Origin of the sequence: uncultured Granulicatella sp. (assembly GCF_963515615.1) — a bacterium.
GTDB lineage: Bacteria > Bacillota > Bacilli > Lactobacillales > Aerococcaceae > Granulicatella.
The window spans coordinates 1-57,671 of record NZ_CAUPZT010000003.1 but is presented as its reverse complement, the minus strand read 5'-3'; the positions used below and the strand labels follow the sequence as shown (position 1 = coordinate 57,671).

The following is a 57,671-nucleotide window of genomic DNA, read 5'->3' as shown; positions in this document are numbered from 1 at the left end:
GGATGCGTGTCGTTTATCGCAAAGAAGAGGTTCAAGATAGCTATGACCGTGCTGTAGGAGAAGCGATCAAAGCTTTTGGTGCTGGAGAATGTTATGTAGAGAAATATATTGAGAATCCACAACATATTGAAGTGCAAATTTTAGGGGATGAACATGGAAATGTTGTTCATTTGTTTGAACGAGATTGTTCTGTTCAAAGACGTCACCAAAAAGTGATTGAAGTAGCTCCATGTGTTTCTCTTTCAGAAGAGATGCGTTCCAAAATTTGTAATGCTGCCGCTAGCTTTATGAAAGAAATTGGTTATGTCAATGCAGGGACAGTTGAGTTTTTATTAGATGGAAATCAATTTTACTTTATTGAAGTAAATCCGAGAGTTCAAGTAGAGCATACGATAACAGAATTAATTACAGGAATTGATATTGTTCAAGCACAATTAAAAATTGCTCAAGGGTTGGATTTGCATCAAGAAATTGGCATTCCTACACAAGAAAACTTAACTTTTAGTGGTGCTGCGATTCAATGCCGTATTACTACCGAAAATCCTGAAAATAACTTCTTGCCAGATACTGGTAAAATTAATACGTATCGTTCACCAGGTGGATTGGGTATTCGTTTAGATGCAGGAAATGCATTCCAAGGAAATGTGGTTACGCCATATTTTGACTCGCTATTAGTAAAAGTATGTACGTATGGTCGTGATTTTTCTCAAGCAGTTACAACGATGCAACGTGCATTAAAAGAATTTAGAATTCGTGGTGTTAAAACAAATATTCCATTTTTAAAAAATGTGATTCATCATGATGATTTCTTAACAGGAACTGCAAAAACAACTTTTATCGATACAACACCTGAATTATTTAAGTTTCCAAAGGAAAGTAATCGTGGAAATAAAATTTTAAAATATATTTCAGAAATTACTGTGAATGGATATCCAGGAATTCCGCAAGAAACAAAGGCATTTGAGAGACCGACTTATATCGAAACATTGAATCCTGTTTCAAAACCACAACAAACAGCTAAGCAATTATTAGATGAAAAAGGTGCGGATGCAGTTTCTAAATGGGTATTAGAACAAGAAAAAGTTCTTTTAACCGATACAAGTTTTAGAGATGCGCATCAAAGTTTGATGGCTACAAGAATGCGTTCGATTGATTTAATTCAAGCAGCACAACAATATGAAGCTGCGGTACCTCAGTTATTCTCGGCAGAAGTTTGGGGTGGGGCAACTTTTGATACAGCGTATCGTTTCTTAACAGAAAATCCTTGGAATCGATTAGAAAAAATTCGTAAAGCAATGCCAAATACACTATTACAAATGTTATTACGTGGTTCTAACGCAGTAGGCTATTCGAATTATCCAGATGCGATCATTCGTGCGTTTATTTTAGAAGCAGCTGCAGCAGGTATTGATGTGTTCAGAATTTTTGATAGCTTAAACTGGTTGCCTCAAATGGAAGTGAGTATTCAAGCCGTTCGTGAAGCAGGGAAAATTGCAGAAGCGACAATGTGTTATACAGGTGATGTATTAAATCCAATGCAAACAAAATATACATTAGAATATTATAAACAGTTTGCAAAAGATTTAGAAAAAGCAGGTGCGCATATGATTGCCATTAAAGATATGGCAGGATTATTAAAACCTCAAGCAGCTAAACAATTGATTACAACTTTAAAAGAATCAGTGGATATTCCAATTCATTTACACACTCATGATACAAGTGGAAATGGTATTTTAACATTGGCAACAGCAATTGATGCTGGAGTAGATGTTGTGGATGTAGCCTTTAGTGCTTTAGCAGGTGGAACTTCTAACCCAAGCATGGAAACTCTATATCATGGTTTAGAAGGTACGACTCGTCAACCTGAATTAGAGATGGAAAATGTAGCAAAATTAAACCGTTATTGGGGAACAATTCGCAAATCTTATCATGCATTTGATCAAGTACAAGTTTCTCCAAGTCCTGAAGTTTATTATCATGAAATGCCAGGTGGACAATATACGAATTTATACCAACAAGCTAAATCAGTTGGTTTAGGAGAACGTTTTGAAGAAGTAAAAGATATGTATCACCGTGTGAACCAATTATTTGGAGATATTATTAAAGTAACCCCTTCTTCTAAAGTTGTTGGAGATATGGCATTATTCTGTATTCAAAATGAACTCAATGAAGAAAACATTTATGAAAAAGGACTAACATTATCCTTCCCAGAGTCTGTGATTCAATTCTTTAGAGGGGATTTAGGACAACCAGTTGGAGGCTTTAATGAAAAACTTCAAAAAGTTGTGTTAAAAGAGATCCAACCAATTACGGTTCGACCAGGATTATTAGCACCTGAAGTAGATTTTGAAGAAGTTCGTAAAGAATTAGAAGATTTACTAGGACATAAACCAAAAGACCAACAAGTACTAAGTTATCTGATGTATCCAAAAGTTTATAAAGAATACCAAGAGAGAAAAGAATTATATGGAGATTTAAGTAAATTAGATACGCAAACCTTCTTCTATGGAATGCGTATGGGTGAGACGATTCAAATGGAATATGCTCCAGGTAAAGTCTTCATGATTACATTAGTTCAAATTGGGGAACCTGACCAGGATGGCAACCGAATTATGTTCTATCGATTCAATGGACAAAGTCGAGAAATTATTGTGCATGATGCGAGTGCAACAATGACAACTGTCAAACGTCAAAAAGCAGATGTGAATGACTTTGGTCAAATTGGGGCAACAATGCCAGGTAGTGTCCTAAAAGTATTTGTTACAAAAGGTGAAGCAGTTCGTAAAGGACAAGTGCTACTTGTAACAGAAGCAATGAAGATGGAAACAACGATTCAAGCACCATTTGATGGCGTTGTTGAGACCATTGCTGTTAAAGAACAAGACATGATTGATGTTAGTGATTTACTATTAACAATTCGTAAAAAATAATAAAGAGAGGAGTAAACATGGAACAAGTAGAAAGAAGAGCAATTATTGTATGGCTCTATACATTAAAACCAATTAAACAATTAAAACGTTTCGGCAATATTCATTATATTTCCAAACGTCTAAAATATATTTACTTGTATGTCAATGAAGATGAAGTGGAAAGTGTAATGGATAAAGTTAGCAAATTCCATTTTGTTCGAAAAGTTGAAGTCTCTCCTCGCCATGAAGTTCGAATGGATTTTACACAAATCTTACCAGAATTGCGTGAGGAAATTGAATTAGAAAAACGAGCATTGGCTACAGAAGCGTAATGTTTATTTGTAAAAGTCATGACTATCTGTTAGACAGGTGGTCATGACTTTTTTAGAAGATTTAATTCAGTCGAATTCGACCGAATTAAAATTCATAGTTCTACCTACTTCTGTTTTGTGAGATTTCTTCTACTTCTTGTGAGTTGTTATTCTTTTTTTGAGCGTATATAATAAAGAGAATCATATTAAAGGAGGAACACAGATGAGAATTATTTCTGGCGAATTTGGTGGAAGACATCTTCGTGCTGTTCCAGGAAAGAACACAAGACCTACAACTGATAAAATTAAAGAATCCTTATTTAATATTTTAGGAGGATATTTTGATGGTGGTGTGATGTTGGATATGTATGCAGGCAGTGGAGGAGTAGCGATTGAAGCTGTTTCTAGAGGAATGGAACATGCATTTTTATTTGAAAATAATCGACAAGCGATTCAGACCATTGAACAAAATATTGAAATTACAAAAAGTCCGGAGCAATTTACATTATTAAAACAAAATGTGAAGCATGGATTGAAAACATTAGCGACAAGAGAAGACTTTGAACCTGTTTCTTTAGTGTTTATGGATCCGCCGTATCGACTGCAAGAAATTATCAATGATATCGAGCAATTGGAAAAGCTATCATTAGTAGCAGAAGATGCTGTAGTTGTAGCAGAAGTAGATAAAGCAGTTCAATTACCAGAAAAAATTGGACGATTTACTCAATGGAAACGAGTAGAGTATGGCATTACAGCATTAATTTTCTTTGAATTTGAATAGGAGATTTGTATGGTAAAAGCAATTTACGCAGGAAGTTTTGACCCCATTACAAAGGGGCATCTTCATTTAATTCAACGTGCGACAGTATTATTTGATGAAGTGATTGTGTTAATCTCTCATAATCATCAAAAGCAGTATACTTTAACAAAAGAAGAGAGAGTTCAAACGGTTCAGGAAGCTGTATCAAACTGGAAAAATGTTCGAGTTGTTGTACAGGACGGTGGGTTAACAGTCGAAGCTGCAAAACAATTAGGAGCAACCGTTCTTTTAAGAGGCGTTCGCAATAGTCAAGATTTAGAATTAGAAAAGACATTAGCATATCATAATCATCGATTAGATGAAAAGATTGAAACTGTCCTACTTATGAGTGAACCAGCCTATGAATATGTTAGTTCAACAATGGTGAAAGAATTAGCTAAATTTGGCGGAGAATTTGAGTCTTTAGTTCCAGAGAGTGTCGCTGGAATTTTGAAAAAAATATATGCGGAACAAGAGTTTCAACAAATGAAGCTTCAAGAAAGAAGTGAGTAAGAATGAAGAAAATTTCTTTACGAACGATTGTGATTGCGCTCGTTAGTTTATTCATTTTAGGAATCCTCGCATTTTATCCTTTACCTTATGTGTTAGAAATGCCAGGAAGTGCTGAAAAAGTAGAGGATTTTATTACAATTGAAGGAGTTAATGAGAAGAAGGAAGGATCGTTTCGAGTAATGACGGTATTTTCACAACAAGCAACCCCTTTATTAGCCCTTCAAACATTGCTTCCTCATGTTGAGATGATTCCAAAAGAAAAAGTTTATGGAACAACTCCTAGTAAGGAATACAATAAAATTCAGGAATATTATATGCAACAAGCTAGAAATGCTGCCGTTTCAGTAGCGTATAAGGCAGCAGGCAAATCTGTTGAAGAAGAATTTTTAGGCGTATATGTTATGACAGTTGTCCCTGAATCTGATTTTAAAGAGAAGATTCAAGTAGGAGATATTGTGACAAAAGTGGACGGAGAATCATTTTCATCCGCACAAGAAATGATTCAAGCGATTAGTTCTAAAAAAATTGGTGATCAGGTTACGATTGAAATTAATCGTAATCAAGAGACTATTGAAAAAACTGGAGTCTTAGTAGAAAATCCGGATACAGGTAAACCAATGCTAGGCATTCAATTAGTGACTCATTCGAAATTGCATGAATCACCTAAAGTCGATTTTGATCCACATGGGGTTAGTGGGCCATCAGCAGGTCTCATGTTTACATTAGAAATTTATAACCAGTTAACAGATAATAATTTAAAACAAGGTAGAATCGTTGCTGGTACAGGGACTATGAATGAAAAAGGAGAAATTGGACGAATTGGTGGAGTAGATAAGAAATTAGTGGCAGCTGTTCGAGCTGGAGCAACTATTTTCCTAGCACCTGATGATGAAATTACGGATGAAATGAGAGAAAAAAATCCTAATATTTTATCGAATTATGAAGAAGCTAAACGAACCGCTGAGAAGATAAAATCCAACATTCAAGTGTATCCAGTAAAAAATTTTGAAGATGCAGTAAAAATTTTACAAAAATAAAATACAAAACGTCATTTTTTTCGTATCTATAGTTAGAGGAGGGAAAAATGATGTTTTATTTTTTTATGCAAGTAAGACGTTTATTGATGGAATATAAAAAAGTTCTGTCAATAATTGGAGGTGTATTAGCAGTTATCGTTATTATTCTTGTAGGAAGAGGGATGATGGCTTCTTCTACAAAAGAAAAAGTGATGGTAACAAATGCGGTCAATACAACAAGAGTAGAAGAAACAACGGTGATGATGCCACAAAATTGTTATGTGGATGTTAAAGGGGAAGTTCTAAGGCCGGGAGTGTACGAGTTTTCTTGTGAGAGTCGCATACAAGAAGTGATTAAAAAGGCAGGAGGATTTACAGAAGATGCAGATAAAACAAAAATTAATTTAGCACAAAAAATTACCGATCAAATGCAAATTGTTGTTCCTAATGTACATTCTAAACAAGAAGGTAGCGTCACAGAGGAAAATTCTGGAAAAGGAAGTTCGACTAATACGAATTCATCCAATTCAAAAAAAGGAACGGTTAATATTAATACGGCAACTCTGGAAGAATTACAAACGATAAAAGGAATCGGAAAGAAAAAAGCAGAAGCCATTCTACAATATCGAAAAGAACATGGAGCCTTTCGTACAAAGGAAGACTTATTACAAGTGAAAGGAATTGGAAAGAAAGCTTTAGAAGCGATTGAAAGCCAAGTGACTTTCCAATGAAAAAGTGGATTTGGATAACGGTCTTAGAGATTATAGTAGGAAGTTTAATCTTTTCTGAATCTTTGCTTTTTCTAAAAGGGATTTATGTTTTGATAGGAATATGGACGTTCATTCTTCATTTTCAATCTAAACAACAGATGTTCTGGGTCTTTATTTTACTCATTTCTGTTGGATTACATTTTTATCAAGTTTATCATCCTACAATTGTTCCTGAAGGGGAGTTGGTTGGAATTATAAGATTGAATAGGGATGATTTGAAAATCAATGGAGACTTTGTAACGGGAATTGCTGAATTAGAGTTGACTTCTTCTAAACATCAAGTGTTATTCCAATATAACATGCATTCTGAAAAAGAGAGAGCTCTATTTGAAGAAGATGAGGCGAATCTCACTTTATCCGTAATAGGAAAGAGTAAGCCTGTGAATGAACCTAAAAATAGAGGGGATTTTAATGCACCAAGTTATTATCGGAGCATTGGGATTTTGCGTGTGTTTGAAGTCAAAGGATTTAAACAAATGGCAAATGCTCCTTCATGGATGTCACTCTTTCAAAATTGGCGTAGAAAATTCTATTTGAAAATTGATAAACAGCCAGAAAGTTTTGTTCGTACCTATGCTTTATTATTACTGTTCGGAAAAACGAAAGATGCAGATGCAACAGTGATAGGGCATTATAAGAGACTGGGAATCATGCATGTTTTAGCTATTTCAGGACTTCATATTACATTATTTATTCATCTACTTGAAAAAGTATTATGGAAATGGAAAATGACTCGAGAAACAAGTGTTGCTGTCATTATCGTTGGATTAGTCATTTATGGTTACTTTATTCATTGGAATATTAGTGGTACACGAGCGATTTTAATGTATATTTTAGCACAAATGTCTAAGAAGTTTCATTGGAAACTGACAACAGAGGATTGTTTGGGAATTATATTTTTGCTGTCACTGTTTTATCGAACAAGTATTATTGAAAATGTAGCTTTTCAACTTAGTTACGGATTAACGGCAATTTTATTATTGACGAGTTATTTTGTCGAACATAATCTTAAAGGAAAATGGAAGAAAACAATTTGTATTGCTTTTTTAACTCCTATCATTGCCTTGCCATTAATTTGTCACTATTTTTTTACGTGGAATATGCTAAGTATTTTGTTAGCTGGTTTAGTAGTTTTACTGTTTGAAAGTATCCTTATTCCAGGGATTTTACTTTACGCTTTAGCAGTAGTATTAAATTGGGTATGGATTTCTAATGGCATAGTTTTCTTTTTAGATACATTATTAAATGGATTGAATCAAATTTTTTCTTTTTGTGAACAATTTTTGTTTTTACGATTTACATTTGGAACATGGTCAACAGTAGCCTGGATATTGTATTGGATTATGATTTATGTAGCTCTTGTTTGTTATGAAAAATCTTGGTTTCGTCCTTATTCAAGTATCGTTTTTGCGTTTTGTTCTTTTATCATTGCACTTAGCATTCCTTATCATCTACATGAGCAAATCATCTTTTTAAGTACGGGTTCACAAGTTTCAGTATTGTATATTCCAAAAGGATTCAATCATGCTACTTTAATAGTGAGGGGAGAAAATTCGTTCACAGATTCTAAGGGGAATGTCTTTCGTAAACAATCTTTTTCTAAAGCTATTACAAATAATATTTTAGTAGAAGGAATTTCTCAGTTGGATTCTATTGTACTAACGAATGCTAGTGTGGAAGATAGTGATGATTTGAAAGAGTTAATCCAAAATTTTTCAGTAAGTGAGGTAGTGGTTTCTAAAAATCCATCCGAAAAAAGAGAATTTGCAGAGTTGGGCGTTTCGACACGGTATCATGAAGTAGGAGAGAGACAGTTACTTTCTGGAGTGAAATGGGAATTGATTCTAGCGAATGGCAGTAAGAAAGAAGTTCAAAGTTCTATGTTTACAATCCAAGGAGAACGAATACTTATAGTAGAAGATAAGGTGAAAACTTTACCTAATAAAGCGGACTTTGTGATTGCTTCAAAGAAAAATGCAGAAGAAATAGCAAAAATAAATGGATTTACACAAATGCAAACGAATAGTTTAATGTTAGAAAAAGGAAAGGAGACAGTTAAATCGCATATTAGTTCACACTTTTTAGAACAGTTAGAACAACAAGTTTCACATATATGGATCTCACAAGAAGATGGAGCAGTTCATATGATGCAAGAAAAAGGCGTACGAAAATTCCATACGATAAAAAGTTATAAAGACGAGTGAAACCATGGACAAAAAGAACACTTCACGATACACTAGACTAAGAGAAAGGGGAGTCATGAATGGAATTTCAAAAGAAAATAGAAGAAATTAAATCGGGGAAATTGTCGCCCATTTATATAGTTCAAGGAAAAGAAGAGTATTTACAAAATTGGGCAAGGCAAGTGTTTTTAGAATCCGTAGTGGCTCCTGAAGATCAAGAATTAAATGTTGCTCGATTTATTATGGAAGAAATTTCTGTTCAAACAGCTGTTGAAGATGCAGAATCTGTCCCATTTTTTGGAGATAGACGTCTAGTGATGATTGACAAACCATATTTTTTAACAGGTGAAAAAGAAAAAACAAAAATCGATCATCAACTTGAAAGATTACAGTTTTATTTAGAAAATCCATTAGACTCTTCTGTCGTTGTATTTTTTGCACCATATGAAAAGTTAGACTCTCGTAAAAAAATCGTGAAGCAATTAAAAAAAGTAGCGGTCTTATTAGATGCTTCTTCTTTAGAAGAAAAAGATGTAAGAGCGATGGTTCAACATAAAGTACAAGAACAGGGCGTTTCGATGGAAACTTCTGTATTACAGTTATTTTTAGAAAAATTACACTATTCTCTAACTGATGCGATGAGAGAAATTGATAAGTTAATCTTATCAGCCATGGATACGAAAGTGATTGATAGTGACTTAGTGGCAACATTAGTTCCAAAAAGTTTAGAACAAAATATTTTTGAACTAGGAGAAGCCGTCCTTCGAAAAGATAGTAAAGTAGCGATTGAAATTTATCGAGATTTATTATTACAAAAAGAAGATCCGATTAAAATGAATGCCATTTTATTAGGGCAATTTCGCTTGTTATTACAAGTAAGCTACTTACAAAAAGAAGGCTATCACGAACCTGAAATGCAAAAGGTATTAGGGATCCATCCATACCGTGTAAAACTCGCTCTAGGACAATCTAGAAAATTTTCGATTGCTTTATTAGAAGTAGCGTACCGTTCATTAGTAGAAACGGAGTATGCATTGAAAACAGGACTTGGAATAAAAGAATTGCAATTAGAAATATTTATTTTGAAGTTTTGTCAAAAGAGTGCATAGCAAGCAGATTGAAATGAAAATAAAAAAGTACAAAAAAGGCCCGAGAATCATTTCTCAGGCTTTTTATTATTTGCTTAATTTTGAAGCAAGACGTGATTTATCACGAGAAGCTTTGTTTTTGTGGATTAATCCTTTAGAAGCAGCTCCGTCGATTGCTTTGTGAGCAGCACGTAATAATTCTTCAGCATTTTCAGCACCTTCAGCTAATGCAGCTTCAAATTTTTTGATAGCAGTACGCATAGCAGAAGTTTGTGAGTTATTTGCTAGTGTTGACTTTTTGTTTGTACGAACACGTTTGATTTGTGATGCGATATTTGGCAATGGGTTCACCCCTCTTTCTTACATTTATATAATCACTGATCAGTTGTCTCCAACAGGAATTATTATACAAAAGTCCTTATAAAAATGCAAGTCTTGCGATGAAATAGAATATTTTCATGTGACATTTATTGTATAAATGTTAAAAAGATTGAAGTTATCGCTTATAAAATCTTTACTTTTTAAATATTTTTTGAAATAATAAGTAAAGAAATTAGAGGTGAAATATGTATCAATATAACGGCTTATTACAATTATTAAAGCAAAAGCAATTAAATAAATCAGAGTTGACAAAAATTCTTCATATTTCTTCTAGAACAATTGCAAAAATTTCAAAAGGGGAAAAACTTTCTCCAAGAGTCATTCGAAAACTTTGTGACTATTTTGATTGTGCGGAAGAAACTCTTTACACTGTTGTTCCTAACAATCCAATTCTTAGACAGTTAAGGGAAGAGAAGGATTTTGGGATTTCTGGAGGGATTTATCATGAGTTACAAATACGTATGACTTATAACTCGAATCATATTGAGGGAAGTCGTTTAAATGAAGAACAAACGAGGCATATATTTGAAACGAATACCCTGTTTAGTGAAGAGGCTGTCAGTGTAGATGACATTATTGAAACAGTGAATCACTTTCGAGCAATAGATTACTGTATTGAGATGGCAGAAGAAGCATTAACAGAAGAAATCATCAAACGGTTACACTATTTGTTGAAAAGTAGAACAAAAGATGAAACACTTTCTTGGTTCAATGTTGGAGAGTATAAAATACGTCCAAATGTAGTAGGGGGAATTGGAACTTCATCTCCGAATAATGTAGTAAATGATATTCAACAGTTACTAAAAAAATATCATGAGAAAAAACAGATTAGTTTTGAAGATATCGTAGAATTTCATTTTCAATTTGAAAAAATTCATCCATTTCAAGATGGAAATGGTCGAGTAGGACGATTGATTGCCTTTAAAGAATGTCTGAAACATTCATTGATTCCATTTATTATTGAAGATAAAAAGAAATTTTATTACTATCGAGGATTAAAAGAATTTCTCGATAATCCGAATTACTTAATCGATACTTGTTATGATGGACAAGATACGATGAAACGTCTGTTGGAATATTTTCAAGTGGAGCTTCCGATAGAACCATAATCTAGATAGAGAAGTTACTCTGGTTTGTTTTCCATATCGAGCATGCTATACTAATTAGGAATATAGAAAAAGGAGTGGAAGAATGGATCATTTTGAATTACATTCTCCCTATCAACCGCAGGGAGATCAACCACAAGCGATTAAAGAATTAGTCTCTGGAATTTTAGAAGGAAAACATGAACAAACCTTATTAGGAGCAACTGGAACGGGTAAAACTTTTACGATTGCTAATGTTATTAAAGAAGTGAATAAGCCTACTTTAGTATTAGCTCACAACAAAACATTAGCGGGGCAGTTGTATGGAGAATTAAAAGAATTCTTCCCGAATAATGCCGTAGAATATTTTGTATCATATTATGATTATTACCAACCTGAAGCCTATGTTCCTTCTAGTGATACGTATATTGAAAAAGAATCTAGTGTCAATGATGAAATTGACAAATTACGCCATTCTGCTACAAGTGCTTTGCTTGAAAGAAGAGATGTTATTGTAGTGGCATCTGTTTCATGTATTTATGGATTAGTAAACCCTGAAAACTACCGTGAACATGTATTATCTTTACGAGAAGGAATGGAAGTAGAACGGAATCAGTTATTAACTCGATTAGTAGAAATGCAATTTGAGCGAAATGATATTGATTTCCGAAGAGGTAGTTTTCGAGTGAGAGGAGATGTTGTAGATATTTTCCCTCCAGGTCACGATTCTTCTGCCATTCGTGTGGAATTTTTTGGCGATGAAATTGAAGCGTTAAAAGAAATTGATGTTTTAACAGGAGAAGTGAAAGCTACCGTAGAACATGTACCTATTTTCCCAGCTGCCCACTTTGTATCGAATGAAGATGAAATTAGTCGGGCAGTTGCTACGATCAAAGCAGAATTGAAAGAACGTTTAGATGAATTAAGAGAAAATAACCAATTATTAGAAGCACAACGATTAGAACAACGCACGAACTATGATATTGAGATGTTACTAGAAATGGGTTATTGTAACGGAATTGAAAATTACTCAAGACATATGGATGGAAGAAAACCTGGTGAAGCACCGTATACCTTATTAGACTTCTTCCCTGAAGATGCATTATATGTTGTGGATGAGTCGCATATTACCATGTCACAAATTAGAGGTATGTTTAATGGAGACCGAGCTCGTAAAGAACAATTAATTCAATATGGATTCCGATTACCGAGTGCTTTGGATAATCGACCATTACGATTTGAAGAATTTGAAGAAAGAATTCCACAAATGATTTATGTTTCTGCAACACCAGGGCCTTATGAAATGGCTCATACTCCAACCGTTACAGAACAAATTATTCGACCAACAGGTTTGTTAGATCCATTAATTGAAGTTCGACCAATTAATGGACAAATTGATGACTTAATTCGTGAAATTCATGACCGAATCGAAAAAAATGAACGTGTATTTATTACGACATTAACGAAGAAAATGTCAGAAGATTTAACGGATTACTTAAAAGAAGTCGGCATTCGTGTGAAATATCTTCATAGTGATATTAAAACATTAGAAAGAACAGAAATTATTCGAAATTTACGTCTGGGCGAATTTGATGTATTAGTCGGCATTAACCTATTAAGAGAAGGGTTAGATGTTCCGGAAGTATCTCTTGTTGCCATTTTAGATGCGGATAAGGAAGGATTTTTAAGAAGTGAACGTTCCTTAGTTCAAACAATTGGACGTGCCGCAAGAAATGCGAATGGACGAGTGATTATGTATGCTGATAAGATTACAGATTCTATGAAATATGCTATTGATGAAACCAATCGCCGTAGAACTATTCAAGAAGCTTATAATAAAGAACATGGAATCACTCCAAAAACGATTCATAAAAATATTCGTGATTTAATTGCAATTACTCATGCAGTTGAAAAAGAAGAAACACCTAAGACTGATTTCAAACAAATGACGGCTCAACAAAGAAGAGAAGCCATTGAAGTGATGGAATTAGAAATGCGTGCTGCAGCGAAAGACTTGAACTTTGAAAAAGCGGCACAACTTCGAGATATGATATTAGAACTTCGAGCGCAATATAAATTATAGGAATAAGGATAAAAAATGAAATGGACATTAACTTCTGATTTAAAAGAATATGAAGGGAAAATAATTCCTAGCAAAATAGATGGGTTTTATTTTTATATTGTGAGTACTTCGGTTGAAAAAGGTTTAGAAATCATTGTAAAAGATGAATTTCATGAACGATATTCTTTATTTGATGTGACAACTACAAATAGTAAAATTGTACAACAATTAAGGCAAGAAGCGGAAGAGATGGTATTTCAATGGTGTTATTCAGTGGATACATCTTTAGTAGCTTTAAAAGAAAAATGGAATCATTGGATATTGGAGAATGTTACGCCTTATTCAGCAATGCCCTTTAAAAAATCAGCAGCTACAGTATACAATGTGAAAGAAAACGGAAAATGGTATGCATTAATGATGGAAATGCCATTTAGTAAATTGGGAATTACAAGTGATGAAACTGTACTGATTTTGAATGTGAAGATTTCTCCAGAAGAAAAGGAGACTCTCCTTCAAAAAGAGGGAGTGTTTGAAGCATATCATATGAACAAAAAGCATTGGATTTCGATTGCATTGAATGTTTGTAAGGATGAAGCATTCATTCGAAAGTGTATCGAAAACAGTTACAAATGTGTTTGTTAGAAGGACAAATTCTTTACATTTTTAGAAACATTCGATATAATTTTCATCACATAGACTTATAGTAAAGAGGAGATTCATTATGGTAAATATTGCAATTGTAGGTGCAACAGGTGTTGTAGGTACAAAAATGATTGAAAGATTAGCAGAAAGTAACCTTCCAGTGGAAAATTTATACTTATTAGCTTCTGCACGTTCAGCAGGGAAAGTATTACAATTTAGAGGAAAAGATTATGTTGTTGAAGAATTAACAGAAAATTCTTTTAAACGTGATATTGATTATGCGATTTTCTCAGCTGGTGGAGGAACTTCATTAAAATTTGCTCCAATTGCAGAAAAAGATGGCGTAATTGTCATTGATAATTCAAGTGCATGGAGAATGGATCCTGAGATTGACTTAGTAGTTCCAGAGTGTAATGCACCAACATTAGAAAGAAAAATTATTGCGAATCCAAACTGTTCTACAATCCAATCAGTAGTGCCATTAAAACCACTAAATGAAGCGTTTGGCTTGAAGAGAGTCGCTTACACAACTTATCAAGCAGTATCTGGTTCAGGACAAGCAGGGATTAATGATTTAGTCAATGGAGAAAAAGGATTAGCGCCAACAAATTATCCTCATCCAATTTATAATAATGTATTACCGCATATTGATGTTTTCTTAGAAAATGGTTATACAAAAGAAGAAATGAAAATGATTCAAGAAACTCGTAAAATTTTAGGGTTAGATGAATCAGTGGCAATTACTGCAACTTGTGTGCGTGTGCCTGTTATGAATTCACATTCAGTAGAGATAAATGTTACTTTTGAAAAAGATACTACTCCAGAAGAAATTCGTGAAATTTTATCGAAAGCTCCTGGTGTTGTAGTAGTGGATAATCCTGCTAATAATGAATATCCAACACCTTTAATGGCAACTGGTCATGATGAAGTGTTTGTTGGAAGAATTCGTCGTGATATTTCTCAACCAAATAGTTTCCATATTTGGTGTGTGGGGGATAATATTCGTAAAGGTGCAGCAAGTAATGCAGTACAAATTGCGGAGTTAATTGAAGAGAAAGAACTACGTAGAAAATGACTTTTCTGAGGTAGCACTAGGACGCCAGAAGCCCCTTTCGGGTCTCTTGGCTAAAAATTGAGCCTGGGTCTCAATTTTCCCTGTACTAGAAGCCGAGTTGGCTTCTAGTACTCGTGCTACTGTGAAAAGTCATTTTTTACTTGGGACGTGTTGTAATGGGGAGACGTTTGGAAGTAGGGTCTTTCGGGAAATAGTATCATTTGCTATTTTCCGAAAGTTTTTTTATGTCCTCATTTGCATTTTTTATAGACTTTGTTACAATTTAATTGAGAAATTTCAATTTAAGGAGTAAGTTTTTGAAGACATTATGGAAATATGCTAGCTATTATAAAAAAGAAAGTTTGCTAGCACCTTTATTTAAATTGTTAGAAGCGAGTTTTGAATTATTTGTACCCTTAGTGATGGCGCAATTAATGGATGTTGGAATTGCTCAAAATCGCCCGTCCTATATTTTAACAATGTGCGGTTTGTTAATTCTTCTTGCGATGATAGGTTTAATCGTTTCGATTACTGCACAGTATTTTGCTGCTAAATCAGCGACTGGTTTTGCTAAGAAATTACGTTATGCTTTATTAGAAAAAATTACAACATTAGATTTTTCAACCATTGACCAACTTGGAACGGATTCACTTATTACAAAAATGACAAGTGATATTCAACAAGTTCAAATAGGTTGGAATTTATTTTTACGCTTATTACTTCGCTCACCTTTTGTAGTTTTAGGTGCAATGATAATGGCGTTTATTGTAAATGTACAAGCAGCTTGGGTATTTGTTGTGACAATTCCTGTTTTATCCATCATTATTTATACGATTTTATTAAAAACGATTCCCCTATTTACAAAAGTACAAGAAGGAATGGATCGTATCACTCAAAAAACAATGGAAAATTTAACAGGAGTGAGAGTTCTTCGTGCGTTTAATCGAGTAGAAATTGAACAAAATACTTTTCAAGCTGAGACAGATGCATTAGCGAATCAACAAAAATTCGTGAGTCATCTATCGAGTTTAACCAATCCGATTACAATGATTATCATTAATATTGCGATTATTGTGTTATTACAATTAGGAGCAGTACAAATTGATACAGGAATCCTAACAAAGGGACAAGTGATTGCCTTAGTCAATTATATGTCGCAAATTTTATTAGAGCTTATTAAATTAGCAAATTTAACCATTCAAGTGACACGTTCCATTGCAAGTGGTAAGCGAATTGAAGCAATATTGACGATTGAACAACCTGATGAGTTTGCAGAAAAAATGGACAGCTTCTCTTCAAAAGAAGAGACAGATATTGTACTTTCATTTGAAAATGTTTCGCTTAAATATGAAGGAGATAGTCATGAAGTGTTAGAAAATTTAACGTTTTCTCTAAAAAAAGGCGAAACTTTAGGTATTATTGGTGGAACAGGAAGTGGGAAAACTTCACTAATTTCATTGATTCCTAAATTTTATCGACCAACCAATGGAACGATTCGTATAAATGGTCAACCCATAGAAACGATTCCAACAGAAGAATTAAGACAGAAAATAGGAATTGTTCCTCAAAAAGTAGCTTTATTTAGAGGAACGATTGCTGAAAATTTAAGATGGGGAAAATCTGATGCTACAACTCAAGAATTATATGAAGCCTTAGAAATAGCCCAAGCAAAAGAAATGGTTGAACAAAAACCAAACCAATTAGAGTATGTATTAGAACAAGAAGGAAGAAATCTATCCGGTGGACAAAAACAACGCTTGACGATTGCGAGAGCAATTGTTAGAAGACCAGAGATTTTAATATTAGATGATAGTTTTTCTGCTTTAGATTATGCAACGGATGCAGCCTTAAGAAAAGCCATTTCAAAAGCTCCGTTTAAACAAACAACTATTATTGTCTCTCAAAGAGCGGCTTCAGTGATGCAAGCTCATCAAATCATTGTGATGGAAAAAGGAAAAATCGTAGGAATTGGAACTCATGAAGAGTTACTAGAAACAAATGCGATTTATCAAGAAATAACGGCCTCACAATTTCAAAAGGAGGAACAGTAGTATGAAGCATGAAAAAATGGAAGTGTATAAAAAATTATTTCCTTATTTAAAAAACTATAGTGTTCTCTTACTATTTTCTCTCTTTTTAGCAATGGTGAGTGTGTTATCTAGTGTATGGATTCCAAAAGTCATCGGTCAAACAATTGATGCGATGATAGGAGTGGGAGAAGTACAATTTTCCATTGTAACAAATGGCTTATTATGGATTTTTGTGCTAGCACTCATTAGTATGGTGAGTCAATATGTGATGAGTTTGTGTCATAATCATATTGCTTATGGTATGGTGAAGTCATTGAGGGATGATATTTTTATTCATTTATCTAAAATGCCCTTAAGTTATTTAGATTTAAAAGCCCATGGTTCTCTTCAAAGTATTGTTATTTCGGATACAGAACAAATGGCAGATGGATTGTTATTAGGATTTTCTCAATTATTTACAGGAATCTTAACGATTATCAGTACATTATTTTGGATGTTTAGTATTCAACTAACAATGACAATCGTTGTGCTTCTTTTAACACCTATTTCCTTTGTTGTTGCCTCCTTTATTGCTAAAAAAACATATGATTTATTTCATGACCAATCAACATTAAGAGCGGAACAAACAGCCTTTACTCATGAAACGATTACTGGAATAAAAGTAGTTCAAGCGTATAGTCAAGAAAAAAATGTATTAGAAACTTTTGATAAGATGAATGAAAATTTGGCGAACCGTTCTTTAAAAGCCATTTTTTATTCTTCGATTACGAATCCAGCAACTCGTTTTGTGAACAGCTTAGTGTACACAGTAGTAGGATTAGTGGGAGCATTTTTTGTGTTGAAAGCTCAGCTAAGTATTGGACAATTGGCAGCATTTTTAACGTATGCGAATCAGTATACAAAACCTTTTAATGAAATTTCAGGTGTGATGACTGAGTTTCAAAATTCAATTTCGTGTGCAAGCCGTGTATTTGAATTGATGGAAGAGCCTGTTGAATCTGAAGAAGGAAAAGAAATAGATTTACCAGAAATGATTAAAGGAGAAGTTTTATTTGAACAGGTGTCATTTTCTTACCAAAAAGACCAATCGCTGATTGAGGATTTTTCTTTAGAAGTAAAACCTGGAGAAAAAATTGCGATTGTTGGACCAACTGGAAGTGGTAAGAGTACATTGCTTAACTTATTAATGCGATTTTATGAAGTTGATAATGGAAATATTACAATTGATGGCATATCCATAAAAGACATGAGCAGACAGCAATTGAGACAATTATTTGGAATGGTGTTACAAGAAACATGGTTGCAATCGGGGACCATTCGAGAAAATTTATTATTAGGAAATCCTAATGCAACTGATGAAGAAATTCAACAAGTATTAATGCAATGTCAATTAGATAAAATGATTGAAAAGCTACCACAAGGATTAGAAACACCTCTTCAACGACAAGGAGAAGACTTCTCACAAGGACAGCGACAACTCTTGTCCATTGCTAGAGTAATGCTAAGCCAGCCATCGATGCTCATTCTTGATGAAGCGACTTCTTCCATTGATACAAGAACAGAGTTGAAAATTCAACAAGCTTTCCAAACATTAATGAAAGGGAAAACAAGTTTCATTGTGGCTCATAGACTTTCAACGATTCAAAATGCAGATAAAATATTAGTGTTGAAAGATGGACAAGTCATTGAACAAGGAACACATGAAGAATTGATTGCAAGGCAAGGGTTTTACCAACATCTTTATCAAAGTCAATGGATGAATGAGTAAGAGTTTATTTTAATAGAATAATTTTATACAATGAATATAAATAGAAATTTAAAAGAAAGGAAATGACTGTGATGACGGTGAAAGAAGAACTAAAAAGGATTTTAAACCATCTAAATGTCGATGAGTTAGATGATGAACAAGCAAATGCTTTGGTTTCGCTTATTTCTTTATTCCAAGATAGTGTCATTCCTACCAAAGAAGAATTAAATACTATTCATAAATATGAAGAGGGCGATATGGAATTTGTTGATTTTGAATCATTCGCCAATGAAATGGGTTTTGAATATTAAGATTTCATGTTAACCAAAAAGACTTTTCTTCAGTAGCAGACATGTCGTAAGCTACGAGGAAAAGTCTTTTGATTTTTATTTGAGAGAAGTCATTAAGATTGGAATTCTTCTAAAGCTAAGCTTGCTTCTTCCCATTCCATCATTACTTCTTCTAATGATTCATTTAATGTTTGTAAAGTTTGTTGAAGTTCACTAGAACGAGTAGGATTCGTATAAACTTCTTCTAATGTTAATTCTTCGTGAACGGAAGAAATTTCTTGTTCGATTTGATGAAGTTTTTCTTCTAGTTGTTCTACTTGTCTTGTCAGAGTACGAAGTTGTTTTTGTTCTTCTTTTGAACTTAAGTAATTTTTCTTAGTATCGGTTAAAGCTACTTTTGTTTGAACGACAGGAGTGGATTCTTCTTGTTTTAAGGCTTCAAGCTCTTGTTTCTTTTCAATATAGTAATCGTAATCTCCTAAATACAAAGTACTTCCTTCAGGAGTGATTTCTAAAATAGAAGTTGCCACTTGATTAATGAAATAACGGTCGTGTGAAACAAAGCAAATTGTTCCATCATATTCAATGAGTGCTTGTTCAAGAACTTCCTTACTGTCGATATCTAAGTGGTTGGTTGGTTCGTCGAGTAATAAGAAATTATCATGTTCTAATGAAAGTTTTGCTAAAGCAAGTCTTGCTTTTTCTCCCCCACTTAATTGAGCAGTGGATTTTTCTACATCTTTTCCTGAAAATAGGAAACTTCCTAAAATCGTACGAATATCTTTTTCGGGCATCGTCGTATGTCGGCTCCAAAGCTCTTCTAAAACGGTTGTTTTAGAATTTAGACCAGTTAAATTTTGATCATAGTAACCTACTTGAACATTAGCTCCAAATGAACTTTCTCCTGCAATCCATGGAATTTCTTGTATTAGAGATTTTAATAAAGTTGATTTTCCGATTCCATTTGGACCCACAATCGCAATTGCTTCTTGTTTGCGGATGTTTAAATTAATTGGCCCCGCTAGCGTTCGCCCGTCATATCCAATAAAAGCATCTTGCACATTTAAAACTTGATTCCCAGATTCTTTTTGAACAGAAAATGAAAAACGAGCAGATCGTGAATCTGACTGTGGTTTTTCGATTCGTTCCATTTTTTCTAATTGTTTTCTACGAGACTGTGCTCGTTTCGTAGTAGAGGCACGAACAATATTTTTCGCAACAAATTCTTCTAATTTTTGAATTTTCTCTTGTTGTTTTTCATAAGCTTTCTGTTGTAGTAAGAAACGATTTTCACGTTCAGTTACATAGTATGAATAATTGCCCTTATAATATTCACAAGTGTGATGATGAATTTCATATACTTCTTGACAGACTTTATCTAAAAAGTATTGATCGTGACTGACAATCAGTAGTGATACAGGTGAAGATTTTAAGTAATCTTCTAACCATGTTAATGTTTCAATATCTAAATGGTTGGTTGGTTCGTCTAAAATTAAGAGATCATGTTTTTCTAATAAAATTTTAGCTAAGGCTAAACGAGTTCTTTGTCCACCGGATAATTGTTGAATAGGTTTATCATAATCTTCAGGATAAAATTGGAATCCATGTAAGACAGATCGGATTTCTCCTTCATAGCCATAGGCATTTATCTTATTTAATTGTTCTTGTAAATCGTCATAGCGAGCTAATGTTTGTTGGTAGAGTGATTCATTGGCTAATATATCTGGATTTCCTAATTTATCAGCTATTAAAAGAGCTTCTTTTTTTAGAGCTTCGACTCCGTTAAATAATTCAATCATTTCTTCCCAAATGGTATTTTCAGAATCGACTGAAGCATATTGATCTAAGTAACCAATGGAAAGGTCTTTTTTCTTACTCACCATTCCTAAACTAGGTTCTTCAATTCCTGCTAAAATTTTTAATAATGTTGATTTTCCTGTTCCGTTTCTTCCCACTAATGCAATACGAGAACGTTCTTGGACTTCAAGGGAAATATTTTCAAATAGTACATCTGGGCCAAAATGTCTCGCTAGCCCTTGTCCTTGTAATAAAATCATGTCATAATCCTCTTTCTATGCAGTTTCAAATTTATTCTATCATACATATGGTAAGTACAAAAGTTTTTAATGTTTTTTTGTAAAATGTAAGATTGAGAAAAAATCACAATGTTCACGAAAAGTATAAATTCTGAACATTATGTATAATAAATTTTACAAATGTAATAATTTATGTAAAAACAAGCATATTGTTTGTGAAAATTATGAAACTTATGCTAAAATGTCTATGAAAATTGATACAAAGGAGATTGAAAAATGAAAAAAGTTGAAATTCCAAAAGCTACAGCAAAGCGCTTGGCAATTTATCATCGTTATTTAAGATTTTTACATGATGCAGGGAAACGTCGTATTTCTTCAACAGAATTAAGTGAAGCAGTAAAAGTTGATAGTGCAACAATTCGTCGTGACTTCTCATATTTTGGAGCGTTAGGAAAGCGTGGTTATGGTTATGATGTGGAGTATTTATTAGACTTCTTCAGTCAACAATTAAATCATGATCGTTTAACAAATGTTGCTTTAGTTGGAGTGGGTAATTTAGGTCAAGCTTTATTAAACTATAATTTCCATCAAAGTAATCATGTGAGAATTAGTGCTGCATTTGAAGTAGACGAAGGTATGGTAGGTAAAATCGTGAGTGGAGTACCTGTTTATTCTATGGACGATTTGGTTGAACAAATTCGTGTACAACAAATTCAAGTGGCGATTTTAACAGTTCCTCAAGAGGTTGCTCAAGAAACTGCTAATTTATTAATCGAAGCTGATGTTCGTGGTATTTTAAACTTTACACCGCTTCGTTTAACTGCACCGGATCATATTCGTGTTCAAAATGTTGACTTAACAAATGAATTGCAAACTTTGATTTATTTCTTAGACAATAACAATAATAACTAATTGTAGAAACATCTTGTAAATGTGGAGAGCATTTATGAGATGTTTTTTTGTCGTAAATGACTTTATCTTATAGTAGCAGAGAGGACGCAAGCAGCCTCGCAAAAGCGAGTCTCATTGCTAAACTTTGAGCCTAGGGTCTCAAAGTTTCCTGTAATAGAAGTCGGAGCGACTTCTATTACTACTGCTACTATGAAAAGTCATTACTTGTTTGATGGAAGGTAATAACGATTTGATGTGGAGTACGTGAAGCGTAAATGATTCTGTTGACAGATAGTTGATTTAGAATTACAATCAAGTTAGTTAATTAACTAATTTGATTATGAAAGGGGAGATGGCATATGTTTAATATAAAATGGAATGGTAATCAAGTAATAAAAGAAACAACATCAGGATTGTTTAAAAAAGAAATTGGGTACAATGAACAAGTAATGAAAGAACAAGAAAAATTAAAAGTTATGAATGCGCATACAGGTGGAGGGACTTCTTCATCTACACCATCTTCTTCAGAACCAAGTATTGTGATGTTTTAATTTTGTTACTATTTTAACAGTACATTTAAGCTGTAACATAGATTACCGAAGCTATGTTACAGCTTTTTATGTTTATGAAATGTGGAGGGTTTTATGAATTGTTATATTGACAAAAGGTGGTAACTAGAATATCCAATTATGGCTATAATGAAATACTTACATATATTTAATTGATGAGAAAAGCAGATGATATACAAAGTAAAAAAAGCATATTACAAGAACTATCGAAAAATATAAAGATTTTAAGTTTATTAGCTATTGCTAGTATAGATACTTACGATGCACTAAATAATATTAATATATTAGGAAATAATAAAGTTGAATCATTAGGAAATGCAACATTATATGACCAATTCGCTTGCCAAGTTGATAATTATGGATTTTCTACCTATAAATAATCATTAAGTTTGTTTGTGCCATGGCATAGCAGGGATTATATATTATCTCTGGCGTGAGGGTTGTTTAGAGTGTAGTCATAATATCTTAAGATTATTGAATCGATATTATGAGCGCCTATTTATCGAACCAAACCAAGATTTTCGAATTCTAGAGGGGTATGTTATTGGTTATGTTAGCATTACACATGAATAAACAATTCAAAGGAGATATTCTATTAGGATATAGTTAGGAGATTAATATGAAAAGTTTAATGAAATATATAAAAAGAGAATGGAAAAAGAATAGTTATGTGTTATTGACAATTATTGTAGGGCAAGCTTGTTTAGTATTGTGGGGAGTTAGTATAGCTAATTTAGTGACGGCTTTAGCCAAGTTGGAAATTGAAACAGCAAAGTTATTAAGTGTTCAATTGCTTGTTATCTTCATGGTATGGATGTTTCAACTATTTTTTGAGAGAAAATTACTAACAGATGCAGTTCAAAGTATGGATTGCAGAATACGAGAGGATATTGCGCAAGAATTAGTGACAACAGATTACCTTTCTTTTAATGAAAATGAACAGGGTGTTTATTTGTCTTGGTTGACGAATGACATCATGACGATTAATCAACACGGTTTTAACAACTTAGAGATGATGATTAATCAGGCTGTGGGGATTGCTTTGAGTGTATCGGCTATAGTTTATTTTCATTATTCAATTATTGTCGTAATAGTGTTATTATTTATAGCAATGGTGTTAGTTCCAAAAAAATTTAGCACCAAAATGACAAGTAGTATGGAAATTATGACCAAAGTCAGTGATGAGGTGACGAGTACTTTTACAGATGTACTGCATGGATTTAATGATTTATCAAGTATGAATTTAGGAGATTATTTTAAGGGTAAAATCTTATTTGGATCGTACAGATTAAAAAAAGTAAAGGTACAATACGCTGTTGATTCTGGGAAAATGATATCTGCCACAAATGGATTAAGTTTATTTAGTCAAATTATCTTATTGGTATTTACAGGGTATTTATATGTAGAAGGGTATGTCCCTATAGGAGCTATAGGTGGAGTGCAGTTTTTCGCTGCAACAATTTTCTCGAGCCTAACAGGGTTTAATGCTAATTATGCGGAACTGAAAACCGTTCAACCTGTGTTTGAGAAATATAGTAAGAAATTAAAAAGTAATTGTGAAAGAAATGATGGGAAAGTCGTCAATGAGCTAACAAATAGTATCCGATTGCAAAATATTCATTTTAGTTATCCTAATACTGAACGTGTTGTTTTAGAAAATATGAACATGGAAATTAAAAAGGGAGATAAGGTAGTGATTACTGCTGAATCAGGAAAAGGGAAATCAACACTGTTAAATATTATGAATCGTCGTCTAGAACCAACTAAAGGTAATATCTACTGGGATAATATTTCTTATAAAGACTTAGACATTACTAGTTTACATAATTCTATAATCTACATTGATCAAAATCCACATTTATTTAATGCAACGATACGTGAAAATATTATTTTAAATGAATCGATAGAGGAAGGTAGATTAGAAAATATTTTAAAACAGGTTGGTCTTAGCGACTGGATTGATTCTTTGGAACTAGGGTTAGAAACAATTATTGATTATCAAGCAAAAAATATTTCTGGCGGACAGAAACAAAAAATAATATTAGCAAGAGGTTTGTTGAGAAATAAAAAAGTCGTGTTATTAGATGAAATTACTTCATCGCTAGATAATCAATCTGCACTAGAAATAGAAAAATTGTTATTCGATAATGACACGCTTACTGTAGTAATGGTAACTCATCATCTGTCAGAGTATGTGATTCAAAGATTAACTAAACAATATGTTTTGTAACTGAATAACTTTCTTTTATTACGAAATATTACACTGAGACTTAATGTGTAGAACAAATAGTGGAGTATTTCATATCAGCATGTTTTCTGAAGTGGCCCCAAAAAGTTTAACTTTTTGGGGTCACTTCATTTTTGCGTAAATAACTTTATCTATAGTAGCAAAGGGCGGCAGCAAACCTTCGGTTTCATTGCTACTGCTACCATGAAAAGTCATTGCCCATTGTCAAAATATGTCTGATGTAAAAGTTCTATTGAGAAATTTTCTAATCATATTGTTTTTATTTTTTAATTAAACTATAATCTGAATTGGAAGTGGTTTAATCTTCTAAAATTTAATGTGAAGGAGGTAACATCATGTTTTTATATCGAGTAATGTTTGTATTTTAGATTTTTATGGAGGAATTTTAATGTATCGTTATATTCGTAAAAGTATGAAACCATTTATTGCCTTTTCTTTCGTTAGTATGCTTGGGGCAGTATCTGTTGTTTTTATGGCTTATATTATTAATTTATTAGTGGAAACTATTACAGAAGGAAAATTTGAAAATTTTATATGGATTGCAGTTTTATCCTTTGTTTATGTATTGATTGATTCATATTTAGATTATGCAGTAGATGTTGTAAATGAAAGACTAACGCAGGAATTAATGTATCACATTCGAGAAGATTTACTCGAATAAATTGAAAGCCAATCCATTGTGGAGTTTGAAAAATTAGGTAGAGATTACTACTTAAATATGTACACAAAAGATTTAGAAACTATTGAAAGTGATTATATTAAAGAATTGTTAAGTATGTACAATGATGTATGGGTATTTATTTTAGGATTCGTATCTGCCATAGTCATTAGTCCTTTGTTTGCTATTTTAATGATTGGATTAAGTTCGTTACCATTTGCGTTGCCATATTTTTCAAGAAAAATTTTAGGAAATGCAAAATTAAATTTATCTCAAATTAATGAAAAATATTTATCGTTATTAACAGAAATATTCGATTCTTTTACAACTTTAAAAGTATATGATGTTTTTCCGTTATTTAATAAACGCTTAAGAAGTAAAAGTCGTGATTTAGTAGAAGCAAAGGTATACGTAACACATACTAATAAATTTGTTTATGCAATTTCTTATGGATTGAGAATGTTTGTAAATGTATTCTCTTGGGTATTAGGAGGCTATTTTGTATTAAATTATTCGGTTACTTTAGCAGTATTTTTTACAATTAAACAATTAACACAATATGTAGCATATCCTATTCAAGGGTTTGGAGCGAGTTATACGGAAGTAGTCGCTGCTAAAAGTGTAAAAGATAAAGTGTTTGAAATTATTGATCAAAGAAAAATTAACGTCGTAAAAGAAGAATCTAATATTCAAAAAATTATTTTTGAAGATTTTTCGGTAAATTTTGATGAAAAACTAATATTTCAACAGTTGAATCTTCAATTAGAAAAAGGGAAGAAGTATCTTTTGATTGGTGAAAGTGGTAGTGGAAAATCAACCTTTTTAAAATCATTGATTGGTTCAATCGCTGTTGAAAATCAGTCATTGAAATTTCAATTGGAAAATGGGAAATTATTGGATAGTTCTGAATTAGAAAAAATTTCTCATCAAATTTCTTATATTGGGCAAGAAACTTCAATCTTTCAATTATCATTAAAAGAGAATATTAGCTTACAAAATTCAATTACTGATTCTCAGTTTCAAGCGTTATGTAAGCAAGTTGGATTAGAAAAATGGGCGGATCAGTCAACGGAGTTTAATAGTATTCTTTCGACTGCATCAGGTGGTGAAAAGAGAAGAATTGATTTGGCGAGGTTATTATTCTTTGATAGAGAAATTTTATTATTTGATGAACCGACTGCTGGCTTGGATGTTCAGAATCGCTTGAAAGTAGAAGAAGTAGTGAAACAGTTAGAAAATAAATTAATCGTTTATAGTACACACCAATATGATGAAGAATTTATGCAACAATTTGATTATTGTTTAGAAATACAAGATGGAAGCATTATGATAAGGGAGATAAATGCGTAAATGACTTTATTTATAGTAGCAGAAAGGACGCAAGCAGCCTCGCAAAGCGAGTCTCATTGCTAAACTTTGAGCCTAGGGTCTCAAAGTTTCCAGTATTAGAAGTCGAAGCGACTTCTAATACTACTGCTACTATGAAAAGTCATATTCTTTTAGAATACTATTTACTAAAACACTACTTTGCGATATAGTGAACAATAATACTTAAAAAAAGGAGCAATGAAATATGCTGAGTTTATTAAAATTATTCCAATCGATTCCAAAGAAAATTCTTTTGCTCATTGTTATTGGAATGGGTATTACGGCATTGGATGGAATTGTAATTCCTTATTTTATTTCCAATTTAATCGAAGTGGGAACTTCTAAAAATGTTACGGATTTAGTACTTATTTCGATTGTTGGGATATTAGGGTATGGTTTTGTTCGTTTTGGAGTGTTTATTTGGGATGAATTTCAACAACGACTATTAAAATTATTATCGATTCAAACGAAGGAAAAACTGATTACGAATTATTATGAAGGGGACTTCGAACAAAGTGAAGTAGAGTCCATTCTATTAACGGAGTGGAATGTCATTCAACAACAAGGAATTGTTTCATTTATTAGTTTTGTATATTGTCTGACTTTTTCGTTTGTTACTTTTATTTATATAACTATTTTAGATTTGAAAATGACGATTATTTTCTTAGCTTTTGCGATTTTACCTTTGTTAATTCCGCATTTGTTTACGAAGAAAATTAAAGTGAAGGCGCAAGAGTGGTCGCAGAATAATCAACAGTATATTGCAAGACAACATGAGTTCATTGATTATAAGCGTGTGATTAAAAATTTTCGAGTAGAATCAATTGCCATTTCGAATTTAGGTTGTAAAATTCGTGCAACGGAAGAAGATTATTATCAGATGAATCATTTACGTTTTCTTTCAAAAATCTTAGCGAATTTAGTATCCGGAATTAGTTCTTTTCTTCCTTTAGCAATTGGTGTTTATTTTTCTATTCAGGGTGATTTGAAATTATCCGTTGTCATGGCGATTTATTTAGCAAGTGATCGTATTATTAGTCCATTATTAAATGCGATGGATTTTTATCAAAAAATGAATACAACGATTCCAATGGTTCAGCGAATGAATAAATATTTAGAATTTGAACCGATGAAGGAAGAAGAAGTACTTGTCACAGAAGTTTTTCCTATTCAATTAACGAATATTCATTTAAAAGTAAAAGAACATACGATTTTAAATGAGTTACACTTGATGATGAATAAAGGAGAACGGATTTTATTAATGGGGCCTTCAGGAAGTGGGAAAACAACTTTATTAGATTGTATTTATGGAGATATCCATCCACAAGCTGGGCAAATAAGCTTTGCAGGAGTCGAGGCATCTGAGACAAATAATGCTTTTCAAAAAGCTAAGATTGGTTATTTTATGCAAGAATCTACAATTTTTATGAATTCATTAGCGTTTAATCTAACTCTTGGTGAAGAATATTCTGTAGAACAGATGGAGAATGTTCTAAAAGAAGTGCATTTGTCTTATTTACTTGAACGATATAATTTAATGGATGAAACTGTAAATTTAGTTGACAATTTATCTGGAGGAGAAAAAGCCCGATTATGTTTAGCTCGATTATTGCTTCGTTCTTATGAAGTATTATTAATAGATGAATTTTCTTCTGCAGTTGATGAAGAAACAACTACTTTTATTCGAGACTTATTAAAAGAAAGACAAATGAGTTTTATAGAAATTTCCCATCGTATGCCAAAACATCCAGAAGATTATCACAAGATTTATGTGTTGGAAGATGGAAAGTTGTCAATTAAGTAAAGGTTTTTGATTAATAAATTGATGGGTATTTTGTTGTATTTGTCAACCTGTTAGATTGTAAAATTTAAGATGGTACTGTATGCTATGCTTGTAGAGTGAGAAGGAGGTTATGTTATGGCAACAGAAAGTTTTACAACTAATATTATATTTAATCATAATCATACAGATGCATTGGTTAAAGCGCTGAAAAATAATCAAAAGCCTAATTTAACCGAAGTTTCTGCTGAGACTTTAAGAGGAAAAGAAGAAGTATCAAATTTTGTTCGCCAGTTAAAGGAGTCTAAAAAGTGAAATATCAAATTTTAACTTTACGACAATTAATGGAAGAATTATTTGAGCATGAACTGACTGAAATAATTAATAGATTTAAAAGTATTTCGCAACAAGATGGAAAATCAAATGATGTGGAATACTTTTTACATAATAAGGCAATTCATTTAGAGAAAGTAGGAGCTTCTACGACGTATTTGGTGTTTGATCAAACGATAAATTTATTAGGTTATTTTTCTCTAGCAAATAAACCTTTAACTATGCCAAAAAAGTATGTAGAAAAGCTTTCTAAAACACAAAAGAAGATTTTGAGAAATCATAGTTATATAACCTCTAATGGAGATTTACAAATATATAGTTATTTATTAGGACAAATCGGAAGAAATTTCAATGATCAACATACTATTAAAGGACAAGATTTACTAACATTAGCTTATAAGAAGTTACAAGAAGCATGTATGATTGTTGGATCTAAATATGTTTGGCTTGAGTGTGAAAATAATGAACATCTTTTAAACTTTTATCAAGATTTTGGATTTAAACAAGTAGAAGGTTATACATCTCCTAATCAATTAAAGGTTATGATTATAAAATTATAAAATCTACTATACCGACCCCAAAAAGTTAGACTAAAAATCTAACAGTTGGAGGTCGGTCTTTTTATAATCAGCCATTTATTGTAGTTTTAATGAAATGTACACTACATTCTCAAACTTTTTCAAACAAAATGATTGAATTATAAAAGCTAAAAATAGTATGATAGATAAAACATTCTTTATTAAAAAGTGAAGAGTATTTTCAGGAGGAAGTACATGAATCAATATACGAAATATATTTTAAAACGGATTTTCTACATGGTTGTTACATTGTTTTTAATTGCGACAATCACGTTTTTCTTAATGAAATTATTACCGGGTTCGCCTTATGCGAATGAAGAGAATTTAACAGATGCTCAATTACAAATTATGAATGCAAAATATGGGTTGGATAAACCAGTTTGGATGCAATATTTCATTTATTTAGGTGGTTTAGTTCGATTAGATTTAGGAATGTCTTTCCAATATAATTCAACGGTCTTAAATTTATTATCTAGTCGTGTAGGCCCATCGTTCCAAATTGGGCTACAAGCATTAATTTTCGGTATGGGAATGGGTACATTGCTTGGATTAGTGGCAGCGATGAAACAAAATACGATTGTGGATACTGGAGCTACTTTCTTTGCGATTATTGGACGTTCAGTGCCAAGTTTTGTATTTGCAGTTGTTTTACAATTAGTATTCGGCGTTATTTTTCCGATATTACCAATTGCATTATGGAATCAAGGGTTTATTTCTTCGATTTTACCGACTTTAGCATTATCCATCTCTCCAGTAGCGGATTCTGCTCGTTTTATTCGTACGGAAATGGTTGAAGTGTTACAGTCTGATTATATGGAATTAGCACGTGCAAAAGGTTTGAGCCGTATGGAAGTTGTCATGAAACATGGGGTACGTAATGCGTTGATTCCTTTAGTGACCATTGCTGGTCCAATGTTAGTTGGTTTAATGACAGGCTCAATGGTCATTGAAAATATTTTTGCCATTCCTGGTATTGGGGAGCAATTTGTTAAATCCATTTTAACAAATGATTATCCAACAATTATGGGTGTGACAATGATGTATTCATTTTTACTAGTTGTGACCATTTTAATTGTGGATTTACTATATGGATTTATTGATCCTAGAATTCGTTTAACACAAGGAGGAGAAGCTTCATAATGACAGAAAAAGTAGCATTTAAACGTGTAGCATCGTCTTTTGAACAAGTGGAAAATATTTCACTGCCTCCTCAAAGTTTTTTACAAGATGCATGGAGACGATTGAAAAAAAACAAAGGGGCAGTTGTATCGTTAGGAATTGTAGTTCTCTTTATCATTCTTGCTTTATTAGCCCCTTTTATTAGTCCGCATGATCCATTGGAACAAAATGTTCAATTTGCGAATTTACCAGCTAAAATTCCTGGTATTTTTAAAGGGATGAGAGCGGGAGTAGATGCATATGCTCAAGCAGGAGTTCCTGAAGGAACTTATTACTATTTAGGGACAGATGGTTTAGGAAGAGATTTATTATCTCGAATTTTATATGGAACAAGATTATCATTATTAATTGCCTTTGCTGCTGCAATGTTTGATTTAACAGTAGGGGTATTATATGGCTTGATTTCTGGCTGGTTTGGTGGTCGTGTAGACACAGTGATGCAACGTATTTTAGAAATTATGACGGCTATTCCAAACTTAGTTATCTTAGTGTTAATGTTGTTATTTTTACAACCAGGTGTCGGTACGATTATTTTAGCTATTGGGGTTACGAGTTGGTTAACAATGGCCCGTGTTGTTCGCGCGCAAACATTAAAATTAAAAAATTTAGAATATGTCCTAGCGTCTAAATCATTAGGACAAAGTTTTTGGAAAATTGCATTGAAACACCTATTACCAAATATTGCTGGAATTATTATTATTCAAACGATGTTTTCAATTCCTTCAGCGATTTTCTTTGAAGCATTTTTAAGTTTCTTAGGAATTGGGGTTCCAGTACCAAATGCTTCATTAGGTTCGCTTATTAATGATGGGTATAAAACATTTAGATTTTTACCACACTTAATGTGGTTCCCGGCAATTGTATTATGTATTTTAATGATTAGTTTTAATTTATTAGCAGATGGATTAAGAGATGCCTTTGATCCAAAAATGAAAGAATAGGAGAAATGTATGAGTGAAACAATTTTAAGTGTAAAAAATTTACAAGTATCCTTTCAAACATTTGATGGAAAAGTTCAAGCGGTTCGAGGGATAGATTTTGACTTGAAAAAAGGAGAAACTTTAGCGATTGTTGGTGAGTCTGGTTCAGGTAAATCTGTTACGACTAGATCTATTATGCAATTATTATCTGCCAATGCTTTAGTTGAAAATGGAGAAATTATTTTCGAACAAGAAAATATTTTAGAAAAATCAGAATCTGAAATGCAACAAATTCGTGGGAAGAAAATTGCGATGATTTTCCAAGACCCAATGACGTCATTAGACCCAACGATGAAAGTTGGCATGCAAGTAGCGGAATCGATGATTAAGCATTTAAAATTATCGAAAAAAGAAGCCTTGCAACAAGCTGTTCAATTATTAGAACAAGTCGGAATTCCAAATGCGGGAAAAAGAGTGAATGATTATCCGCATCAATTTTCTGGTGGACAAAGACAAAGGATCGTTATTGCAATTGCATTAGCATGTCATCCAGATATTTTAATTGCAGACGAACCAACGACTGCATTGGATGTAACGATTCAAGCACAAATTTTAGAATTATTAAAAGAAATTCAACAAAAGCAGGGCACTTCTATTATTTTTATTACGCATGATTTAGGTGTTGTAGCTAATATTGCAGATAGAGTGGCTGTAATGTATGCTGGGAAGATTGTGGAATATGGACTAGTCGATGAAATTTTTTACAATCCAAGACATCCATATACATGGGGATTATTATGCTCAATGCCTTCTTTAGAAGAGGAAGAATCCTTATATACGATTCCTGGAACACCGCCAGATTTATTAAATCCTCCAAAAGGAGATGCATTTGCTCTAAGAAGCGACTATGCATTAGATATTGATTTTGAAGAAATGCCACCAATGTTTGCTGTATCGAATACACATGCTGCAGCAACATGGTTATTAGATGAACGTGCTCCAAAAGTAGAGCCACCGGAAGAAATTCAAAAACGCTGGACACAATTTGAAAGTAGGAGAGTGACAAATGAGTAAACGTAAATTAGTCGAAGTTAAAGGCTTAAAGTGTTACTTTGGTTCTTCTTCGAAACAAGTTGTAAAAGCAGTCGATGATATTAGTTTTGAAATTTTTGAAGGCGAGACTTTCGGTCTTGTTGGAGAATCCGGTTCAGGAAAATCTACGACAGGTCGTTCGATTTTGCGATTGAATGATGCAACAGACGGACAAATTTTATTTGATGGAAAAGAAATTCCAACAAAAACAAAAGAATTAAAAGATTTTAGAAAACAGGCACAAATGATTTTCCAAGATCCATATGCTTCTTTAAATGGTAGAATGAAAGTTAGAGATATTATTGCGGAAGGAATGGATATCCACGGTATCGTTAAAACTCGTGCAGAAAGAGATGCAAAAGTAAACGAATTATTGAAAATGGTAGGATTGAATCCAGAACATGCCAATCGTTACCCACATGAGTTTTCTGGTGGTCAACGTCAAAGAATAGGGATTGCAAGAGCTTTAGCAGTAAATCCTCGTTTTATTGTCTGTGATGAGCCAATTTCAGCATTAGATGTATCAATTCAAGCACAAATCGTTAATTTATTAAAAAAATTGCAAAAAGAGCAACAATTAACATATTTATTTATTGCGCATGATTTATCGATGGTAAAATATATTAGTGATCGAATTGCAGTGATGTATCAAGGGAAAATCGTAGAATTAGGAACTGCTGATGCTGTTTATCATCAACCATTCCATCCGTATACGAAGAGTCTATTATCAGCAATTCCTTTACCAGATCCTCAATATGAAAGAAATCGTAAAAGAGTGATTTATCAGCCAACTGTTCAAAATGAACCAGAAGAAATGTTTGAAATGACTCCGGGACATTTTGTACTAACTACAAAAGAACAAGCTGAAATTTGGAAAAACAGTTTATCATAGTACTATATAAAATAAAGTGCTTTCAAAAGAAATGATAGACAATAAAGACAAATTTAAGTAAAATAAGAGTATAACCGTTTAGGAGTGTAGGGAGAAATCGCTTAGACAAGGAGGATAACAAATGTCAGAGCAAGAAGTATTAGACAAAGTAATTCAGTTAATCTCGGAACGTTTTAGTGTCGATGTATTAAAAATTACAAAAGATACAACATTCCAAGAAGACTTAGGTGCTGATTCATTAGATGTTGTTGAATTAGTCATGGAATTAGAAGATGCATTCGGTATTCAGATTTCTGATGAAGATGCTGAACAAATTGTTACAATTGGAGATGCTGTAAACTATATTGTTAGTCAACAAGCGTAATAAGGTTACGAAAAGACTTTTCTAAAATAGCAGAGGACGCAAGCAACCACGCAAAAGCGATTTTCCTGTCATGCTATAGCGAAAAGTCTTTTCTTATTGGATAGGTGTTTATGAGAGTACGAAAAAAAGTAACTTTTCTATAATAGTAAAGGATGCAAGCAGTTTTGCAAAAGTGATTTTCCTGTTATGCTATAGCGAAAAGTCTTTTTTGTTGTTTAAAATTAAAAAATGAGTAGAAGAGTCAATAAAGTGTACCATAATTTTTGTAAATTTTATCGTTATAAAAATTATCTATAACTATAAAAGGTTATAATCATAATATATAGATATGTTTTCAATATTAAAAAATGATGAAATATCTATTAGAAATTGCAATAAACATTGAAATGACTTCTAAACTTTGTTACTATCTTGACATTCATTAGTTTTTTTAAAACTTAGGAGGGATAATATGAAAAACAAGAAATTATATACAGGATTTCTTAGCGTTACTGCTGCGCTAGCATTAGCAGCATGTGGTAACAAACAACAATCTTCTTCATCAGTACAGGCTCCTGTTGAAGACGGATTTAAAACAGAGGTGGTAAATGATGGTAATGCAATTAGTGGTGGGACACTAAATTATGCACAAGTATCAAACTCACCATTTAAAGGATTATTTAACCCTATTTTATATATCGACTCTGGTGATGGAGATATTGTTAATTTGGCTTTCACTAATTTATTTGGATATGATGGAAATCAAAAAATTGACAATAGCAAAGGGATGGCTGAGTATAAGTTAGACCGTGAAAATAAAATTTTTACAATCCATTTGAAAAAGGGAGATTATAAATGGTCAGATGGACAACCTTTAACAATTGATGACTACATTTTCACATATGAAGTATTAAGCCGTTCAGATTATGAAGGAGTTCGTTTCTCTGAAGATATTTTAAATGTTGAAGGAGTAGAAGAATTCCACGAAGGCAAAGCATCATCTATTTCAGGTTTAGAAAAAGTTGATGATCAAACTGTTAAACTTCACTTAAAAGAAGTTTATCCAGCGTTAGAGTATGGTGGAGAAGCTGTCAATACTTTAATGATTCCAAAACATATTTATAAAGATATGACTTATCAAGAAATGATTACATCAGATTACTCTCGTACAAAAGTAGTTGGTAGTGGACCATTCGTTATCAAAAACATCGTACCAGGTGAATCTGTAAGCTTTGAGAAAAACCCTTATTACTATAAAGGTCAACCAAAAATTGACTTAAAATTAGATGTTGTAAGTAGTGAGCAAATTGTTTCAGAATTAAAAGCAGGTCACTATGATTTTGTAAGTGGTATGCCTTCTGATCAATACGAAACATTCAAAGATTTAGATAATATTTCATTATTAGGATTAATGACAAACCAAATTAGCTATACTGGTTTTAATGTAGGACATTGGGATGCAGCTAAAGGGGAACACGTAGTAGATCCTTCTAAGAAAATGAATGATGTGGCTTTACGTAAAGCAATTGGATATGCAATCGACAATGATTCAGTAGCGAAAGATACTTATCACGGCTTATCTGTTCGTGCCAATACATTATTATCTCCATTCTTCAAAGACTTATATGTAGGTAAAGATGTCGTTCCAGGATTCGACTACAACCCTGAAAAAGCTAAAGAAATCTTAAAAGAAGCTGGCTATAAAGATGTTGATGGCGATGGATTTGTAGAAGATAAAGAAGGAAAACCATTAGTGATTAACTTCTTAGCAGCTAAAGGTAGTGAAACTGCTGAAGCAGTATTACAACAATACATTACATGGTGGAAAGAAGTTGGATTAAATGTACAATTATTAAATGGTCGTACATTAGACTTCCAAACTTATGCAGAAAAATTACAAAAATATGCTGATGACTTTGATATGTGGACTGGAGGATTTACAATTGGATTTAACCCATCTCCAGATGGATTATATGGACCAAAAGCTGCCTTCAACTTTGGTCACTTTGTAGAACCAAAACATACAGCATTATTACAACGTATTTCATCTGACGAAACATTCGATGAAAAAGTTAAAAAACAATTATTCTTAGAATGGCAACAATACGTTCAAGAAAACCCATTTGCAATTCCTCGTTTCAATACATTTGAATTAACAGCTGTTAATAAACGTGTGAAGAAAATGAATATTACAGTTGAAAACGGAACTGGTTGGGAAGAAGTAGAATTAGTAGCGGATAAAGGTGTCGCTGCTAAATAAGCTTCATTAAAAAAATAGTATAAAATTTTTTAAGCAGCGAATTTTTTCGCTGCTTTTTTCGTATATATAGATTAGGAGGTGTTCTATGGAAGAACAGGGAAGAATTCAAGTAAAGTTTCAATCGCAAAGAGATTCTATATTAGAACAAATGGGAGAAGTATTGCCTGGATTTTATAAGGGAAGTGGAAAATTTGTTTGTAATCGTTGTGGCAATCAAAATGTTGAAGAGTTTGCGGTGGGACCTTGTATCATTTGCCAGAAAAATTGCCATTATTGTTTGAGATGTTTAAATATGGGGAAAGTAAAAGAATGTTGTGTACTAGTAGCTGTTGAGGAGCAAACTCCGGCATTTCCACCGCATTCCGTTCAGTTATATTACAAGCATACGATGTCTAAAGAACAGGAAAAATTATCAAAAGAATTAGTAGAGGTAACGGATAAGGAACATTTAGTATGGGCAGTTACTGGAGCAGGAAAGACTGAAATGATTTTTGAATTAATTCGAACAGTATTAGAAAAGGGAGGAAGAGTTGGATTAGCAGCTCCAAGAATTGATGTTTGTAACGAAGTAGCTCCCAGAATTAAAGAAGCCTTTCCTTTAGAAGAGGTGACTGTTTTACATGGATTAACGGATGAAAGTTATAAAAGAACCCCCATTACTATTGCCACGACTCATCAAATGCTACGATTTTATTATGCATTTGATGTACTAATTGTAGATGAAGTAGATGCCTTTCCTTACTCGAATAGTGACATGTTACAATTTGCTGTCCATCGTGCGGTTAAGCCTGTAGGAAGGTTAGTCTTTATGACAGCAACACCTTCAAAGTTGGAATTGTACAAAATTCAACATCATCAACTATCGTACTCTTTATTACCAGCAAGATTCCATCGGCATCCTCTTGTTGTACCTCTGTTTAAGGAATTACGAAATTGGAATAGCGCTTTAGAAAAGAAAAAAATTCCACAAGAGTTGTATCTCTGGATGAAGAAGCGACTAGATGAAAAAACTCCGTTTTTAATATTTGTGTCAACGATTGGGCAAATTTGTGCAGTGGAAGAGATGATGAGTCGAGCTTTTTCGAATGCAAGTTTTTCCAGTGTTTCCTCTCAAGAGGATCAGCGACAAGAAAGAATACAACAAATGAGAGATGGAAAGTTAGATTTTCTAATTACAACAACGATTCTTGAGAGAGGAGTTACTTTTTATGGAATTGATGTAGCTGTAACAGAGGCTCAAGAAGAGATTTTTACAAGGGAAGTGTTAGTACAAATTGCAGGAAGAGTAGGTAGAAGTGTAGATCATCCAGGGGGAGAAGTTGTCTATTTTTATGAAGGAATGAGTCGAGCAATGAAACAAGCTAAAAAAGAAATTGAATCATTGAATGAAGAAGCTAGAAAAAGAGGATTAATAGAAGGTGACTAAAATGCGTTGTGTATGGTGTGGAAATGATGTAACAGCAGATTCAGGAATTAGTTCTTTATTCATGTGGAATTCAAGACCGATTTGTCGTCAGTGTCAAAAATTATTCCACTCATTGGAAAAGGAACCTACTTGTCCGGGATGTGGTCGTTTAATGGAGGAAGCGGCACTCTGTTATGACTGCGTTCGTTGGAAAGAGATGGAGTCTTATTTCCCTAAGAATCAAGCATTATATGTGTATGATGAACAGGCAAAAGAATTTATGGAACGATATAAATTCACGGGAGACTGTGCTGTAGCTTTTTTAATCCAAGAAGATTTGAAAAGGGCGTTAAAAACATATCTCAAACAAGGATATACGATTTGTCCACTACCCACTTCTAAACAAAGTTTAGAAAAAAGAGAGTTTGAATCGGTTGAGTACTTTCTAGAACTATCGAAAATTCCGTATCAGCAATTCCTTTACCATATTGGAAAAGGGAAAAAACAATCTGAAAAGACGAGAGAAGAGAGAATGCAATTGCAACAACCCTTTGTATTGAAAGAAGAGGTAAACTTGCCGGATAAAGTTTTACTGTTTGATGATATTTATACGACTGGGAAAACGATTCGACTAGCTGTAAAGTTATTGCAGGAAAAAGGGATAGAGGATGTTAAATTGTTTACGGTATTTCGATAACAGGAGAAAACAAAAAGGAATTAAGTCATTTAAAGTTACTTAATTCCTTTTAAATTTAAATATAGATACTGTTTAAAATTTTGATAAAACAGTTAAAGAAATAACTACCCCAAAAACAAAAGCGAATGAAAAAAGGGATGTAATCAATTGGGTAAAAATATAAGTTTGTAAAATTTTTGGAATACCAATAATCAAAATAAGAAGGAGTAATCCAATAAAAAGATAGATTCCAACAATTATCATACGAGATTCCAGTAGGTTAGTTTTGATTGATAGAGTAATGACTAACATTGTTAATACGATATTCAGGATAAATAAAATGGATATTCCTAAAAGAGCAGTATGATTAGCTCTTAAAAGTTAGGATAAAATATGTTCATCATTTGAATATTGAAAAAAGGTAATAATAGATATAACAACAAAGTAGTAGAAGCAATGATTCTTTTTAACATAATAACCCTCCGTTCAATTTTATTGATTACGATATAGTGTGACGCATTTTTCACCTATATTATACTATGTTTGATGAAAATTTATATAGGGACTATGAATTATTTAGGAAATAACTAAAAAATCAGCAGAAGCAGATATCTGCTTGAGCTGATTGAAATGATTTTTGAAAGAGTGTATTCCTCAAAAATTAAAATCGAGTTGTCACGTACTGATCAAGAGCGATTAGAGCATTGGCTACATCTTCAGCAGTATATTGAACCACCATTTGATGGATTGTTTCGCCATCTTGTGTAGCTAAACGACCGATTTTTAGTAAATCTTCATAAGGTACAGTATCTAATTTTACTTCTTTTAATGTCGTTGGTAAGCCTAATTCTTTATAGAATGTAATATATTTATCTAATTCTTCTTTAGGACGGTTTTCTAATAAAAGTTGTGTTAATGTACCATAAGCTACTTTTTCACCGTGAGTAAGAGTGTGAATATCGCCATGTAAAGCTGTAAATCCATTGTGGATGGCGTGAGCAGCTGCTAAACCAGCAGATTCAAATCCAATACCACTTAATAATGTGTTTGCTTCAACAACTTTTTCTAATGCAGGAGTTACTACTTTTGCATTGGCTGCAGCTAATGCTTGAAGTCCGTTTTCAAATAAAGTAGCTTCGCAAGCACGAGCAATAGCTTCTGAAGCGATGGTTGGAGTATCTCCTACCATTGTTTTTCCTTGAGCTTCGATTACTGCACGAGCTTCAACCCAAGTAGCAAGAGCATCTGCAATTCCTGAAACAAGTAAACGAACAGGAGAGTGAGCGATAACATTTGTATCAATTAAAACTAATTCTGGATTTTTAGTATAGAAACGATAGCGTTCAAATACACCCTCTGGAGAATAAATAACAGATAAAGCAGAAGTTGGTGCATCTGTAGAAGCAACTGTTGGTAAAATAGCTACAGGACATTGACAGTCATCTGAGATTGCTTTAGCAGTGTCGATTGTTTTACCACCACCTAAACCGACAATAACTGTTAATTCATGTTCTTTAGCGATTTCAGCTACACGACTAACCTCTTTGTTCGAAGCTTCACCATTGAAACTTTCATGATAAACAGTTGCTCCAGCAGCAACTAAATTTTCTTCTAATTCTTTTCCGACTAAATCATAAACAATTGGGTCACATAGAAGAAGTAGTCGATTCCCTAACGCTAAAACATGGGAAAGACCTGTTTTAAAAACATCTTTTCCTTGAACATAACGAGATGGACTTGCAAAAACTTTTTCCATAAAACAACACTCCTTTGTGTTATAAGATATATTAACTGTACTACTGTAAACGGTTTCTGTCAATGAAACGGATAAGCTTTTTGTTTGTTAAAATCGGAAAAATAATGAATATTGAGAAAAAGTTAACAAATAAAATTAGATTAAATTCAACTTATTAAAAAGTTTTAATAAAATGTTTAGGAATTCCTAAAGTTAATTGAAAACGGTTGTAAAAAATAAGAAAAAGGTTTATAATAAAATCATAGAAAGAAATCAAAAGAAGGGATTCTTAAGAGTGGTCCTTAAGAGATTTCTTCAGTCTGGCATAGCCAGATGAAAGGGGAGATTATTATGTTCAAATATAATATTCGCGGAGAAAATATTGAAGTTACTGAAGCAATTCGTAATTATGCTGAAAAGAAACTTTCAAAATTAGAAAAATACTTTGGAGATGTTGCTAATGCAACGGTTCATGTTAATTTGAAAGTATATTCTGAAAAAACTGCAAAAGTTGAAGTAACAATTCCTCTTCCTTATTTAGTCTTACGTGCAGAAGAAACTTCTGGAGACCTATATGGTAGTATTGACTTAGTGATTGATAAATTAGAAAGACAAGTTCGTAAACATAAAACAAAAATTAATCGTAAATCTCGTGAAAAAGGATTTGAAGTGCTTGTTGCCCCTGTTGTATCTGAAACAGTGGAAGAAGATGAATCAGTATTAGAGATTGTACGTACCAAACGTGTTGATTTAAAACCAATGGATAGTGAAGAAGCGGTTTTACAAATGAATATGTTAGGTCATAACTTCTTTATTTACCAAGATGCAGAAACAAATGAAACACATATTGTTTATCGTCGTAAAGATGGTAAATATGGTTTAATTGAAACAAATGCATAAAATCCTTCTTTAAGGTAGAGTTGGAAAAAATTTTCCAACTCTGCCTTTTTTTCTTTTCTATTTTGAATAATGATGGTAAAATGAATAAGATGCAACTGGTATACTCATTTGCAAGATAGATGATTTAGAAAGAAAAATATAAAGGAGTCAGAGAATGGCAAATTTTTTAAAGCAATTAGTTGAAAATAACAAACGCGAAGTTCGTAAACTTGAAAAAATAGCAGATAAAGTAATTAGCTTGGAAAGTAAAATGGAAGCATTAAGTGATGCAGACTTTCCAGTAAAAACAGAAGAATTCAAAGCAAGATATGCTTCAGGAGAATCATTAGATAAATTATTACCAGAAGCATTCGCTTTAGTACGTGAAGGTGCTAAACGTGTTTTAGGCTTATTCCCTTATAAAGTTCAAATTATGGGAGGTATCACTCTACATAATGGGAATATTGCGGAGATGCGTACAGGGGAAGGTAAAACATTAACAGCGACAATGCCTGTATATTTAAATGCACTTTCAGGTGATGGTGTACACGTAGTAACCGTTAATGAATACTTATCTACACGTGACGCGAAAGAAATGGGAGAATTATATAATTTCCTAGGATTAAGTGTAGGTGTAAACTTAACTGGACAATCACCAGAAGAAAAACGTGCTGCTTATTATGCAGATATTACTTATAGTACAAATAGTGAGTTAGGATTTGACTACTTACGTGATAACATGGTCGTTTACAAATCACAAATGGTACAACGTCCATTAAACTATGCGGTAGTTGACGAAACAGACTCAATTTTAATTGACGAAGCTCGTACACCATTGATTATTTCAGGTCAAGCTGAAAAATCTACCGTTTTATATCAACGTGCAGATTTCTTCGTTAAAGCATTGAAAGAAGATGAAGACTATACGATTGATTTAACTTCGAAATCTATTTCATTAACAGACGAAGGTATTAATAAAGCAGAACAAACTTTCCGTTTACCAAACTTATATGATGTGGACAATTCAGCATTAGTTCATCATATTGATCAAGCTTTACGTGCGAATTACATTATGATTCGAGATATCGATTATGTAGTAGATGAAGGACAAGTAAAAATCGTAGATGGATTTACAGGTCGTATTATGGAAGGTCGTCGTTATTCAGATGGATTACACCAAGCGATTGAAGCAAAAGAAGGTGTAGAAGTTGAAAATGAATCTAAAACAATGGCGACAATTACTTACCAAAACTTCTTCCGTATGTATCGTAAATTATCAGGTATGACAGGGACTGCTAAAACGGAAGAAGAAGAATTCCGTGAAATTTATAATATGAACGTTATTACGATTCCAACAAACCGTCCTGTTCAACGTATTGATGCTCATGATGTGATTTATCCATCATTGAAGAGCAAATTTAAAGCGGTAGTACGTGATATTAAAGAACGTCATGAAAAAGGACAACCCATTCTTGTGGGTACAGTAGCTGTAGAAACAAGTGAGTTAATTTCACAAATGCTACATCAAGAAGGAATTCCTCATGAAGTATTAAATGCTAAAAATCACTTTAAAGAAGCAGAAATCGTTATGATGGCCGGACAACGTGGTGCTGTTACAATTGCCACAAACATGGCAGGTCGTGGAACAGACATTAAGTTAGGTAAAGGCGTTAAAGAATTAGGTGGTTTATGCGTTATCGGAACAGAGCGTCATGAAAGCCGTCGTATTGATAACCAGTTACGTGGACGTTCTGGACGTCAAGGAGATCCAGGTGCAACGCAATTCTACCTATCATTAGAAGATGACTTAATGAAACGTTTCGGCGGAGAAAGAATGCAAGCAATCTGGGAAAGATTAAATATTGACGAAAATGGAGACGACAATTTCATTCAAAGTAAAATGTTATCTCGTCAAGTAGAATCTTCTCAAAAACGTGTAGAAGGAAATAACTATGATACACGTAAAAACGTATTACAATATGACGAAGTGATGCGTGAACAACGTGAAATCATTTATTCACAAAGATTACAAATTATTAATGAAGAAAATTCATTAGAAAAAGTAACAAAATCAATGATTCGTAGAACAATTCACCGTATGGTAGAAAATCATACATTAGGTGAAAAGAAAACTTGGGATTTAGAAAGCTTAGTAGATTTCGCAGCTAATGCAATTTGTCATCCAGATGAAATTTCATTATCAGACTTAAAAGGAAAAACTCCATCAGAAATTGAAGGTCTATTAAATGAAAAAGCAATGGAAATTTACAAAGAAAAACAAGAGCAATTAAATGGGGATTCTCAAATGCTTGAGTTTGAAAAAGTTGTTATTTTACGAGTAGTTGACCGTAAATGGACAGATCATATCGATGATATGGATCAATTACGTGAGGGTGTAGGGTTACGTGGATATGCACAAATCGACCCATTAACAGAGTATCAAACAGAAGGATTCAATCGTTTCCAACAAATGATTGCGGCTATTGATTATGATGTGACTCGTATCTTGATGAAATCTCAAATTCGTCAAAACTTACAACGTGAACAAGTGCAAGGTGCTAGAAGTGTGATTGCTCAAGGGCATGATCGTCCAACTGAAGAACCAGAACAAGCATAATAAGAAGTAGGCTGGGCAAAAGTCCAGCCTACCTTTTTACAATGAGATAGGAGAATGGTATGGAAATTAGTGAAATCAGAAATGCATTAGAAAAAATGAGTACTCAGATGACAAGTTATAGGGGGTCTCTTTGACTTAGATCATTTAGAAGAAGATATTGCTTCTTATGAGCAACAAATGTCTGAACCTGGATTTTGGGATGATAATGAAAAAGCACAAATGGTCATTCAAAAGAGTAATGAATTAAAAGCAGTCTATGACACTTTTCATCAATTAGAACTACAAGTAGAAGAAGTGGAACTATTATTTGAAATGTATAAAGAAGATCCCGAAGAAGAAATTCATGAGGAGTTAGTGGAACGTGTTCATAGCGTTGAAAAAGAATTAGAAAAATATGAATTAAGTATGTTACTAAGTGGACCTCATGATAAATGTAGTGCAATTTTAGAAATTCATCCAGGAGCTGGTGGAACAGAATCACAAGACTGGGGTAGTATGCTGTTAAGAATGTATACAAGATGGGCTGAACAACATGGATACCGCATTGAAACAGTTGATTATCAAGATGGAGAAGAAGCTGGTATTAAGTCTGTGACGTTATCTATTGAAGGATTAAATGCCTATGGTTATTTGAAGAGTGAAAAAGGCGTACATCGTTTAGTAAGAATTTCTCCATTTGATGCTGCTGGAAAACGTCACACTTCATTTTGTTCTATTGATATTATGCCTCAATTAGAAGGGGATATTGATATCGAAATTAATCCAGATGATTTGAAAATTGATGTATATCGTGCGAGTGGTGCTGGGGGGCAACATATTAATAAAACTTCATCAGCTGTTCGTATTACGCATATTCCAACTGGAATTGTAACGCAAAGTCAGGCGCAACGTTCGCAATTTAAAAATAAGGATCAAGCGATGGCAATGTTAAAAACGAAGTTATATCAATTAGAAGAAGAGAAGAAAGCAGCTGAGTTAGCTGAAATTCGTGGCGAACAAAAAGATATTGCTTGGGGTTCTCAAATTCGAAATTATGTATTCCATCCGTATTCTTTAGTAAAAGATTTACGTTCGGGTCATGAAACGGGGAATATTGGTGCTGTTATGGATGGAGATTTAGATCCATTTATGGATGCGTATTTAAAATGGACGCTATCCGGCGAGACGGAATAAAAATTGACTTTTTGGATATAGTAGTAAAGGACGTCAGCTTCCTGTGATAGAAACCACACCTCGTGGTTTCTATCGCTAATACTACTATAAAAAGTCATTTTTATTTTTTCGGAAAAAAGTCAAAAAATATTTGTTTTATAACGATGAAAGCGGTAAAATAGAAATAGAAAATAAAAGGGGGTTTTGGGAATGCAATATACAGTTAGTGAACTTCGTGGATTATTCGATACGCTTGATTTAATTGAAGAATTAAGTCAAAAATACGAATATTTTGATAAATATCAGTTGGATCAACGTGATAATATTTTTCAAGTTGAGTTTATGGATCAGCATCTGAAATCTCAAAATTCAAAGATGATCTACCACTATTTTATGAATCATATAGATGAACTGACCCTATATGAGAAAAAGGGTATACAAAAAATTTCTGATTATTATTTAAAGGAGAAATATGCCAAAAAATATTTTGCGAAAAATTTAAAAGAGGCAAAAGATGAATTCAAAGTAAAATGGTTAGAATGTCTGACTCCAAAATTATTTGAATTATCATTTGAAGAAGATTTAGACAATCTTCGATTGTTTTATTTTGATTATTATTCTGAAAAATTCCATCTGCACTCTCCAACCTATCAAGAAATTTTATTACAGATATATGGTCAGGACTTTGTCTGTTCTAGTTGTCGTCAAATAAAAAAACATCGTGATAAAGTGATTCAATTTTATCATTCTCATTTTCTTTCTAAAAAATATCCAACAAATGCTGATGTATGCGAGTTGAATATTACGCAGCAACAAGCTATTTCATTCTTTCATTTCTTTTTACTTCAAGTGAATGCTCTTATAAAGTCATATAGGATTTCTGTCGAATTTAGTCAAAGAGCACTTATAAAAAAAGAGAACCACAAATTTTCAATCTATTTATCACCGTATCATTCATTTTCTATTTCGTTATTTGAATTTTTAAAATTATTTGGAGAAGTTTATTTCAATATACATTCAAAAAATAAAAAAAACGAAGAATATTCTTTCTATCAAAAAGAAGCGTTTCGTTATTATGCGACATTGCTTCCAATCATCTCTCAAGATATTGCCCAAATGATTTCAAAATACTTTATTGAAATTGGAACTACTGAAGAAGTTTTTCATATTTTACTGAAAAATTTTTTGGCACTTAGAAGAAATCCTGTTTCATTAACGAATATTAATGTCATTCAACTATTTGTGGTTGATATGATTAGTTATGAGTTGGAAGAAAAATGGTTTAATGGAGAAATTTCTTCAAGTGAGCTACTTGAAAAATGGAAAGAAATGATTGAGGAGTATTTTGGAAAGACCTCTTCTAATCAATTTGAAATAACATTGAGAATTTTCCAACTACTATTAGAAGGTTTAGGGATTCCACTTTTAAAATTGGGGATTACTTTATCTACTTTTGAAAGGGGAATGTTAACAACACAGTATCACCATCCATTTAAATCATTATTGGAACATTATAGAAGTCAAACATTAACTCAGTGGTTACCGAATATGGAATTTATCAATCCACACAGTATCAAAGAAGAAACTTTACAATATATGTTTTTGTATCTATCACAGTTGTGTAATCATGTTTATCAATAAGAAAATCTAAAAATTGACATCTGTTTGTAATATTTCATCAATAGAATGTCATCATAAAAATGGTATAATGGATAAGACATAGACTATGAATAGAGAAAGCTGGTGAGCGCATGATTGAAATGATGAATGTTTCAAAAAAATATGGAAAAGGTATTTTAGCCGTAAATAATTTATCTGTCAGAATTCAAGATGGAGAATTTGTATATGTTGTTGGCCCATCAGGTGCAGGGAAATCAACATTTATAAAAATGATGTATCGTCAAGAAAAAGCTACTAAAGGAAGAATTACTGTAGGGAAATATGATTTAACAAAAATGAGAGAACGTGAAATCCCTTATTTAAGACGTTACGTAGGAGTTGTGTTCCAAGATTTTAAATTATTACCTCGTTTAACAGTGTATGAAAATGTTGCATATGCGATGGAAGTAATTGAAAAAGCACCAAAAGAAATTCAACGAAAAGTTGAAGAAGTATTAGCTTTAGTAAACTTAAAACATCGTATGATGATGTTTCCGGACCAATTATCAGGGGGAGAACAACAACGTGTAGCGATTGCTAGAGCAATTGTGAATAATCCTGCTGTGTTAATTGCAGATGAACCAACAGGAAACTTAGATCCAGAAACTTCTATGGAAATTATGGATATTTTAGAAAGAATTAATCAACAAGGGACAACCATTGTAATGGCAACTCATAATAGCCAAATTGTAAATGAAAAGAAACATCGTGTACTGGCTATTGAAATGGGTCGTATTGTCCGTGACCAAGAGGAAGGGGAATACGGATATGAAGATTAGAACAATGTGGCGTCATATTCGTGATGCCGTTAAAAGTTTATTTAGAAATGGTTGGTCTACATTTGGTGCGATTTCTGCGGTATCAATGGTATTGTTACTAGTAGGGATTTTTGTTTCATTATTATTTAATATGAATAAAATTGCCACAGATGTTGAACAAGATGTCAACGTTCGTGTCTATATTGATTTAGCAGCAGACGAAACAAAAACAACGGAATTGAAGGCTGCGATTGAAGCGCTGGATACAGTTGATACGGTGAAATTCCGTTCAAAAGACGAAGAATTAGAAGACATCACTAAGAGTGTTGCACAAGAATTTGAATTATTTAAAAATGATAGTAATCCATTGAGAGACGCATTTGATGTCAGTACTAAAAATCCAAAACAAACAAAAGAAGTTGCAAATGTGATTGAAAAAATGGATTATGTAGCTCGTGTTAACTATGGTGGAGCACGTGCGGATACATTATTTAAAGTTATTTCAACAGCTAGAAATGTTGGAATCGGTGTAATTTTAGTATTATTAATTATTGCATTATTTTTAATTTCTAATACGATTCGTGCAGCAATTCATGCTCGTAGAACAGAAATTGAAATTATGCAATTAGTAGGAGCGACAAAAGCTTATATTCGTTGGCCTTTCTTCTTAGAAGGTGGATTAATTGGGTTAATTGGCTCAATTGTACCAATTGCTTTATTATGGGCTTTATATGTATGGATTTATAAAGGTGGAAGTGATTTCTTTGCGGGATCAACTTTTAGCTTATTAGCACCAAATCCTTTCTTATATCGCTTATCTTGGGCGATGGCTGGAGTTGGGATTTTAATTGGATCATTTGGTTCTATTTTCTCAATGCGCCGTTTCTTGAAAAAATAAGTAGAATAGATATAAGGAAAATCATTTGCAAGTATTGTTAAACAATGGTAGACTATATTCCATAGAATAAAAGCATTGCGCAAGAGGAGTAATACGAATTTTAGTTGATAGAGAGAGAAGGGTTGGTGAAACTTCTTAACAAATTTGTATGAAGGTAGCTTGTAAGTTGGCTAGGGGAATCATAGTAACTTAGCTCGGAGTAGACTTCGTTAACAACGTTAAAGGCATCAGTTATGATGCGAATATTAGGTGGTACCACGAAAATAATCGTCCTATGAAGTAAATCTTTATAGGATTTTTTTATTGTATCAAAATCATTTTATTAAGGAGGAAAAAGAATGGCAAAAGAAATGTCACCAAAGTTTCAACCACAAGAAGTTGAAGCGGGAAAATATCAATGGTGGGTTGAATCAGGAGTCTTCCATCCAAATGAAGATCCAAATGCAGAACCTTATTCAATCGTTATTCCACCACCAAATGTAACAGGTAAATTACACTTAGGACATGCGTGGGACGTTACATTACAAGATATGATTATTCGTCAAAAACGTATGCAAGGATACGATACATTATGGTTACCAGGGATGGACCATGCAGGAATTGCGACTCAAGCAAAAGTAGAAGAAAAATTACGTGGAGAAGGCTTATCTCGTTATGACCTAGGACGTGAAAAATTCTTAGAACAAACATGGGAATGGAAAGAAGAATATGCAAGCCATATCCGTGAACAATGGGCAAAAATGGGAATTTCAGTGGACTATCGCCGTGAACGTTTCACATTAGACCAAGGACTATCAGATGCTGTTAAAAAAGTATTCGTAACGTTATATGAAAAAGGCTTAATTTACCGTGGAGAATACATTATTAACTGGGATCCAAAAGCAAAAACTTCATTATCAGATATCGAAGTTATTCATAAAGATGTAGAAGGTGCTTTCTACCATATGAATTATCCATTAGCAGACGGAAGTGGAGTATTAGAAGTTGCAACAACTCGTCCTGAAACGCTACTTGGAGATACTGCAGTTGCAGTTCACCCTGAAGATGAACGTTATCAAGCATTGATTGGAAAAACAGTTATCTTGCCATTAGTTGGAAAAGAAATTCCAATTATTGCTGATGAGTATGTTGAACAAGATTTTGGAACAGGGGTTGTAAAAATTACACCTGCCCATGACCCAAATGACTTTGAAGTTGGTAATCGTCACAATTTACCACGTGTAAATGTGATGAATGATGATGCTACAATGAATGAATTAGCTGGAAAATACGAAGGAATGGATCGTTTTGCAGCTCGTAAAGCAATCGTGAAAGATTTAGAAGAAGCAGGACTTCTTGTAAAAATCGAAAAACATGTTCATAGTGTGGGACATTCTGAACGTACAGATGTAGTGGTAGAACCTCGTTTATCAAAACAATGGTTTGTTAAAATGGGACCTTTAGCAGAACAAGCGATTCAAGCGCAACGTGCAGAAGAAGATAATACAGTTAATTTCTACCCACCACGTTTTAATGATGCTTACTTACGTTGGATGGAAAACATTCATGACTGGGTAATTTCTCGTCAATTATGGTGGGGACATCAAATTCCAGCATGGTATCATAATGAAACTGGTGAAGTATATGTTGGAATGGAAGCTCCAGCAGATGCTGAAAACTGGATACAAGATGTGGATGTATTAGATACATGGTTCTCATCTGCATTATGGCCATTTTCAACAATGGGTTGGCCTGATGTTGAAGCTAGTGACTATAAACGTTACTATCCAACAAGTACACTTGTAACAGGTTATGATATTTTAACATTCTGGGTAAGCCGTATGATGTTCCAAGGATTAGAATTTACAGGCAAACGTCCATTTAAAAATGTACTAATCCACGGATTAATTCGTGATAGCCAAGGTCGTAAAATGAGTAAATCTCTTGGTAATGGTGTGGACCCAATGGAAGTCATCGAACAATACGGAGCAGATGCGTTACGTTGGTTCTTAGCAAATGGTTCAGCACCTGGACAAGACGTTCGTTATTCTACAGATAAAATGGATGCTGCATGGAACTTTATCAATAAAATCTGGAATGCTAGCCGTTATGCGTTAATGAATATTGGTGATTTAACAGTAGTGCAATTAGATATTACTGGTGAAAAAACATTAGCAGACAAATGGATTTTAACTCGCTTAAACCAAGTGATTGCTAAAGTAACAGAATTATTCGAGAAATTTGAATTTGGTGAAGCTGGTCGTCTATTGTATCGCTTCATTTGGGATGATTTCTGTGATTGGTATATTGAAATGTCTAAAGAAACATTAGCAGGAAATGATGAAGCTGCTAAATTAACAACTCGTAGCATTTTAGTATATGTATTAGATCAAACATTACGTTTATTACATCCAATTATGCCATTCGTAACTGAAGAAATTTGGCAATCAGTTCCTCATGTTGGAGATTCATTAGTAGTGGCTTCATATCCAGTTGTACAAGAAAGTCAAATGGATGAAGCTGCAGCAGAAAAAATGGAATTCTTAATGGACTTTATTCGTTCCGTTCGTACAAGCAGAAATGAAATGAATACACCATTATCGAAACCAATTGCGATTATCGCAAAAACTTCAAGTGCGGATATTCAAGCTATTTTATCAGAAAATGAAAGCTATATTGCTCGTTTCTGTAATCCTGAATCATTTGAATATGGTTTAGAAGTTGAAGCGCCAAGTCACGCTGTAACAAGTGTCATTAGTGGAGCTGAAATCTACTTACCATTAGCAGGATTAATTAATATTGATGACGAAATTGCTCGTTTAGAAAAAGAAGCAACTAAACTACAAGATGAAGTGAATCGTGTAGAAAAAAAATTATCAAATGAAAAATTCGTTGCTAAAGCACCAGAAGCTGTCGTAGAAGCAGAACGTGCAAAAGGAAAAGAATACGCTGATCAACGTCAAGCAGTTCTAGAACGTATTGCAACCTTAAAAACATTGGCATAATAATGTCATGAAATAAATAAGACAAATCCTGTTGGTGAGAAATCACTAGCAGGATTTTTTGGTTTGTAAAGTATGTAGACTCAGAAAACGTCTTTAAATTTCTTGCAAGTTGAAGAGGGAATTTGTATGATGAAAATGAAAGAAGGGAAGTTCATGCAAAAAGTTAGAGAGTGGATAGTTGATCGAATGAAATATAAACGAAAATACGGATTAGAAAGAATGAGAGCAGTCATGTCTCTTCTTGGAAATCCTCAGGAAGATTATCCGATTATTCATGTAACGGGAACAAATGGAAAAGGTTCTACGATTGCGATGCTATCGTCCTTATTTGTTCATCACGGGCAAAAGGTAGGAGCATTTGTTTCCCCTCATTTAATTGATTATACGGATCGGTTTTTAATCAATGGTAACGTAATGTCTGAAGAAGACTTTGAAATTGTTGGAAATCTCGTTCAACAAGCAGAAGCAACATTGATAGATGAATATGAACCATTAAGTTTCTTTGAAATCATGACGGCTATGGCGTTAGTCTATTTTTCTAGAAAAAAAGTGGAAATTGCTTTATTAGAAGTAGGGATTGGTGGATTATTAGATACAACCAATATTATCCATTCAACAATGAGCGTGATTACATCGATTGGGATGGATCATGAAGAAATGTTAGGAAATACGCTTGAAGAAATTGCGATTCAAAAAACGGGAATTTTCAAACAAAATCAAGTAGTCATATTAGGAAATTTACCAACAGAAGCACTACAAGTAGCTGAAGTAGTCGGAAAAGCTTATAACTGTGACTTACATACGTTTGAACGAGAGTTTAAAATTGAACCGTTTGAAGATGGGTTTATTTTTACAAATGCAGATACTCGAATTCACATTTCTTATTTGAATTTAAAAGGGAAGTATCAATTAGAAAATGCTGCAGTAGCGTTAGAATGCTTTTTACGATTTGAAAAGAAATTCCAACTTCCAATTGAACTATCTGCCATTCAAGAAAGTTTCCAAACGGTTACTTGGCCAGGAAGAATGGAAGTAGTGCATCAAAGCCCTACAGTAATATTAGATGGAGCTCATAATATTCATGCATTAAAACGATTTGTTGAAACGGTAAAACAACATGGAGAACTGGAAGCTCAACAGACGATTTTATTTTCTGCTTTAAAGAGAAAACACTATAAAGAAATGGTCGATTATTTACGAAAAGAGTTACCGGAAGCTCGGTTAGTAGTAACAACATTTGATTATGCAGGTGCAATTGAAAGAACAGACTACCCTTCTAGTGAGATTGAATTTGTAGAGAATACTCAACAATTTATCGAGAATTACATTAACAAAAGGTCAGACCAAGAAACACTTTGGATTACAGGTTCTCTCTATTTTATTTCTTTTATAAGAAAATTTTTCGTAAAATAAAATATTTTTTGCCTTTTTTTGCGTATATATAAGTGAACGTATTATATGCAAGAGGAGGCAATAAAATGGAAATGGATCAACAATTATTAGAATTACCTTTGGAGTCAATGCCAAGAGAACGGTTAGAAAAATTAGGAGCTAAAAGTTTAGAAACTTACGAATTATTAGCGATTTTGCTTCGGACAGGATCCAGAGAATTAAATGTATTGCAATTAGCGAAAGTCGTGTTAAACACGTTTGAAGATTTATTTACATTAAAAATGGCAACAGTGGAAGAATTAATGGCGATTCATGGAATTGGACGGACTAAAGCCATTGAATTAAAAGCTGCAATGGAATTGGGAATTCGATTAGGAACAGCGAAGCAAACAAAATTAGGACATATTACAAGCTCGCAAAAAGCGGGAGAATGTATTATGGAAGAATTAAAAGATTTGTACCAAGAACATTTAATTGCATTATTTTTAAATTCAAAAAATGAAGTGATTAAGAAAAAAATTATTTTTCGCGGTGGGCTCAATCAAGCAGTCGTTCATCCAAGAGAAATTTTTAGAGAAGCGGTTCGCTTTTCTGCAGCAAGAATTATTATCGGACATAATCATCCAAGTGGAAATGTTACCCCGTCTCAAGCGGATATTGATTTTACAAGACGATTATCGGAATGTGGAGAAATGATGGGAATTGAATTGTTAGATCATTTTATTGTGGGAGATCATACCTATTGCTCTTTAAAGGAAGAGGGGTATTTCTAAGGAGAGTGTTGTCTAAATAGTTGAAATGAACAAAAATAAGTCGTACAATACTGTTATTCTTTGAGCTCTGAGATGCTGGATACATCGACCAGCCAAGGAATAATCGTAAATCTGTTAAAGGGTCAAGTTATCTTGGCTCTTTTTATATTTTCTGAAGGTGTTTTGGCAAAATGTGAGTACCTTGTCAGTTTATAGTGCATTTGATATACTAGTGTATGAACTATGAAAGAAGTATCTAGATAAGATAGTTCTAGTTGGAGGATTGTTTATGAAAATTATAGTCGTTTATGGAGGCAAAAGTGCTGAACATGATATTTCAATTTTAACGGCTTTTTCAATTATTAAAGAAATCTATTTTGATTATTATGAAGTTCAACCAGTCTATATTAATCGAAAAGGAGAATGGCTGAAAGGTGAAGCGTTAACAGGCCCTGTAGCTTTTTCTGAAGCTTTAAGATTAGAAGCAAGTCAAGAAGCTCACTTTGCAACAAGTGAAGGGGAAGTTTCAACGGGTGTTTTAGTAACTCCTTATGATTTAAAAGAAGAGGAATGTGTTGTTTTCCCAGTATTACATGGACCTAATGGAGAAGATGGGACAATTCAAGGATTGTTTGAAATGATGGATGTTCCTTACGTTGGATGTGGCGTATTAGCAAGTGCTTGTGGAATGGATAAAATTACAAGTAAACAATTATTCCAACAAGCAGGATTACCACAATTGCCATATGTACCATTTAATAAAACACAATGGAAACAAAATCCTGAAAGTATTTATAATAAAATTGAAGGAACATTAATTTACCCAGTATTTGTTAAACCAGCTAATATGGGATCAAGTGTAGGTATTTCAAAAGCGGAAAATCGTGAAGAACTAACGACCGCAATTATGGAAGCCTTGAAATATGACCGTAGAATTGTCGTAGAGCAAGGGATTGAAGCAAGAGAAATTGAATGTGCGGTTCTAGGAAATGACGAAGCGAACACTTCAGTTGTAGGAGAAATTGTTAAGACTAGTGGTTTTTATGACTACAATGAAAAATATATTAACAATACCGTTACATTAGAAATTCCAGCGCAAATTTCTGATGAAGTTTCTGCAAAAGTAAGAGAATATTCTGCAAAAGCATTCCGTGCCATTGATGGTAGTGGATTAACAAGATGTGATTTCTTCTTAACAGAAACAAATGATATTTACATTAATGAAGTAAATACTTTACCAGGATTTACTCAATTTAGTATGTATCCACTTCTATGGGAGAAAACAGGGATTTCTTACAAAGATTTAGTGAATGAATTAATTCAATTAGCTTTAAAACGTTATAAAGATCGACAAAATGCATAAAAAAGGCGCCTCAACGAGGCGCTTTTTGTGAGAGAGGAAGTAAAAACATGGCAATCGGAACAGTGGCACAAATTGTAAAAGCTGTTAAAGCAATTGATTATCAAACAGATTATCGTTTTGATAGTATTGAATCAGTTTCATTTGATACAAGAAAATTAACTCAAAATAGTCTATTTATTCCTTTGAAAGGACAAACAGATGGACATGATTATATCCAACAAGCGATAGAAAAAGGCGCAAAAGCTGTATTTTGGGGACGACAAGATCAAACTCCACCAGAAGGGATTTGTGCGATTTGGGTAGATGATCCACTAGAAGCTTTCCAAGAATTAGCGAAGTGGTATTTAGAAAAAGTTCAACCAAATGTTATCGGCATTACAGGGAGTTCTGGAAAAACAACAACAAAAGATATGACAGCTGCGGTACTTGCTAGTCGTTATCATGTTTATAAAACACAAGGGAATTTTAATAATGATATTGGATTGCCTCAAACCATTTTAGATATGCCAGAAGATACAGAACAATTAGTATTAGAAATGGGCATGAGTGATTTTGGTGAAATTGAGTTTTTAAGCAAACTAGCAAAACCTTCTGTAGCAGTGATTACTTTAATTGGGGAATCTCATATGGAAAATTTAGGCAGCCGTCAAGGAATTGCGAAAGCAAAATTAGAAATCTTAAAAGGATTACATGAAAAAGGTAGTATTATTTTCCCAGCTAATGAACCTTTATTAGAACAAGAATTAGAAGAAATGCAGGCAGAAGAACACTTTAAGGTGTTACCGTTCGGAGAAGGTAGTAGCAGTGTAATTCAGGCTGAAAATATTCAATTATTTGAAGATCATACTATTTTTGACTTGGTGAAACCTGCCAAACATTCTGTTCAACTACCTGTATTAGGAGCTTATAATGTCAATAATGCGCTAGCTGCCCTTCAAGTAGGATTAGAATGTGGTGTATCATTAGAACAAGCCATTGAAGCGATTCAACAGTTTGAATTAACAAAAAATCGTACGCAATGGGTGGATGGCATTCGTGGTTCTAAAATTTTAAATGATGCGTATAATGCCAGTCCAATTGCGATGAAATCTGTCATTCAATCCTTTACATCAGTAGCAACTAATGGACGTAAAATTGTTGTATTAGGAGATATTCGCGAATTAGGAGAACAATCAAAAGCATTACACGCAAGTATTTCTGAAGTAATGTTCCCAGAGAAAATTCAAGAAGTATATTTATATGGGGAAGAAATGAGTGCTTTATATGAAGCGTTAAAATCTCGTTTTGAAGCATCTCACTTACATTATGTTGAAAGTGATAAAGCTGCATTGATTCAATTATTGAAGGATGATTTAAAACAAAATGACCAAGTATTAGTGAAATCTAGTAATGGTACTGGATTATTAGCAGTTGTAGAGGCGTTAAAAGAAGCATAAATTCTATTTGTTCAGCATTTCATTTGTGAAATCAAAGGGCTTTTCTTTGCAATCTAGCTTTGAACATGCTATAGTACTTGGAGAGTTGAGAAGTTTACACAAATGTAATGATATATATCATGAAGATTTAACAAGTAATATTGTATAATCTCGTAATGTTCAGAAGTCTGGAGCTCTTTGCTGTTCCAGACTTTTATTGTGAAGGTCTATATACCTCGTGTGCTTCTCTTCAGCAGTACAAGGAGGAAAATATGAAATTTAATGAATTAGGCTTAGATTCAGCCTTATTAGAATCTATTGAAAAAATGGGGTTTGAGGAAGCGACACCGATTCAATCACAAACCATTCCATTAGCCTTAGCCGGCAAAGACGTGATTGGTCAAGCTCAAACAGGGACAGGGAAAACAGCTTCTTTTGGATTACCAATGCTTCAAAAAATTAATCTTCGTAATCGTAAAGTACAAGGATTAGTCATTGCTCCAACACGTGAGTTAGCGATTCAAACACAAGAAGAATTATATCGCTTAGGAAAAGATAAAAAAATTCATGTACAAGCTGTTTATGGTGGTGCAGATATTGGTCGTCAAATTCGCCAATTGAAAGATCAACCACATATCGTAGTTGGAACACCTGGACGTTTATTAGACCACATTTCTAGAAAAACACTTCGCTTAGACAATATTGAAACATTAGTATTAGATGAAGCGGATGAAATGTTAAATATGGGATTTTTAGAAGATATCGAATCGATTATTAAATTAGTTCCAGAAAACCGCCAAACTTTATTATTCTCTGCCACAATGCCAGATGATATTAAACGAATTGGAGTTCAGTTTATGAAAGAACCTGAACATGTTCGTATTAAATCAAGTGAAATGACAGCGACATTAATTGATCAATATTTTGTAAAATGTAAAGATTTTGAAAAATTTGATATTATGACTCGTTTATTAGATGTTCAAACACCAGAATTAACGATTGTGTTTGGTCGTACAAAACGTCGTGTGGATGAATTAGCACGTGGACTTGAAATGCGTGGTTTTCGTGCAGAAGGAATTCATGGAGATTTAAGTCAACAAAAACGTATGAGCGTTTTACGTGATTTTAAAAATAATCATTTAGATATTTTAGTGGCAACAGACGTAGCTGCACGTGGATTAGATATTTCAGGTGTAACTCATGTTTATAACTACGATATTCCACAAGATCCAGAAAGTTATGTTCATCGTATTGGACGTACAGGACGTGCGGGACAAGAAGGAATGTCTGTTACTTTTGTAACACCAAATGAAATGGATTATTTAAGAGTCATTGAAGATTTAACTCGTAAGAGAATGACTGCATTACGTCCACCAACTCAAATGGAAGCAATAGAAGGACAAATGAAATCTGCCATTGAGCAAATTGATGAAAAGATGAAGTCAGTAGACACACGTCGTTTCAAAGAAGCTATTTCTTATTTGTTGGATGAATATGAAGCAGATGAATTAGCAGCATTATTAGTGAGTGGAATGATTAAAGACCCAACAGAAATTCCTGTTAAAATCACTCCAGAACGTCCATTACCAAGCCGCAAACGTGGCAATAGCCGTGGAAATTACAATCGTAGTGATCGTAAAGATAACCGTGGACGAAATGGTAAAGGAAGCTTCAAACGTAAAGAAGACCGCCGTGGTCATGGCTTAGATGATGAATATACTCGTGGATATAAGAGTAAAGATTCTCGTCGTAGAAATCATAAAAAGAAATCTGACAAAGGATTTACAATCCGTCAAAAATAATGAATGAAAAGGCGACTTCGGTCGTCTTTTTTAGTGGAGAAATTTACTAAAGATTAGTAAAAAATTCTGACAAATGTGATTTCATTTGATACAATAAGAGATACATTATGTTTTTAAAGGGAGTATTGAGATGGCGATTATTGGTGTCGGAATGGAT

46 protein-coding genes and 1 other annotated feature (1 of these 47 running past the window's edge) are annotated in these 57,671 nt (G+C 33.3%); of the genes, 43 read left to right on the top strand and 3 right to left on the bottom strand.

Annotated elements, in window-relative coordinates; translation table 11 throughout:
• The 8 genes from RYL55_RS01395 to holA form a co-directional block, all read left to right on the top strand.
• Positions 1 to 2,930 carry the 3' portion of a pyruvate carboxylase gene (locus tag RYL55_RS01395; protein WP_315006627.1) on the top strand. It extends 499 nt beyond the left edge of the window, so 2,930 of the gene's 3,429 nt are visible here — the last part of the coding sequence; the start codon falls outside the window, past its left edge; the stop codon is at positions 2,928 to 2,930.
• 17 nt (positions 2,931 to 2,947) lie between these two features.
• A complete protein-coding gene (locus tag RYL55_RS01390) occupies positions 2,948 to 3,241 on the top strand; it encodes a YlbG family protein (protein WP_315006625.1) in 294 nt (97 codons plus the stop codon).
• A 184-nt stretch (positions 3,242 to 3,425) separates the two neighbouring features.
• Complete coding sequence (rsmD, locus tag RYL55_RS01385; protein ID WP_314110674.1) at positions 3,426 to 4,001, top strand: 16S rRNA (guanine(966)-N(2))-methyltransferase RsmD; 576 nt, start codon at positions 3,426 to 3,428, stop codon at positions 3,999 to 4,001.
• Between the two features lie 9 nt (positions 4,002 to 4,010).
• Entirely contained in the window at positions 4,011 to 4,532 is a 522-nt protein-coding gene (gene coaD, locus RYL55_RS01380; protein ID WP_315006624.1) for a pantetheine-phosphate adenylyltransferase, read from the top strand.
• Between the two features lie 2 nt (positions 4,533 to 4,534).
• Positions 4,535 to 5,569, top strand: a complete 1,035-nt coding sequence (locus tag RYL55_RS01375; protein WP_315006622.1) for a SepM family pheromone-processing serine protease — start codon at positions 4,535 to 4,537, stop codon at positions 5,567 to 5,569.
• 47 nt (positions 5,570 to 5,616) lie between these two features.
• Positions 5,617 to 6,279: a ComEA family DNA-binding protein gene (locus RYL55_RS01370; RefSeq protein WP_315006621.1), complete on the top strand. Its 663-nt coding sequence runs from the start codon at positions 5,617 to 5,619 to the stop codon at positions 6,277 to 6,279.
• Positions 6,276 to 8,522: a ComEC/Rec2 family competence protein gene (locus RYL55_RS01365; protein ID WP_315006619.1), complete on the top strand. Its 2,247-nt coding sequence runs from the start codon at positions 6,276 to 6,278 to the stop codon at positions 8,520 to 8,522. The genes RYL55_RS01370 and RYL55_RS01365 overlap by 4 nt, the downstream gene beginning before the upstream one ends.
• Positions 8,523 to 8,581: 59 nt before the next feature.
• Entirely contained in the window at positions 8,582 to 9,610 is a 1,029-nt protein-coding gene (gene holA / locus RYL55_RS01360; protein WP_315006617.1) for a DNA polymerase III subunit delta, read from the top strand.
• A gap of 66 nt (positions 9,611 to 9,676) precedes the next feature.
• Here holA and rpsT read toward each other — a convergent pair whose 3' ends face one another.
• Entirely contained in the window at positions 9,677 to 9,931 is a 255-nt protein-coding gene (rpsT, locus tag RYL55_RS01355) for a 30S ribosomal protein S20 (RefSeq protein WP_315006615.1), read from the bottom strand.
• 224 nt (positions 9,932 to 10,155) lie between these two features.
• Here rpsT and RYL55_RS01350 point away from each other — a divergent pair, with 224 nt between their 5' ends.
• The 7 genes from RYL55_RS01350 (at position 10,156) to RYL55_RS01320 (ending at position 18,901) form a co-directional block, all read left to right on the top strand.
• On the top strand, positions 10,156 to 11,079 hold the full coding sequence (locus tag RYL55_RS01350; protein WP_315006614.1) for a Fic family protein: 924 nt from the start codon (positions 10,156 to 10,158) through the stop codon (positions 11,077 to 11,079).
• An 82-nt stretch (positions 11,080 to 11,161) separates the two neighbouring features.
• A complete protein-coding gene (gene uvrB, locus RYL55_RS01345) occupies positions 11,162 to 13,138 on the top strand; it encodes an excinuclease ABC subunit UvrB (protein WP_315006613.1) in 1,977 nt (658 codons plus the stop codon).
• A 15-nt stretch (positions 13,139 to 13,153) separates the two neighbouring features.
• Positions 13,154 to 13,759 (top strand): MmcQ/YjbR family DNA-binding protein, encoded by a 606-nt coding sequence (locus RYL55_RS01340; RefSeq protein ID WP_315006611.1) that lies wholly within the window; start codon positions 13,154 to 13,156, stop codon positions 13,757 to 13,759.
• A gap of 79 nt (positions 13,760 to 13,838) precedes the next feature.
• Positions 13,839 to 14,834, top strand: coding sequence for an aspartate-semialdehyde dehydrogenase (locus RYL55_RS01335; RefSeq protein WP_315006609.1), 996 nt, complete (start codon positions 13,839 to 13,841; stop codon positions 14,832 to 14,834).
• A 296-nt stretch (positions 14,835 to 15,130) separates the two neighbouring features.
• Positions 15,131 to 16,864 carry an ABC transporter ATP-binding protein gene (locus RYL55_RS01330; RefSeq protein WP_315006607.1) on the top strand — a complete coding sequence of 578 codons (1,734 nt, stop codon included), beginning with the start codon at positions 15,131 to 15,133 and terminating at the stop codon, positions 16,862 to 16,864.
• Position 16,865: 1 nt separating this feature from the next.
• Complete coding sequence (locus tag RYL55_RS01325; protein WP_315006605.1) at positions 16,866 to 18,611, top strand: ABC transporter ATP-binding protein; 1,746 nt, start codon at positions 16,866 to 16,868, stop codon at positions 18,609 to 18,611.
• A 71-nt stretch (positions 18,612 to 18,682) separates the two neighbouring features.
• On the top strand, positions 18,683 to 18,901 hold the full coding sequence (locus RYL55_RS01320; RefSeq protein ID WP_315006603.1) for a hypothetical protein: 219 nt from the start codon (positions 18,683 to 18,685) through the stop codon (positions 18,899 to 18,901).
• 92 nt (positions 18,902 to 18,993) lie between these two features.
• Here the strand turns inward: RYL55_RS01320 and RYL55_RS01315 are convergent, their stop codons facing one another.
• Positions 18,994 to 20,937: an ABC-F family ATP-binding cassette domain-containing protein gene (locus tag RYL55_RS01315; protein WP_315006601.1), complete on the bottom strand. Its 1,944-nt coding sequence runs from the start codon at positions 20,935 to 20,937 to the stop codon at positions 18,994 to 18,996.
• Between the two features lie 255 nt (positions 20,938 to 21,192).
• Here RYL55_RS01315 and RYL55_RS01310 point away from each other — a divergent pair, with 255 nt between their 5' ends.
• The 16 genes from RYL55_RS01310 (at position 21,193) to RYL55_RS01235 (ending at position 38,129) form a co-directional block, all read left to right on the top strand.
• Complete coding sequence (locus tag RYL55_RS01310) at positions 21,193 to 21,828, top strand: redox-sensing transcriptional repressor Rex (RefSeq protein ID WP_314110454.1); 636 nt, start codon at positions 21,193 to 21,195, stop codon at positions 21,826 to 21,828.
• 338 nt (positions 21,829 to 22,166) lie between these two features.
• A complete protein-coding gene (locus RYL55_RS01305) occupies positions 22,167 to 22,358 on the top strand; it encodes a hypothetical protein (protein ID WP_020991260.1) in 192 nt (63 codons plus the stop codon).
• Positions 22,359 to 22,995: 637 nt separating this feature from the next.
• A complete protein-coding gene (locus tag RYL55_RS01300; RefSeq protein WP_315006598.1) occupies positions 22,996 to 24,606 on the top strand; it encodes an ABC transporter ATP-binding protein in 1,611 nt (536 codons plus the stop codon).
• A 406-nt stretch (positions 24,607 to 25,012) separates the two neighbouring features.
• Positions 25,013 to 25,285 (top strand): hypothetical protein, encoded by a 273-nt coding sequence (locus tag RYL55_RS01295; RefSeq protein ID WP_315006596.1) that lies wholly within the window; start codon positions 25,013 to 25,015, stop codon positions 25,283 to 25,285.
• Between the two features lie 57 nt (positions 25,286 to 25,342).
• Complete coding sequence (locus RYL55_RS01290; protein WP_315006593.1) at positions 25,343 to 26,632, top strand: ATP-binding cassette domain-containing protein; 1,290 nt, start codon at positions 25,343 to 25,345, stop codon at positions 26,630 to 26,632.
• Between the two features lie 223 nt (positions 26,633 to 26,855).
• Positions 26,856 to 28,454: an ABC transporter ATP-binding protein gene (locus tag RYL55_RS01285; protein WP_315006591.1), complete on the top strand. Its 1,599-nt coding sequence runs from the start codon at positions 26,856 to 26,858 to the stop codon at positions 28,452 to 28,454.
• A gap of 114 nt (positions 28,455 to 28,568) precedes the next feature.
• On the top strand, positions 28,569 to 28,745 hold the full coding sequence (locus tag RYL55_RS01280) for a hypothetical protein (RefSeq protein ID WP_315006589.1): 177 nt from the start codon (positions 28,569 to 28,571) through the stop codon (positions 28,743 to 28,745).
• Positions 28,742 to 29,323 (top strand): GNAT family N-acetyltransferase, encoded by a 582-nt coding sequence (locus RYL55_RS01275; RefSeq protein ID WP_315006587.1) that lies wholly within the window; start codon positions 28,742 to 28,744, stop codon positions 29,321 to 29,323. Before RYL55_RS01280 ends, RYL55_RS01275 begins: the two co-directional genes overlap by 4 nt.
• Before the next feature lie 213 nt (positions 29,324 to 29,536).
• Positions 29,537 to 30,481, top strand: coding sequence for an ABC transporter permease (locus tag RYL55_RS01270; protein WP_315006585.1), 945 nt, complete (start codon positions 29,537 to 29,539; stop codon positions 30,479 to 30,481).
• Positions 30,481 to 31,461: an ABC transporter permease gene (locus RYL55_RS01265; protein WP_314354723.1), complete on the top strand. Its 981-nt coding sequence runs from the start codon at positions 30,481 to 30,483 to the stop codon at positions 31,459 to 31,461. The genes RYL55_RS01270 and RYL55_RS01265 overlap by 1 nt, the downstream gene beginning before the upstream one ends.
• 9 nt (positions 31,462 to 31,470) lie before the next feature.
• Positions 31,471 to 32,514: an ABC transporter ATP-binding protein gene (locus RYL55_RS01260; protein WP_315006582.1), complete on the top strand. Its 1,044-nt coding sequence runs from the start codon at positions 31,471 to 31,473 to the stop codon at positions 32,512 to 32,514.
• Positions 32,507 to 33,424 (top strand): ATP-binding cassette domain-containing protein, encoded by a 918-nt coding sequence (locus RYL55_RS01255; RefSeq protein WP_315006580.1) that lies wholly within the window; start codon positions 32,507 to 32,509, stop codon positions 33,422 to 33,424. Before RYL55_RS01260 ends, RYL55_RS01255 begins: the two co-directional genes overlap by 8 nt.
• Positions 33,425 to 33,545: 121 nt before the next feature.
• A complete protein-coding gene (acpP, locus tag RYL55_RS01250; RefSeq protein ID WP_006703534.1) occupies positions 33,546 to 33,788 on the top strand; it encodes an acyl carrier protein in 243 nt (80 codons plus the stop codon).
• 451 nt (positions 33,789 to 34,239) lie between these two features.
• Complete coding sequence (locus RYL55_RS01245) at positions 34,240 to 36,027, top strand: oligopeptide ABC transporter substrate-binding protein (protein ID WP_315006578.1); 1,788 nt, start codon at positions 34,240 to 34,242, stop codon at positions 36,025 to 36,027.
• A gap of 85 nt (positions 36,028 to 36,112) precedes the next feature.
• Positions 36,113 to 37,453: a helicase-related protein gene (locus RYL55_RS01240; protein ID WP_315006577.1), complete on the top strand. Its 1,341-nt coding sequence runs from the start codon at positions 36,113 to 36,115 to the stop codon at positions 37,451 to 37,453.
• Between the two features lies 1 nt (position 37,454).
• The gene (locus RYL55_RS01235) at positions 37,455 to 38,129 is read left to right on the top strand and encodes a ComF family protein (RefSeq protein WP_315006575.1); all 675 of its coding nucleotides are present in this window, start codon (positions 37,455 to 37,457) and stop codon (positions 38,127 to 38,129) included.
• 640 nt (positions 38,130 to 38,769) lie between these two features.
• Here the strand turns inward: RYL55_RS01235 and RYL55_RS01230 are convergent.
• A complete protein-coding gene (locus RYL55_RS01230; protein ID WP_315006573.1) occupies positions 38,770 to 39,864 on the bottom strand; it encodes a glycerol dehydrogenase in 1,095 nt (364 codons plus the stop codon).
• A 330-nt stretch (positions 39,865 to 40,194) separates the two neighbouring features.
• On the opposite strand from RYL55_RS01230, the gene hpf reads away from it, so the two are divergent.
• The 12 genes from hpf (at position 40,195) to RYL55_RS01170 (ending at position 57,514) form a co-directional block, all read left to right on the top strand.
• Complete coding sequence (gene hpf / locus RYL55_RS01225) at positions 40,195 to 40,743, top strand: ribosome hibernation-promoting factor, HPF/YfiA family (RefSeq protein WP_314110433.1); 549 nt, start codon at positions 40,195 to 40,197, stop codon at positions 40,741 to 40,743.
• A gap of 154 nt (positions 40,744 to 40,897) precedes the next feature.
• A complete protein-coding gene (gene secA / locus RYL55_RS01220) occupies positions 40,898 to 43,339 on the top strand; it encodes a preprotein translocase subunit SecA (RefSeq protein ID WP_315006571.1) in 2,442 nt (813 codons plus the stop codon).
• A gap of 59 nt (positions 43,340 to 43,398) precedes the next feature.
• Positions 43,399 to 44,512, top strand: a protein-coding gene (gene prfB / locus RYL55_RS01215; RefSeq protein WP_399545429.1) for a peptide chain release factor 2 whose coding sequence is annotated in 2 segments (ribosomal slippage) — positions 43,399 to 43,458 and positions 43,460 to 44,512 — 1,113 coding nt in all. Because the reading frame shifts where the segments join, the coding sequence is not laid out codon by codon here.
• Between the two features lie 189 nt (positions 44,513 to 44,701).
• Positions 44,702 to 46,132: a hypothetical protein gene (locus tag RYL55_RS01210; protein WP_315006566.1), complete on the top strand. Its 1,431-nt coding sequence runs from the start codon at positions 44,702 to 44,704 to the stop codon at positions 46,130 to 46,132.
• Positions 46,133 to 46,242: 110 nt separating this feature from the next.
• Positions 46,243 to 46,929, top strand: coding sequence for a cell division ATP-binding protein FtsE (gene ftsE, locus RYL55_RS01205; RefSeq protein ID WP_314110426.1), 687 nt, complete (start codon positions 46,243 to 46,245; stop codon positions 46,927 to 46,929).
• Positions 46,919 to 47,806, top strand: a complete 888-nt coding sequence (gene ftsX / locus RYL55_RS01200; RefSeq protein WP_315006564.1) for a permease-like cell division protein FtsX — start codon at positions 46,919 to 46,921, stop codon at positions 47,804 to 47,806. Before ftsE ends, ftsX begins: the two co-directional genes overlap by 11 nt.
• Positions 47,807 to 47,872: 66 nt before the next feature.
• Positions 47,873 to 48,084, top strand: a binding site (T-box leader).
• Between the two features lie 60 nt (positions 48,085 to 48,144).
• A complete protein-coding gene (locus RYL55_RS01195; protein ID WP_315006562.1) occupies positions 48,145 to 50,790 on the top strand; it encodes a valine--tRNA ligase in 2,646 nt (881 codons plus the stop codon).
• A 126-nt stretch (positions 50,791 to 50,916) separates the two neighbouring features.
• Positions 50,917 to 52,203 (top strand): folylpolyglutamate synthase/dihydrofolate synthase family protein, encoded by a 1,287-nt coding sequence (locus tag RYL55_RS01190; RefSeq protein WP_315006560.1) that lies wholly within the window; start codon positions 50,917 to 50,919, stop codon positions 52,201 to 52,203.
• A gap of 65 nt (positions 52,204 to 52,268) precedes the next feature.
• A complete protein-coding gene (gene radC, locus RYL55_RS01185) occupies positions 52,269 to 52,955 on the top strand; it encodes a DNA repair protein RadC (RefSeq protein ID WP_315006558.1) in 687 nt (228 codons plus the stop codon).
• Between the two features lie 268 nt (positions 52,956 to 53,223).
• Complete coding sequence (locus RYL55_RS01180) at positions 53,224 to 54,297, top strand: D-alanine--D-alanine ligase (protein ID WP_315006556.1); 1,074 nt, start codon at positions 53,224 to 53,226, stop codon at positions 54,295 to 54,297.
• A gap of 47 nt (positions 54,298 to 54,344) precedes the next feature.
• The gene (gene murF, locus RYL55_RS01175) at positions 54,345 to 55,733 is read left to right on the top strand and encodes a UDP-N-acetylmuramoyl-tripeptide--D-alanyl-D-alanine ligase (RefSeq protein ID WP_315006554.1); all 1,389 of its coding nucleotides are present in this window, start codon (positions 54,345 to 54,347) and stop codon (positions 55,731 to 55,733) included.
• 251 nt (positions 55,734 to 55,984) lie between these two features.
• Positions 55,985 to 57,514 (top strand): DEAD/DEAH box helicase, encoded by a 1,530-nt coding sequence (locus RYL55_RS01170; protein WP_315006552.1) that lies wholly within the window; start codon positions 55,985 to 55,987, stop codon positions 57,512 to 57,514.
• Positions 57,515 to 57,671: the final 157 nt, after the last annotated feature.

Coding starts and splice junctions, on each gene's coding strand:
- hpf (WP_314110433.1), top strand. CDS start 40,195: ATGTTCAAATATAATATTCGCGGAGAAAATATTGAAGTTACTGAAGCA.
- RYL55_RS01350 (WP_315006614.1), top strand. CDS start 10,156: ATGTATCAATATAACGGCTTATTACAATTATTAAAGCAAAAGCAATTA.
- acpP (WP_006703534.1), top strand. CDS start 33,546: ATGTCAGAGCAAGAAGTATTAGACAAAGTAATTCAGTTAATCTCGGAA.
- murF (WP_315006554.1), top strand. CDS start 54,345: ATGGCAATCGGAACAGTGGCACAAATTGTAAAAGCTGTTAAAGCAATT.
- RYL55_RS01285 (WP_315006591.1), top strand. CDS start 26,856: ATGCTGAGTTTATTAAAATTATTCCAATCGATTCCAAAGAAAATTCTT.
- RYL55_RS01370 (WP_315006621.1), top strand. CDS start 5,617: ATGATGTTTTATTTTTTTATGCAAGTAAGACGTTTATTGATGGAATAT.
- RYL55_RS01340 (WP_315006611.1), top strand. CDS start 13,154: ATGAAATGGACATTAACTTCTGATTTAAAAGAATATGAAGGGAAAATA.
- RYL55_RS01290 (WP_315006593.1), top strand. CDS start 25,343: ATGTACACAAAAGATTTAGAAACTATTGAAAGTGATTATATTAAAGAA.
- RYL55_RS01315 (WP_315006601.1), bottom strand. CDS start 20,937: ATGATTTTATTACAAGGACAAGGGCTAGCGAGACATTTTGGCCCAGAT.
- ftsX (WP_315006564.1), top strand. CDS start 46,919: ATGAAGATTAGAACAATGTGGCGTCATATTCGTGATGCCGTTAAAAGT.
- RYL55_RS01230 (WP_315006573.1), bottom strand. CDS start 39,864: ATGGAAAAAGTTTTTGCAAGTCCATCTCGTTATGTTCAAGGAAAAGAT.
- RYL55_RS01235 (WP_315006575.1), top strand. CDS start 37,455: ATGCGTTGTGTATGGTGTGGAAATGATGTAACAGCAGATTCAGGAATT.
- RYL55_RS01320 (WP_315006603.1), top strand. CDS start 18,683: ATGACGGTGAAAGAAGAACTAAAAAGGATTTTAAACCATCTAAATGTC.
- RYL55_RS01255 (WP_315006580.1), top strand. CDS start 32,507: ATGAGTAAACGTAAATTAGTCGAAGTTAAAGGCTTAAAGTGTTACTTT.
- secA (WP_315006571.1), top strand. CDS start 40,898: ATGGCAAATTTTTTAAAGCAATTAGTTGAAAATAACAAACGCGAAGTT.
- RYL55_RS01245 (WP_315006578.1), top strand. CDS start 34,240: ATGAAAAACAAGAAATTATATACAGGATTTCTTAGCGTTACTGCTGCG.
- RYL55_RS01190 (WP_315006560.1), top strand. CDS start 50,917: ATGATGAAAATGAAAGAAGGGAAGTTCATGCAAAAAGTTAGAGAGTGG.
- RYL55_RS01270 (WP_315006585.1), top strand. CDS start 29,537: ATGAATCAATATACGAAATATATTTTAAAACGGATTTTCTACATGGTT.
- radC (WP_315006558.1), top strand. CDS start 52,269: ATGGAAATGGATCAACAATTATTAGAATTACCTTTGGAGTCAATGCCA.
- RYL55_RS01180 (WP_315006556.1), top strand. CDS start 53,224: ATGAAAATTATAGTCGTTTATGGAGGCAAAAGTGCTGAACATGATATT.
- RYL55_RS01365 (WP_315006619.1), top strand. CDS start 6,276: ATGAAAAAGTGGATTTGGATAACGGTCTTAGAGATTATAGTAGGAAGT.
- holA (WP_315006617.1), top strand. CDS start 8,582: ATGGAATTTCAAAAGAAAATAGAAGAAATTAAATCGGGGAAATTGTCG.
- RYL55_RS01240 (WP_315006577.1), top strand. CDS start 36,113: ATGGAAGAACAGGGAAGAATTCAAGTAAAGTTTCAATCGCAAAGAGAT.
- RYL55_RS01310 (WP_314110454.1), top strand. CDS start 21,193: ATGAAAAAAGTTGAAATTCCAAAAGCTACAGCAAAGCGCTTGGCAATT.
- RYL55_RS01335 (WP_315006609.1), top strand. CDS start 13,839: ATGGTAAATATTGCAATTGTAGGTGCAACAGGTGTTGTAGGTACAAAA.
- RYL55_RS01170 (WP_315006552.1), top strand. CDS start 55,985: ATGAAATTTAATGAATTAGGCTTAGATTCAGCCTTATTAGAATCTATT.
- RYL55_RS01375 (WP_315006622.1), top strand. CDS start 4,535: ATGAAGAAAATTTCTTTACGAACGATTGTGATTGCGCTCGTTAGTTTA.
- RYL55_RS01195 (WP_315006562.1), top strand. CDS start 48,145: ATGGCAAAAGAAATGTCACCAAAGTTTCAACCACAAGAAGTTGAAGCG.
- coaD (WP_315006624.1), top strand. CDS start 4,011: ATGGTAAAAGCAATTTACGCAGGAAGTTTTGACCCCATTACAAAGGGG.
- RYL55_RS01295 (WP_315006596.1), top strand. CDS start 25,013: ATGTATCGTTATATTCGTAAAAGTATGAAACCATTTATTGCCTTTTCT.
- RYL55_RS01210 (WP_315006566.1), top strand. CDS start 44,702: ATGCAATATACAGTTAGTGAACTTCGTGGATTATTCGATACGCTTGAT.
- RYL55_RS01390 (WP_315006625.1), top strand. CDS start 2,948: ATGGAACAAGTAGAAAGAAGAGCAATTATTGTATGGCTCTATACATTA.
- uvrB (WP_315006613.1), top strand. CDS start 11,162: ATGGATCATTTTGAATTACATTCTCCCTATCAACCGCAGGGAGATCAA.
- ftsE (WP_314110426.1), top strand. CDS start 46,243: ATGATTGAAATGATGAATGTTTCAAAAAAATATGGAAAAGGTATTTTA.
- RYL55_RS01300 (WP_315006598.1), top strand. CDS start 22,996: ATGAAAAGTTTAATGAAATATATAAAAAGAGAATGGAAAAAGAATAGT.
- RYL55_RS01325 (WP_315006605.1), top strand. CDS start 16,866: ATGAAGCATGAAAAAATGGAAGTGTATAAAAAATTATTTCCTTATTTA.
- RYL55_RS01280 (WP_315006589.1), top strand. CDS start 28,569: ATGGCAACAGAAAGTTTTACAACTAATATTATATTTAATCATAATCAT.
- RYL55_RS01305 (WP_020991260.1), top strand. CDS start 22,167: ATGTTTAATATAAAATGGAATGGTAATCAAGTAATAAAAGAAACAACA.
- RYL55_RS01265 (WP_314354723.1), top strand. CDS start 30,481: ATGACAGAAAAAGTAGCATTTAAACGTGTAGCATCGTCTTTTGAACAA.
- RYL55_RS01260 (WP_315006582.1), top strand. CDS start 31,471: ATGAGTGAAACAATTTTAAGTGTAAAAAATTTACAAGTATCCTTTCAA.